Source organism: Arthrobacter sp. zg-Y895 (genome assembly GCF_020731025.1).
Taxonomy (GTDB): domain Bacteria; phylum Actinomycetota; class Actinomycetes; order Actinomycetales; family Micrococcaceae; genus Arthrobacter_B.
Genome location: NZ_JAJFZY010000005.1, coordinates 113,978 through 170,180, shown reverse-complemented (window position 1 = coordinate 170,180; position 56,203 = coordinate 113,978). Strand labels below are relative to the sequence as shown.

At 65.6% G+C, this 56,203-nt stretch carries 53 protein-coding genes and 1 pseudogene (2 of these 54 cut by a window edge); 29 read left to right on the top strand and 25 right to left on the bottom strand.

Annotated features, from left to right (window positions below; all coding sequences use genetic code 11):
- Positions 1 to 1,240, top strand: partial view of an FAD-binding oxidoreductase gene (locus LJ760_RS11740; protein WP_227923161.1) — the 3' portion only. 155 nt of this gene lie to the left of the window's left edge; only the last 1,240 of its 1,395 coding nucleotides appear in the window; the start codon falls outside the window, past its left edge; its stop codon occupies positions 1,238 to 1,240.
- Between the two features lie 4 nt (positions 1,241 to 1,244).
- Here the strand turns inward: LJ760_RS11740 and LJ760_RS11735 are convergent, their stop codons facing one another.
- The 4 genes from LJ760_RS11735 to LJ760_RS11720 are packed head-to-tail and all read right to left on the bottom strand — an operon-like array spanning position 1,245 to position 4,579.
- Complete coding sequence (locus LJ760_RS11735) at positions 1,245 to 1,787, bottom strand: hypothetical protein (RefSeq protein WP_227923160.1); 543 nt, start codon at positions 1,785 to 1,787, stop codon at positions 1,245 to 1,247.
- A 48-nt stretch (positions 1,788 to 1,835) separates the two neighbouring features.
- Positions 1,836 to 2,420: a hypothetical protein gene (locus LJ760_RS11730; protein ID WP_227923159.1), complete on the bottom strand. Its 585-nt coding sequence runs from the start codon at positions 2,418 to 2,420 to the stop codon at positions 1,836 to 1,838.
- Between the two features lie 15 nt (positions 2,421 to 2,435).
- Positions 2,436 to 4,211, bottom strand: a complete 1,776-nt coding sequence (locus LJ760_RS11725) for an alpha/beta hydrolase (protein ID WP_227923157.1) — start codon at positions 4,209 to 4,211, stop codon at positions 2,436 to 2,438.
- Entirely contained in the window at positions 4,208 to 4,579 is a 372-nt protein-coding gene (locus LJ760_RS11720; protein ID WP_227923155.1) for a DUF6507 family protein, read from the bottom strand. The genes LJ760_RS11725 and LJ760_RS11720 overlap by 4 nt, the downstream gene beginning before the upstream one ends.
- Positions 4,580 to 4,884: 305 nt before the next feature.
- On the opposite strand from LJ760_RS11720, the gene LJ760_RS11715 reads away from it, so the two are divergent.
- The 4 genes from LJ760_RS11715 (at position 4,885) to LJ760_RS11700 (ending at position 9,998) form a co-directional block, all read left to right on the top strand.
- Positions 4,885 to 5,643 (top strand): LamB/YcsF family protein, encoded by a 759-nt coding sequence (locus LJ760_RS11715; protein WP_227923152.1) that lies wholly within the window; start codon positions 4,885 to 4,887, stop codon positions 5,641 to 5,643.
- Positions 5,640 to 7,529, top strand: a complete 1,890-nt coding sequence (locus LJ760_RS11710; RefSeq protein WP_227923150.1) for a carboxyltransferase domain-containing protein — start codon at positions 5,640 to 5,642, stop codon at positions 7,527 to 7,529. Before LJ760_RS11715 ends, LJ760_RS11710 begins: the two co-directional genes overlap by 4 nt.
- The gene (locus tag LJ760_RS11705) at positions 7,526 to 9,262 is read left to right on the top strand and encodes an ATP-binding protein (RefSeq protein WP_227923148.1); all 1,737 of its coding nucleotides are present in this window, start codon (positions 7,526 to 7,528) and stop codon (positions 9,260 to 9,262) included. The genes LJ760_RS11710 and LJ760_RS11705 overlap by 4 nt, the downstream gene beginning before the upstream one ends.
- Positions 9,263 to 9,332: 70 nt before the next feature.
- The gene (locus LJ760_RS11700) at positions 9,333 to 9,998 is read left to right on the top strand and encodes a GntR family transcriptional regulator (protein ID WP_227923146.1); all 666 of its coding nucleotides are present in this window, start codon (positions 9,333 to 9,335) and stop codon (positions 9,996 to 9,998) included.
- 26 nt (positions 9,999 to 10,024) lie between these two features.
- On the opposite strand, the gene LJ760_RS11695 is transcribed toward LJ760_RS11700, so the two are convergent.
- From LJ760_RS11695 to LJ760_RS11675, 5 genes are all read right to left on the bottom strand, one after another.
- The gene (locus tag LJ760_RS11695) at positions 10,025 to 10,834 is read right to left on the bottom strand and encodes a putative hydro-lyase (RefSeq protein WP_227923144.1); all 810 of its coding nucleotides are present in this window, start codon (positions 10,832 to 10,834) and stop codon (positions 10,025 to 10,027) included.
- A gap of 32 nt (positions 10,835 to 10,866) precedes the next feature.
- Positions 10,867 to 12,084: an NRAMP family divalent metal transporter gene (locus LJ760_RS11690; RefSeq protein ID WP_227923142.1), complete on the bottom strand. Its 1,218-nt coding sequence runs from the start codon at positions 12,082 to 12,084 to the stop codon at positions 10,867 to 10,869.
- Between the two features lie 179 nt (positions 12,085 to 12,263).
- On the bottom strand, positions 12,264 to 13,511 hold the full coding sequence (locus tag LJ760_RS11685) for an NRAMP family divalent metal transporter (protein ID WP_227923141.1): 1,248 nt from the start codon (positions 13,509 to 13,511) through the stop codon (positions 12,264 to 12,266).
- Between the two features lie 71 nt (positions 13,512 to 13,582).
- Entirely contained in the window at positions 13,583 to 14,419 is an 837-nt protein-coding gene (locus LJ760_RS11680) for an MBL fold metallo-hydrolase (protein WP_227923140.1), read from the bottom strand.
- A gap of 17 nt (positions 14,420 to 14,436) precedes the next feature.
- Positions 14,437 to 15,075, bottom strand: a complete 639-nt coding sequence (locus LJ760_RS11675) for a GNAT family N-acetyltransferase (RefSeq protein ID WP_227923136.1) — start codon at positions 15,073 to 15,075, stop codon at positions 14,437 to 14,439.
- A gap of 156 nt (positions 15,076 to 15,231) precedes the next feature.
- Here LJ760_RS11675 and LJ760_RS11670 point away from each other — a divergent pair, with 156 nt between their 5' ends.
- From LJ760_RS11670 to LJ760_RS11655, 4 genes are read left to right on the top strand one after another with little or no spacing between them, the layout of a single operon-like run.
- Entirely contained in the window at positions 15,232 to 15,600 is a 369-nt protein-coding gene (locus LJ760_RS11670) for an ArsR/SmtB family transcription factor (protein WP_227923281.1), read from the top strand.
- Positions 15,597 to 16,103 carry an SRPBCC family protein gene (locus LJ760_RS11665; RefSeq protein WP_227923133.1) on the top strand — a complete coding sequence of 169 codons (507 nt, stop codon included), beginning with the start codon at positions 15,597 to 15,599 and terminating at the stop codon, positions 16,101 to 16,103. The genes LJ760_RS11670 and LJ760_RS11665 overlap by 4 nt, the downstream gene beginning before the upstream one ends.
- Positions 16,103 to 16,591, top strand: a complete 489-nt coding sequence (locus LJ760_RS11660; RefSeq protein ID WP_227923131.1) for an SRPBCC family protein — start codon at positions 16,103 to 16,105, stop codon at positions 16,589 to 16,591. Before LJ760_RS11665 ends, LJ760_RS11660 begins: the two co-directional genes overlap by 1 nt.
- An 8-nt stretch (positions 16,592 to 16,599) precedes the next feature.
- Complete coding sequence (locus LJ760_RS11655) at positions 16,600 to 17,037, top strand: VOC family protein (protein WP_227923129.1); 438 nt, start codon at positions 16,600 to 16,602, stop codon at positions 17,035 to 17,037.
- A 62-nt stretch (positions 17,038 to 17,099) separates the two neighbouring features.
- On the opposite strand, the gene LJ760_RS11650 is transcribed toward LJ760_RS11655, so the two are convergent.
- The gene (locus LJ760_RS11650; RefSeq protein WP_227923128.1) at positions 17,100 to 17,993 is read right to left on the bottom strand and encodes a DUF4352 domain-containing protein; all 894 of its coding nucleotides are present in this window, start codon (positions 17,991 to 17,993) and stop codon (positions 17,100 to 17,102) included.
- Positions 17,994 to 18,398: 405 nt separating this feature from the next.
- Between LJ760_RS11650 and LJ760_RS11645 the strand changes: the two genes are divergently transcribed.
- Positions 18,399 to 19,772 (top strand): amino acid permease, encoded by a 1,374-nt coding sequence (locus LJ760_RS11645; RefSeq protein ID WP_227923278.1) that lies wholly within the window; start codon positions 18,399 to 18,401, stop codon positions 19,770 to 19,772.
- Between the two features lie 22 nt (positions 19,773 to 19,794).
- Here the strand turns inward: LJ760_RS11645 and LJ760_RS11640 are convergent, their stop codons facing one another.
- Entirely contained in the window at positions 19,795 to 20,046 is a 252-nt protein-coding gene (locus tag LJ760_RS11640) for a hypothetical protein (RefSeq protein ID WP_227923127.1), read from the bottom strand.
- 161 nt (positions 20,047 to 20,207) lie between these two features.
- On the opposite strand from LJ760_RS11640, the gene gluQRS reads away from it, so the two are divergent.
- Positions 20,208 to 21,107, top strand: a complete 900-nt coding sequence (gene gluQRS / locus LJ760_RS11635; protein WP_227923126.1) for a tRNA glutamyl-Q(34) synthetase GluQRS — start codon at positions 20,208 to 20,210, stop codon at positions 21,105 to 21,107.
- Here gluQRS and LJ760_RS11630 read toward each other — a convergent pair.
- Positions 21,104 to 22,126 (bottom strand): GmrSD restriction endonuclease domain-containing protein, encoded by a 1,023-nt coding sequence (locus LJ760_RS11630; protein ID WP_227923125.1) that lies wholly within the window; start codon positions 22,124 to 22,126, stop codon positions 21,104 to 21,106. The two genes, gluQRS and LJ760_RS11630, sit on opposite strands and share 4 nt — an antisense overlap.
- Before the next feature lie 238 nt (positions 22,127 to 22,364).
- Here LJ760_RS11630 and LJ760_RS11625 point away from each other — a divergent pair, with 238 nt between their 5' ends.
- The 3 genes from LJ760_RS11625 (at position 22,365) to LJ760_RS11615 (ending at position 26,477) form a co-directional block, all read left to right on the top strand.
- Positions 22,365 to 24,368 carry a S8 family serine peptidase gene (locus LJ760_RS11625; protein ID WP_227923124.1) on the top strand — a complete coding sequence of 668 codons (2,004 nt, stop codon included), beginning with the start codon at positions 22,365 to 22,367 and terminating at the stop codon, positions 24,366 to 24,368.
- A 173-nt stretch (positions 24,369 to 24,541) separates the two neighbouring features.
- Positions 24,542 to 25,579, top strand: a complete 1,038-nt coding sequence (gene ppk2, locus LJ760_RS11620) for a polyphosphate kinase 2 (protein ID WP_227923123.1) — start codon at positions 24,542 to 24,544, stop codon at positions 25,577 to 25,579.
- Between the two features lie 118 nt (positions 25,580 to 25,697).
- Entirely contained in the window at positions 25,698 to 26,477 is a 780-nt protein-coding gene (locus LJ760_RS11615; protein ID WP_331460721.1) for an alpha/beta fold hydrolase, read from the top strand.
- Here LJ760_RS11615 and LJ760_RS11610 read toward each other — a convergent pair.
- The gene (locus LJ760_RS11610) at positions 26,474 to 27,046 is read right to left on the bottom strand and encodes a GNAT family N-acetyltransferase (protein ID WP_227923121.1); all 573 of its coding nucleotides are present in this window, start codon (positions 27,044 to 27,046) and stop codon (positions 26,474 to 26,476) included. The genes LJ760_RS11615 and LJ760_RS11610 overlap by 4 nt on opposite strands.
- Positions 27,047 to 27,313: 267 nt before the next feature.
- Here LJ760_RS11610 and LJ760_RS11605 point away from each other — a divergent pair, with 267 nt between their 5' ends.
- The 3 genes from LJ760_RS11605 to LJ760_RS11595 all read left to right on the top strand — a co-directional run bounded on the left by LJ760_RS11605 (position 27,314) and on the right by LJ760_RS11595 (position 31,721).
- Entirely contained in the window at positions 27,314 to 30,679 is a 3,366-nt protein-coding gene (locus tag LJ760_RS11605; RefSeq protein ID WP_227923119.1) for a DEAD/DEAH box helicase, read from the top strand.
- Positions 30,680 to 30,897: 218 nt separating this feature from the next.
- Positions 30,898 to 31,158, top strand: coding sequence for a hypothetical protein (locus tag LJ760_RS11600; protein WP_227923117.1), 261 nt, complete (start codon positions 30,898 to 30,900; stop codon positions 31,156 to 31,158).
- A gap of 110 nt (positions 31,159 to 31,268) precedes the next feature.
- Positions 31,269 to 31,721, top strand: coding sequence for a MarR family winged helix-turn-helix transcriptional regulator (locus tag LJ760_RS11595; RefSeq protein ID WP_227923115.1), 453 nt, complete (start codon positions 31,269 to 31,271; stop codon positions 31,719 to 31,721).
- Positions 31,722 to 31,754: 33 nt separating this feature from the next.
- Here LJ760_RS11595 and LJ760_RS11590 read toward each other — a convergent pair whose 3' ends face one another.
- Positions 31,755 to 32,405: an FMN reductase gene (locus LJ760_RS11590; protein WP_227923112.1), complete on the bottom strand. Its 651-nt coding sequence runs from the start codon at positions 32,403 to 32,405 to the stop codon at positions 31,755 to 31,757.
- Between the two features lie 245 nt (positions 32,406 to 32,650).
- Between LJ760_RS11590 and LJ760_RS11585 the strand changes: the two genes are divergently transcribed.
- A complete protein-coding gene (locus tag LJ760_RS11585; protein ID WP_227923110.1) occupies positions 32,651 to 33,184 on the top strand; it encodes a hypothetical protein in 534 nt (177 codons plus the stop codon).
- A gap of 80 nt (positions 33,185 to 33,264) precedes the next feature.
- Here the strand turns inward: LJ760_RS11585 and LJ760_RS11580 are convergent, their stop codons facing one another.
- Entirely contained in the window at positions 33,265 to 34,935 is a 1,671-nt protein-coding gene (locus LJ760_RS11580) for an FAD-binding dehydrogenase (protein ID WP_227923108.1), read from the bottom strand.
- Between the two features lie 187 nt (positions 34,936 to 35,122).
- On the opposite strand from LJ760_RS11580, the gene LJ760_RS11575 reads away from it, so the two are divergent.
- Positions 35,123 to 35,266 (top strand): hypothetical protein, encoded by a 144-nt coding sequence (locus LJ760_RS11575; RefSeq protein WP_227923106.1) that lies wholly within the window; start codon positions 35,123 to 35,125, stop codon positions 35,264 to 35,266.
- Between the two features lie 127 nt (positions 35,267 to 35,393).
- Here the strand turns inward: LJ760_RS11575 and LJ760_RS11570 are convergent, their stop codons facing one another.
- Complete coding sequence (locus tag LJ760_RS11570) at positions 35,394 to 35,630, bottom strand: YegP family protein (RefSeq protein WP_227923105.1); 237 nt, start codon at positions 35,628 to 35,630, stop codon at positions 35,394 to 35,396.
- 127 nt (positions 35,631 to 35,757) lie between these two features.
- Here LJ760_RS11570 and LJ760_RS11565 point away from each other — a divergent pair.
- From LJ760_RS11565 to LJ760_RS11555, 3 genes and pseudogenes are all read left to right on the top strand, one after another.
- Positions 35,758 to 36,171: pseudogene (locus tag LJ760_RS11565) on the top strand (very short patch repair endonuclease); the annotation flags it as partial.
- A 143-nt stretch (positions 36,172 to 36,314) separates the two neighbouring features.
- Entirely contained in the window at positions 36,315 to 37,007 is a 693-nt protein-coding gene (locus LJ760_RS11560) for an HAD family hydrolase (protein WP_227923104.1), read from the top strand.
- Between the two features lie 13 nt (positions 37,008 to 37,020).
- Entirely contained in the window at positions 37,021 to 37,239 is a 219-nt protein-coding gene (locus LJ760_RS11555; RefSeq protein ID WP_227923103.1) for a hypothetical protein, read from the top strand.
- Positions 37,240 to 37,267: 28 nt separating this feature from the next.
- On the opposite strand, the gene LJ760_RS11550 is transcribed toward LJ760_RS11555, so the two are convergent.
- Both LJ760_RS11550 and LJ760_RS11545 read right to left on the bottom strand, forming a co-directional pair.
- A complete protein-coding gene (locus LJ760_RS11550) occupies positions 37,268 to 39,721 on the bottom strand; it encodes a Tex family protein (protein WP_227923102.1) in 2,454 nt (817 codons plus the stop codon).
- A gap of 54 nt (positions 39,722 to 39,775) precedes the next feature.
- Complete coding sequence (locus LJ760_RS11545) at positions 39,776 to 40,069, bottom strand: DUF503 domain-containing protein (RefSeq protein WP_227923100.1); 294 nt, start codon at positions 40,067 to 40,069, stop codon at positions 39,776 to 39,778.
- A gap of 78 nt (positions 40,070 to 40,147) precedes the next feature.
- Here LJ760_RS11545 and LJ760_RS11540 point away from each other — a divergent pair, with 78 nt between their 5' ends.
- From LJ760_RS11540 to LJ760_RS11520, 5 genes are all read left to right on the top strand, one after another.
- Positions 40,148 to 40,636, top strand: a complete 489-nt coding sequence (locus tag LJ760_RS11540; RefSeq protein ID WP_227923098.1) for a DUF2243 domain-containing protein — start codon at positions 40,148 to 40,150, stop codon at positions 40,634 to 40,636.
- Entirely contained in the window at positions 40,629 to 41,408 is a 780-nt protein-coding gene (locus LJ760_RS11535) for a cytochrome c oxidase assembly protein (RefSeq protein ID WP_227923095.1), read from the top strand. The genes LJ760_RS11540 and LJ760_RS11535 overlap by 8 nt, the downstream gene beginning before the upstream one ends.
- A 95-nt stretch (positions 41,409 to 41,503) precedes the next feature.
- Positions 41,504 to 42,718, top strand: coding sequence for a type III polyketide synthase (locus LJ760_RS11530; RefSeq protein WP_227923094.1), 1,215 nt, complete (start codon positions 41,504 to 41,506; stop codon positions 42,716 to 42,718).
- Entirely contained in the window at positions 42,715 to 43,446 is a 732-nt protein-coding gene (locus LJ760_RS11525; RefSeq protein WP_227923093.1) for a class I SAM-dependent methyltransferase, read from the top strand. The genes LJ760_RS11530 and LJ760_RS11525 overlap by 4 nt, the downstream gene beginning before the upstream one ends.
- Positions 43,436 to 44,641, top strand: coding sequence for an FAD-dependent oxidoreductase (locus tag LJ760_RS11520; RefSeq protein WP_227923091.1), 1,206 nt, complete (start codon positions 43,436 to 43,438; stop codon positions 44,639 to 44,641). The genes LJ760_RS11525 and LJ760_RS11520 overlap by 11 nt, the downstream gene beginning before the upstream one ends.
- A 4-nt stretch (positions 44,642 to 44,645) precedes the next feature.
- Here LJ760_RS11520 and LJ760_RS11515 read toward each other — a convergent pair whose 3' ends face one another.
- From LJ760_RS11515 to speB, 4 genes are all read right to left on the bottom strand, one after another.
- Positions 44,646 to 46,310 (bottom strand): MDR family MFS transporter, encoded by a 1,665-nt coding sequence (locus LJ760_RS11515; protein ID WP_374200058.1) that lies wholly within the window; start codon positions 46,308 to 46,310, stop codon positions 44,646 to 44,648.
- Positions 46,311 to 46,351: 41 nt separating this feature from the next.
- The gene (locus tag LJ760_RS11510; RefSeq protein ID WP_227923089.1) at positions 46,352 to 46,864 is read right to left on the bottom strand and encodes a MarR family winged helix-turn-helix transcriptional regulator; all 513 of its coding nucleotides are present in this window, start codon (positions 46,862 to 46,864) and stop codon (positions 46,352 to 46,354) included.
- Between the two features lie 119 nt (positions 46,865 to 46,983).
- Positions 46,984 to 48,666, bottom strand: coding sequence for a thiamine pyrophosphate-binding protein (locus tag LJ760_RS11505; RefSeq protein WP_227923087.1), 1,683 nt, complete (start codon positions 48,664 to 48,666; stop codon positions 46,984 to 46,986).
- A complete protein-coding gene (speB, locus tag LJ760_RS11500; protein ID WP_227923084.1) occupies positions 48,663 to 49,631 on the bottom strand; it encodes an agmatinase in 969 nt (322 codons plus the stop codon). Before speB ends, LJ760_RS11505 begins: the two co-directional genes overlap by 4 nt.
- 122 nt (positions 49,632 to 49,753) lie before the next feature.
- On the opposite strand from speB, the gene LJ760_RS11495 reads away from it, so the two are divergent.
- A complete protein-coding gene (locus LJ760_RS11495; RefSeq protein ID WP_227923081.1) occupies positions 49,754 to 51,451 on the top strand; it encodes an FAD-dependent monooxygenase in 1,698 nt (565 codons plus the stop codon).
- 25 nt (positions 51,452 to 51,476) lie between these two features.
- Here LJ760_RS11495 and LJ760_RS11490 read toward each other — a convergent pair whose 3' ends face one another.
- Complete coding sequence (locus LJ760_RS11490) at positions 51,477 to 52,052, bottom strand: helix-turn-helix domain-containing protein (protein ID WP_227923078.1); 576 nt, start codon at positions 52,050 to 52,052, stop codon at positions 51,477 to 51,479.
- Positions 52,053 to 52,202: 150 nt separating this feature from the next.
- Here LJ760_RS11490 and LJ760_RS11485 point away from each other — a divergent pair, with 150 nt between their 5' ends.
- The gene (locus LJ760_RS11485; protein WP_227923076.1) at positions 52,203 to 53,735 is read left to right on the top strand and encodes a sodium:solute symporter; all 1,533 of its coding nucleotides are present in this window, start codon (positions 52,203 to 52,205) and stop codon (positions 53,733 to 53,735) included.
- A 7-nt stretch (positions 53,736 to 53,742) separates the two neighbouring features.
- On the opposite strand, the gene LJ760_RS11480 is transcribed toward LJ760_RS11485, so the two are convergent.
- The gene (locus LJ760_RS11480) at positions 53,743 to 54,909 is read right to left on the bottom strand and encodes an AI-2E family transporter (RefSeq protein WP_227923074.1); all 1,167 of its coding nucleotides are present in this window, start codon (positions 54,907 to 54,909) and stop codon (positions 53,743 to 53,745) included.
- A gap of 16 nt (positions 54,910 to 54,925) precedes the next feature.
- Positions 54,926 to 56,203: the 3' portion of a long-chain-fatty-acid--CoA ligase gene (locus tag LJ760_RS11475; protein WP_227923071.1), read on the bottom strand. The gene runs 534 nt beyond the window's last position; only the last 1,278 of its 1,812 coding nucleotides appear in the window; its start codon lies beyond the right edge, outside the window; the stop codon is at positions 54,926 to 54,928.

Genomic DNA, 56,203 nt, shown 5'->3' with positions numbered 1-56,203 from the left:
CGTGGAGGATATTGCCGCGGTCCTCGCCTTTGCGCAGCAGTGGAACCTGCCGCTGGCGGTCCGCGGCGGCGGGCACAACGTGGCGGGGAACGGGACGGTGGCGGACGGGATCGTGCTGGATATGAGTGGCCTGCGAGACCTCAGCGTAGACGTGGACAGCGGCACTGTCACGGTGCAGGCGGGAGCCACCATGGGCGACGTCGACGCCGCCACCGAACCGTACGGCCTGGCCGTTCCCATGGGCGTCGTTTCCGGCACCGGCGTGGCCGGGCTAACCCTCGGCGGGGGTGTCGGCTGGCTTACCCGCGCGCATGGACTGAGCATCGACAACCTGGTGGCGGCCGACGTCGTCACCTCCGACGGCGAGTCCGTCCACGCATCCGCTGGCGACCATCCTGAACTGTTCTGGGGGCTGCGCGGCGGGGGCGGGAACTTCGGCGTCGTTTCTTCCTTTACCTTCTCCGCCCATCCACTGCCCGCGCAGGTCCTCACCGGGAACCTGGCGTACGGCAATATGCACTGGCGCTCTGCGCTCCGCGCCTATGACGCGTGGGCGGCCGACCTGCCCGATGAGATGACCACCATCATCAGCTGCCTAGTGCCGATCGAGGAATGGGACATGGGGGACCAACCGCTGATGGTGATCGGACTCGCTTGGGCGGACCCGGATCAGGAGGCCGGGGCCGCGCTGATCCGGCAGCTTACCGCGGCAGCTCCGCCTGATATCGAGGCAGTGGAAGCGGTGCAATGGTCCGACTGGCAGACGGCCATGGACTCAACGTTTCCGCCAGGCTCCCGCGCCTACTGGAAAAACGCCTCCATCGACCGGCTGGATGACGCCGCCATAGACACCCTGGTCCGCGCCGGCTGTGACCAGACCTGGCACGGGACCGGCTTTGACATCCACCATCTGGGCGGCGCCTACGGCCGGGTCGCGGACGACGCCACCGCCTTTCCCACCAGGGATGCCCCCTATTGGCTGAACATTTACGGTTTCTGGCAGGACCCGGCGGACGACGCCGCGCGTACGGCTTTTGTCCGCGGGCTGGCGAAGGCAGTGGAACCGTTCTCCTCCGGCGCGCAGTACGTGAACTTTATGGGCGCCGAGGATCCAGTCGCACAGGGCACCGCCCCGTCCGTCTACGGCCCGGACAAGCTGGCCCGGCTCACCGCTTTGAAGACCGCCTACGATCCGCAGAACCTCTTCCGGCGGAACCACAACATCGTGCCGACCGGCTAGGAGGTCAGGGAGCTTCCTGTGAGACTTTGTTCTGCATGGACGGATGGGCGGAGCACTCCCCGTGCAGGGTCACCGCCCGATGGTGCGAGCTGGTGGCATAGATGACTTTGAGCCCGTTTTCTCCCCGGCCGGTGGCATCCCAAGCCACACCCTCGGGATAGGACGGATCCCCGAAGACCCCGCTGATTTCCAGGCCCTGGTCTTCCATATATCGAATCATCGCATCGCGGTCCGCCTGCAGGTCCTCCGCACCCGGCCCAAGGACCTGAAGCGATAACTGATACGGAGACGTCCTCCAGTTTTCGACGTCGCAGGGTTCCGGGGTCAGCTCGTTGCCGGGTTCCAATGGCCACGGCTCCGAGAATTCCGTGGTCCAGCCGGCCTGCTCTCCGGTAACCGCTAGGATTTCTGCCATCTGAGCCACGAACTGGTCGTAGGACTCCCGTGAGGTTTTGTCCGTAGCGGACGGAGCAGAACCGCCGCCGGATCCTGACTGCCCCGTTTCTCCGGCGCAGCCGGAGATGCTGGCATCGACAACAGTCAGCATGCATAACAGCACAAGAGCTGGCCGCCGTATCCGGAAAGGGTTCATGAGTCAGGGCGCGTCCCGGGAGACGCCGTTTTGCATGGACGGATGGCTGGAGCACTCACCCTGCAGAATGACCGACCGTCGATCCTTGCTCGTACCGTAATCGATCGTCAATCCGTTCTCACCACGGCCAAAGGCGTTCCAGGCTACGCGTTCGGGATAGGACGAATCCCCGAACACCCCGCTAACTTTCATCCCCTGGTCTTCCATGTAGCGGATCATGGCTTCGCGGTCAGCCTCCACATCCTCCGTTCCCGGTCCGAGGACCTGTAGCGATATCTGATACGGAGACGTCCTCCAGTTTTCGACGTCGCAGGGTTCCGGGGTCAACACATTGCCGGGTTCCAATGGCCACGGTTCCGAGAATTCCGTGGTCCAGCCGGCCTGTGCCCCAGTGACGGCCAGAATCTCATCCATCTGAGCCACGAACTCGTCATAGGATTCCCTCGAGGTTTTGTCGGTAGAACTGGCTTGATTTGTTGCAGGGCCATCAGGGGCGGTCATGGTTTCATTCCTTTCTGCACAGCCGGAGATACCGGCCAGGAGAGATAACAGAACTGCGATCAGAAGGACTTTTGACAGCTGCTGCACTTTGATTTCCAATCATTACTGAGCCGCTTTTATTAGTTCAACAGCCTCTTCACTTCCCCCGCTCGTGACCAGGGCGGTGATTTTCATGCTGAAGGTGCCGCCCTCCAAGTACAAATGTAAATGGTGATCCTCCACCGCTTCGTAGGAAATGTTATTCACGGTAACCTCATCGGAGCTGAACACCCTCCCGCCCCAGGGGTCAGCTTCGTCAGCAGGATCGGTTCGCCAGCTCATGTCGGATCCCCAGGGGGCAAGCGAATCCGCCTCTGCGGTCGTAACGAACACTTTTCTTTCCCCATCAGAGCCGAGGCCCACGTTAAAATCTGCGACCGCGACACCTTCCGGCAGACCTGCGGACGCAAGCAGCACCGCGCTTGCCACACCATAGTCCGTCTGCCCCAAGGCGATAGCTGTCATCGTGGTCCCGTAGGAGTGGGCAATGACGTTAACCTCAACGACGGTGCCTGCAGCGCTCCTGGTTAGGTACAAGCCATCGAGTGAGTCAGCAAACGCCGGGGCACCCTTTTCTGCGAGGTCTTCGCTGGTAACTTGTCCGAGAGTCGGTGATTCGTACCCCATATAGGCGATCACGGCTGTGTCATTCCCATAGATACCCTCTAGGCTTTGGCGCTTGCGGAGGTCGTCTGCCTGGTTCGCCAGGCCGGCGGCGTCCACGGAGGAGCTGTACATCCCCGGTACCACGTAGGTGACGTTCCTGGCCGTGTCAGGATTCCCCACTGCGACTTGTGCCAGAGGGGCATCGGTACGCGGATCAAGCGAGATCAAGTACCGGTCCTTCTTGCTCAGGGCCAGGGCCAGGCTTTCCAGCGCCCCCTGCCTTACTGCCAGGGCTTCGTAATCCGTTCCGACCCTCCCGGAGTTCCAGAGGTCCTCGATTAGTTCTTGCTGAAGAATCCCCAGTAACTGCCGGTTTGCCGTATCGCGCGTCTTATAGGGCGCGCCTTCCAGGCTTCCCACCAGACCGGGAAGCGCAACCAGAAGAGCCCCCTGCTGCTCCGGGCTCAGCTTGCCCCAGAACTTCATTTCCTCATGGGGACTCATGCCGGCCACAAATTGTGCTGCCCCCGGCCTCTTGCCGAGTTCCTTCATCAGATCAGGGCCGGCCAAGAGCAGGAGATTGTAAAAGGCTTTGATGTCCTCGGGGCTGGCGTCGGGAGCCAATGCCTTGTCTAAGGCTGCAATGGCATCATCACGCTCAGTAGCAGCCAGGTCCATGACGAACGATGGATAGGAGGAAATGACGTCGGGGCTGGATCGTGCAATCGCGCCCAGCGAACGGACGCAGGCTTGCCTCGCCTGCTCATATCGTTGGGTGATCTCGGCAAGACGGGTTTGCAGGGGAGCATTCAATTCTTCGCGGGCAGCCTCCATCTCGTAAGTGGACGCGTCCTGCGCATTCAACTCGTCCAATCGCTCCAGCCATACCCCGTACGCCGCATCGGCAGCCTCGTCCAAGGCTCGGGTCTCATAGTCGATCTCTTCCAGTTCCCGGCCGAAGGTGTCCAAGGCTTCCTGAAATACGCGCACGCTTTCAAGATGGGTCCCAGCCTGCTTGGACGGTTCGTCCATGGCCCGGAGGGCAAGCTCCTGTTCCGGGGCTTGATAAACCAGGCCCAGTGCCTGCCATCTATTGCCGGCCGAGGACACGACTTCCTGGAACACCTCGGCACCGGCCAGGATTTCCTTGGCTTTTTGCTGGATCGGTCCGCCATCCGGCAGCAACCGCAACTCAAGGGTGTCAACAAAGAATGCATGCCGGAGGTACGTCATTCTTCGGCCCTCAAGTAATAACCGTTCGAATCCTGGAGTGATTTTATGGGCGGTGAGGATGCCGCGCGCTGGGCGTTCATGACATTCATGGCCATCTCCTCATCGCCCCTCTGGTATTCGGTCACGGCCTGCCCCACGCCCATAACAGCGTTGTTGCATCGCACCATAATTGCCGACTGGTCGCGCCAGAGGATTTCCGTGCCCGCACGGGTGACTGCCGCCGATACTTCCGCGCACTTCCCCAGGGCTTCAACCAGAGCCTCGATCTGGAACTCCAACGTATTTCTGGCCGCTTCTAATTCGTCGAACTCACGGGAAGCGTCCGCCAAGAGGCTTCGAACCTGGTCCACCTGAATGTCTATTTCCATCAGTTCCCCCCCCTATATGGGCATCAACATATGGGAAAACAAACATCTAGGGAATGGGTAGAACTACCCATGCAGGCAGCCAAGGGTTGGGCAAACCCCGTCCGGTCTTGGCCCGGAACTGACTGCTGGTCTTATCCCTCCTCTTGTCAGGCCTCCCGCAACGGCAACCGCGGGAGCAGAATACTTGGTACCGCGGCCGGCCCCGCGGCCTGCCGACATCAGCAACAAACCTTGGATTGTTGAACAATCCGACGTGACCGGGCACACTGTAGAAACACATTGCATCACAAGCAGGAGGCAGGACCATGACCGTCATTGACCTGAACAGCGACGTTGGCGAGTCCTTCGGCAACTGGAAGATGGGCGATGACGCCGCCGTCTTCGAATCCGTATCCAGCGCCAATGTGGCCTGCGGTTTCCACGCCGGCGACCCCTCCACCATCGCCCGGACCTGCCGCGACGCCGTCGCCGCCGGCGTCACCATCGGCGCGCACCCTGCCTACCGGGACCTGGCCGGTTTCGGCCGGCGCTTCCTGGACTGCTCCTACACCGAACTGTTCGACGACGTGCTCTACCAGCTGGGCGCCCTGCAGGCGATGGCGCGGGCAGCCGGCTCAGAAATCCGCTACGTCAAACCCCACGGCGCGCTGTACAACACCATCGTGAGGCACGAAGTCCACGCCAAGGCCGTGATCGACGCGGTCCGCACCTTCGACAAGGACCTGCCTGTCCTGCTGCTGCCCGGCGCCGTGGCCCTGGACATCGCCGCCGAGGCCGGCCTGCGCGGCGTCACCGAAGCCTTCGCCGACCGCAACTACAACCCCGACGGCACCCTGGTGTCCCGCCGCGAGGCCAACGCCGTGATCCACGACGCCGGGCAGGTCACCGTCAACATGGTCCGCCTGGCCACCCAGGGCACCATCACCGCCGTCGACGGCACCGACATCCCCATGTCCGCCGAATCCATCTGCGTACACGGCGACACCCCCGGGGCCGTGGCCATGGCGAAGGCCGTCCGCGCCGGGTTGGAAAACGCCGGCGTGACCATCCAGAGCTTCGTGTGAGCACCGTCCCCAAGGCGCACACCGGCGGACCTCGGATCGGCGCCATCCGCCCAGCCGGCACCAGGGCCCTGCTGGTCGAGGTCGGCTCGCTGGCCGACGTCGTGGCCCTACGTGCCCAGTTGCAGGCCCGGCCGCTGCCCGGCCAGGTGGATGCGCTGGCCGCCGCCGGAACCGTGCTGGTCCGGTTCGCCGGACGCAGCGAGACAGTGGCCGCCGTCGGGCTCCTGGAGCACCTGGACTTCAGCCACGCCGAACTGCCCGACGCCCGCACGGTCACCATCGACACGGTGTACGACGGCGAGGACCTCGCCGAGGTGGCCCGGCTCACCGGTCTCTCCGAAGAGGCGGTCATCAACGCCCATACCGGCACGGCGTGGACCGGCGGGTTCGGCGGTTTCGCCCCGGGCTTCACCTACCTCGTCGGCGGGGATCCGGCGCTGAACGTTCCGCGCCGCAGCACCCCCCGCAAGGCGGTTCCGGCCGGCTCGGTGGCCCTCGCCGGCGACTATTCAGCTATTTACCCCCGCACCTCCCCCGGCGGCTGGCAATTAATCGGCCGTACCAACGCCAACCTATGGGACCTTTCCCGCGATTCTCCGGCTCTCATCCGTCCTGGCGATTCAGTCATTTTCAACCCCGTCCGCGAATTGATTACCACCTCTCTATCGCAGGCGAAGGCGGACAATGGAACCCGCGATTCCGTGAGCCCCGCATCGCTGAACGCGACAGGGCTGGCAAGTCCCGTGAGTCCCGCATCGCCGAGTGAGGAACGACGAGGCAGCGAAGGATCAGGGTCCCCTCTCCGAGCTTGCGAGGAGGAGGGTGGATCCGAAGCGCTAAGGGGCGATGGGACTTTCCAGCCCACCCAAGGCGAGGGCAGGTCCCAGGATGACCACGGCTATCTCGAGGTTCGCAATCCAGGCCTCCAGTCCCTGATCCAGGACTTGGGCCGCCCCGGTTATGCGGACCTCGGCGTCTCCGCCGCCGGCGCCGCCGATACCCGCTCGGCCCGCCAGGCCAACCGGCTGGTCGGCAACCCGGCGGACGCTGCCGTGATCGAGAACCTGTTCGGCGGCCTGGAGCTGACGGCACACGGCGACACTGTCCTGGCACTGTCCGGAGCGGAGACACCGGCCGCCGTCGTATCCCCAGGCGGCACACGGGACCGGCCCGCACCGCTGAACACGCCCTTTGCCTTGCTGGACGGGGAAACCCTGAGCCTGGGCACACCGTACCGCGGCGTCCGTATCTACCTTGCCGTACGCGGCGGGCTGGCCGTGGATCCGGTGCTGGGCAGCCGCAGCACCGACACGATGAGCGGCATCGGCCCGGCACCGCTCGACGCCGGCACCCGCCTGCCCGTCGGCGACGTTCCCGGCCTCGCACCGGTCGGCACCGCCGAACCGTCTCCCCTGCCCGAAGGCACCGCCCCGGGCACCCTGGGCGACGGCCGCACACCCACTCTGCTCCGGATCACCGCTGGTCCGCGGCAGGACTGGTTCGGCCCCGACGCCGCCACCGCCCTGACCGCACACATCTGGCTGGCCACCAATGAGTCCAACCGGATCGGCGTGCGGCTCGCCACCGACCCGGCGGACCCCGACGCCGCCCCGCTGGAACGCGTCCGGGACGGGGAACTGCCCAGCGAAGGCGTAGTGGCCGGCTCGCTGCAGGTGCCGCCTTCGGGCCTGCCCGTATTGTTCCTGGCCGACCATCCGGTCACCGGCGGCTACCCGGTGATCGCCGTCGTCGTACCCCAGGACCTGCCTGTTGCCGCCCAGCTGTCGCCCGGACACCCGGTCCGCTTTGTTTTCTCGAACCCCGACACCCTGGCCCCGCTCTCCGCGGAGGAAACCGCCGGGCTGTTTACGGAAGGAACCCCATGAAGAAGGTCCTGATCGCCAACCGCGGCGAAATTGCCGTGCGCGTGGCCCGCGCCTGCGCCGACGCCGGAATCGGCTCCGCCGCCGTGTACTCGGACCCCGATGCCGATGCCCTGCACGTGCGCCTCGCGGACGAGGCCTATCCCCTGCACGGCTCCGCCGGCGCGGACACGTACCTGAACATCCCCAAACTGATCGACGCCGCCCGCCGCGCCGGCGCCGACGCGGTACACCCCGGTTACGGATTCCTCTCCGAAAACGCCGAGTTTGCCCAGGCCGTGCTCGACGCCGGACTGACCTGGATCGGGCCTTCCCCGCAGGCCATCCGCGACCTGGGCAACAAGGTCACCGCCCGCGACATCGCCGTCCGCGCCGGAGCCCCGCTGGTGCCCGGCACCGAGGGACCGGCCCAAAGCGCCGAACAGGTCCGCGCCTTCGCCGAGGAGCACGGCCTGCCCGTGGCCATCAAGGCGGCCTTCGGCGGCGGCGGCCGCGGCATGAAGATCGCCCGCCGGCTCGAAGACGTCGAGGATGCCTTCGAATCAGCCGTCCGCGAAGCGGTATCCGCCTTCGGCCGCGGCGAGTGCTTCGCCGAACGGTTCCTGGATAAGCCCCGCCATGTGGAGGCCCAGGTGCTGGCCGACACGCACGGCAACGTCGTCGTCGTCGGTACCCGGGACTGCTCGCTGCAGCGCCGGAACCAGAAACTCGTGGAGGAAGCCCCCGCCCCGTTCCTCACCGATGAGCAGCGGGCCACCATCCACGAATCCGCCAAGGCCATCTGCCGCGAAGCCGGCTACACCGGTGCCGGGACCGTGGAATACCTGGTCTCCCCCGACGGGCTGATCAGCTTCCTGGAAGTGAACACCCGGCTGCAGGTGGAGCATCCCGTGACCGAGGAAACCACCGGCGTGGACCTGGTCCGCGAACAGTTCCGCATTGCCGACGGCCTGCCGCTGTCCTTCACGGAGGATCCTGTGCCGCACGGCCACGCGTTCGAATTCCGGCTTAACGCCGAAGACCCGACCCGCGGCTTCCTGCCCGGCCCCGGCCCCGTGGAGACTTTCGAGCCGCCCACCGGCCCGGGCATCCGGATGGACTCCGGCGTACGCTCCGGGTCCGTGGTGCCCGCCGAGTATGACTCGCTGATGGCCAAACTGATTGTCTGGGGCGAGGACCGGCCGCAGGCCCTGCGCCGGGCACGGGCCGCCCTGGACGAACTGGTGATCCGCGGCGTGCCTACGGTGCTGCCCTTCCACCGGGCCGTGGTGCGCTCAGAGGCGTTCAACCGCCCCGACCAGCTGGGCGTGCACACCACCTGGATCGAGTCCGAGTTCGCCGAGCCGCTGGCCGCCTCGCCGGAAATCGCCGCGTCCCTGCCGGGCGCCGAGCGGGAAACGGTGACCATCGACGTCGACGGCAAGGCCGTGGCCCTGGGTGTGCCGGCCGCGCTGCTCAACGCGCTGCGGGCCGGCGGCGGCGGTGCCGCGGCCGCTCCGGCCGAGGCCGGCGCCGCGGACGAGAGCGTGCTCGCCTCGCCGATGGCCGGGAACCTGGTGAAGTGGCTGGCCGACGACGGCGCACAGCTGGCCGAGGGCGATCCGGTGGCCGTGCTGGAGGCGATGAAGATGGAAACCACCGTCCGCGCCCACCGGGCCGGCGCCTTCGCCCGTGCCGGGCTGGAACCGGGCACCGCCGTCGGCCGCCGGGATTCGTTGGGGACCATCGGCTCCTGAGACCCGGATGCCCGGCCGTCCCCCTGCGGCCGGGCATCCGTTTACCCTGCAGTGCCGCTAGATTAGGGAGATGCCTGTGAACCTGGGGGACGTCACCACCGAGCGCGCCGACCACGCGAACACCACGGTGTGGGTGGCCGATGTGCTGCGCGCCAGCATCGCCGCAGGCGAACTCCTGCCCGGCACCAAACTCTCGGAACAGCAGCTGGCCGCGTCCCTGCAGGTCTCCCGCAATACCCTGCGCGAGGCGTTCACCATGCTCAGCATTGAAGGCGCCGTCACCCGCTATCCCAACCGCGGGGTGTTCGTGGCCGCTCCCGGGGCCGACGCCGTGCGGGAGATCTACCGGGTGCGGAAGATGCTGGAACCCTCGGCCGTGCTCTGGGGCCCGGAACTGGACCTGGACCGGCTGGACGCCGTGATCGCCCAGGCCCGGGATGCGAAGGCCCGCGGGGCGGTGGCGGAAATGGCCGCCGCGAACCAGGCCTTCCACCAAGGGCTGGTCGCAATGTCCGGCAGCGCGCATCTGCAGCAGGTGATGGGCCGGGTGCTGGCCGAAATGCGCCTAGTGTTCCACGCCATGAGCAGCCAGCCGGACTTCCACTCCACCTATGTGGAGCAGAACGCCCGGCTGGTGGACCTGCTGCGCGCAGGTAAACGCGCCAAGGCCGCAAAGGTGCTGCAGGCCTACTTGGATGCCGCCGAGGCCGAGCTACTGGCGCACGTGCATCCGTAGGCTCGGCTCACGGCAGGCGGGCCGATCTACGGGACCAGGTAGGAACTGTCCCGCGCATCGGTGATGAGCATGTGCCCCGGTGCGTGCCCGATGGCCAGCGCCGGCTTCGACTCCATGACCGCCGCCTGCGGGGTCACGCCGCAGGCCCAGAACACGGGCACGTACCCGTCGGCAATCTGCACCGGCTCGCCGAAGTCGGGCCGGCCCAGGTCGGTAATACCGAGCTCGGCCGGATTACCGACCTGGACGGGATCCCCGTGCACCGCCGGGTAGCGGGAAGTGATCCGCACGGCGTCGGCCACCTGCGAGGCGGGCACCGGCCGCATCGAGACCACCAGCGGTCCGGCCATGGATCCGGCCGGTTCGCAGCGGACCGAGGTGCGGTACATCGGCACGTTGGTGCCCTGGTCGATGTGGGCGATCCGGATGCCGCCCTCCTGCAGGGCCGCCTCGAAGGTGAAGCTGCAGCCGACAATGAAGGTGACCAGGTCCTCGCGCCAGTATCCGGTGATGTCCGTGGGCTCGGCGACCTTCACACCGTTTTCGTACACGGTGTAGCGGGGCAGATCGGTGCGGATGTCACCGCCGGCCAGCAGCGGCCCGGCGGTTTCCCCTGCGTCGAGCACTCCCAGGATGGGACAGGACTTCGGGTTGCGCTGGGCGAACAGCAGGACGTCGAAGGCCTGCGCCTTGGGCACGATGATCAGGTTGGCCTGCGCGTAGCCTGTGGACCAGCCCGCTGTGGGCGTGACCAGTCCGTCCCGGAACATCGCCCGGGCTGCGGCCGGTGTTAGGCCGGCCGGGTTCAATACCGCCGCGTCGGTGAGGTTTTCCATGTCAGCTCATCCTTTCCGGAGGGCGGTGCCCGCTACTGCCAGAGTGCGGCGAGGCCGGAGAGCGAGTTCCAGCCCAGGAACAGCGTCAGCGCCCACGCCAGCACACCGATGATGAGCAGCCATTTGGGGTATTCGTAGCCCTGCAGCAGGTCCCGGCGCCGCCAGGCCGCCCAGAGCAGGATGCCGAAGCCCAGCGGAAGAATCAACCCGTTGAACGCACCGGCGAAGACCAGCAGGGTCTGCGGTGCCTGGCCCAGGAACAGATACACCACGGTGCAGAAGGCAATGAACCCGACGGTGATCCAGCTGCGCGTGCGGTCCTTGGTGGCCGGCGTCGTAACAAAGGACACCGAGGTGTAGGCCGCGCCGATCACCGAGGTCAGTGCCGCAGCCCAGAACACGATGCCGAACATCCGCAGCCCGATCTCGCCGGCGGCGTGCCGGAACGCGTCGGCGGCCAGGTTGTCGCCGGCCAGGGTAACCCCGCCGGCCACGACGCCCAGAATGGCCAGGAACAGCAGGGCACGCATGACGCCGGTGACAATGATCCCCAGCATCGAGACCTTGGTGATGTCCTTGACGTATGAGGGACCGGTGGTGCCCGAATCCAGCAGGCGGTGCGCGCCGGCGTAGGTGATGTAGCCACCCACCGTGCCGCCGATCAGCGTGGTGATGGTCAGGAAGTCCACCTGCTCGGGCAGGACAGTGTTCTTCAGCGCCTCCCCTACCGGCGGCGCGGCGCTGATGGCTACGTAGAGCATCAGCAGGATCATCACTGCGCCCAGTGCCACCACAATCCGGTCCAGGGCGAGGCCTGCCTTCTTGGACAGGAAAATGAAGATGGCGACGGCGGCGGAGATGGCGCCGCCGATCTTGGTGTCCAGGCCCAGCATGGCATTCATCCCCAGGCCGGTGCCGGCAATGTTGCCGATGTTGAAGACCAACCCGCCCAGGAAGACCAGTCCCGCGAGGACCCAGCCGGCCCCCGGGAGGACTTTGTTGCCCAAAACCTGGGCGCGCAGGCCGGAGACACCGATGATCCGCCAGACGTTCAGCTGGACTGCGATGTCCACCAGGATCGAGACCAGGATGGCGAACGCAAACGCGGCACCCAGCTGGACCGTAAACACCGTGGTCTGGGTGATAAAGCCGGGGCCGATGGCACTGGTGGCCATCAGGAACATGGCACCGAGTAAGGCCGTGCGCTTGGCGTTGGGCCGGACCTTTACCTTGGTAGGCGTGCTGTCCATGGTGATTCCGATCGCTGGAAGGTGTGGGGCATGCCACGTGGGCTTCCAGCAGTCTAAGGGTTGTTCAACAATCCACAAGCGTTTTGTTGAACGATCCGGCGATTGTTAACACGGTCTTTACAGGGGGTTACGGCCCGGACATTCCCGGGCCTCTGGGAACGGCCGGGAGGGCCGTGGCCCTACGCCCAGAGGTCGATCAGCCCGGCGACCGAGTTCCAGCCGAGGTAGAGGGTCAGCAGCCAGGCCAGCACCCCGGCGATCAGCAGCCAGCGCGGATACCGGTACCCGGCGAGCAGGTCGCTGCGGCGCCAGGCTGCCCACAGCAGGACGGCGAAGCCCAGCGGGAGGATCAGCCCGTTGAAGGCTCCGGCAAAAACGAGCAGGGTCTGCGGCGGCTGCCCGGCGAGCAGGTAGGCGGCTGCACACACGGCAATGAAGGCCACCGTGAGCAGGTTCCGGGTACGAGTACTGGTGGTGAGCTTGGTAATAAAGGACACCGATGTGTAGGACGCACCGATCACCGAGGTCAGTGCCGCCGCCCAGAAGACAATGCCGAACAGCCGGATGCCGAACTCGCCGGCAGCTATCTGGAAGGCATCGGCCGCCAAGTTCCCGCCGGTCAGCACCGCCCCGCCCGCCACCACCCCCAGCACGGCCAGGAACAGCAGCACCCGCATCACGCCGGTGACAATGACTCCCAGCAGCGCGGCGCGGGTGATCGGGCGGACGTTCTCCAGCCCGGAGTTGCCCGAATCCACCATCCGGTGCGCGCCGGCATAGGTAATGTAGCCGCCCACGGTGCCGCCGATCAATGTCGTGATGGCCAGGAAGTCCACCTGGTCCGGCAGCACGGTGTTCTTCAGGGCGCTGCCCACCGGCGGGCCGGCGATGATCGCCACGTACAGCATCAACAGGATCATCACGACCCCAAGGACCACCACTACCCGGTCCAGTGCCAGGCCCGCCCGTTTGGACAGGAAGATCAGGATGGCCAGAACAGCAGAAATCCCGGCGCCGATCCGAGGTTCCAGCCCGAGCATGGCGTTCAGGCCCAGCCCGGTTCCGGCTACGTTGCCGATGTTGAACACCAGCCCGCCCACAAACACCAGGATGGCCAGCACCAGCCCGGCACCGGGCAGGACCTTGTTCCCCAGGACCTGGGCACGCAGGCCGGAAATGCCGATGATCCGCCAGACGTTCAGCTGCACGGCAATGTCCACGAGGATCGAGACCAGGATGGCGAACGCAAACGCGGCACCCAGCTGGACCGTAAACACCGTGGTTTGGGTGATGAAGCCCGGTCCGATGGCGCTGGTGGCCATCAGGAACATGGCGCCGAGGATAGCGGCCCGCTTGGGATCAGGGGGTTTCCGGTCCCGCTTGCCTGCGGCGGCGGGCGGATCGTTGGGGGCAGCCTGCTCGTCCATGCGCCTGTCCGTTCCTCGCGGGTGCGATTTCCGCGGCCAGTGTACGGCGGTGGAACTCGGGCCGGAAGACGTTACCCAAGCATCGAGTCGCCGCCCGGTTCCATCCGGCCGTAGGTGGGTTCGCCCGCCCAGCCGGCTTTCCGGGCGCCGGGAACAACCACCTTTCCGGGCTTCGCCGCTTGCCGGCTTCGGGCGGTGTCCACGGCGTCGCGGATCGCAGTGCGGAGCGCGGGTCCGTGGCCGGGCAGCAGCAGGCAGGCGTCCAGCCTGGCCAGGACCGTCAGTGCAGTGTCCACCCGCGCGCCGTCGTAATGGAACATTGAATGCAGCAGCTGCGGCCCGCTCCGCGCACTGATCGCATGCCCGGTTACCAGGGCGTCGCCGGTGACCACCGCTTTGGCGTCCGGGAGGTAGAACGCGGTGTGCCCGGGGGTGTGCCCAGGCGTCGGGACCGCTACCGGCCGTCCGGGAAGCCCGGCCAGCAGGTCATCGGTCCAGACGGCCGCCGACCGTACCGGTATGCCCTTCGGCCCGCCGGAGCGCAGCACGTGCCGCGCCCAGCGGAAGACCCGGGGCTGCCAGGCGCGGAACAGTACCTGCAGCGGCGTAACGGAGAACTTTTCCTCCCCGGAGAGGTGCTTATGCTCGGCGGCGCTGCTGAGGACGGGCGTGCCGTACTCGCGGGAAAAATAGGCGGCGGCTCCCGTGTGGTCCACGTGGGCGTGGGTAATCAGGACGGCGACGGCGTCGGCCGGGTCCAGGCCTGCGTCGCGGATGGAGGCCAGGACCAGAGGCAGGTCGCCGCGGTAGCCGCCGTCGATCAGCGTGAACTGCGCGGCCCGGCGCAGGAGGATCCAGTTCGACGCCGGGCCCTCCACGAATAAGACGTCGGCTGCCGGTTCGCTCATGCGGTACTGGCTGCTCTTCACGGCTCCCCTACCGGTTCTGCCTGACATTGTCCCTGCCGGCGGGCTCCGCCGACAGACCCCGCCCTCCTGCCGCGCCATTCATCGGCCAGGAGCGCATAGCGAAGGTCATCGAGCCAGCGGCCCGAGCGGTGTAGGGACCCCTGCCGGGATCGCCCCTCGCGCCGCATACCCGTTTTTTCCATGACCCGCCAGGATGCGGTGTTGTCCGCGAAACACTCAGCCACGACCCGCCGCAGGCCCAGTTCCTCGAAACAGATGCGCACCAGTTCAGCTACGGCTTCGCTCGCATATCCCCGTCCGGCATATTCCGGTGCGATGACATAGCCGATCTCCGCCTGCGTACCCCGTGCCAATACCTCTATTTCTTTCTGCGCCCACGCGTCCTGGCGGACAAGATAGAGGTCACCAACCAGCGTTCCGGCGTGTTCCACAACAAAAATGGCTGCCAGCTGCTCCGGCTGCCCGAGCCGCTCCACGAAGGTATCCACGTCCGTGGGCTGGGCCGTCAGCCATTGCGCAACCTCGGGCTTCCGGCGGTACTCGAATACCTGCGGCAGGTCTTCGAGGACGGCGGGGCGGATGGTGAGGCGGGGTGTGGTGACGGGCCAACGGACCTCAAGGGGATTCGCAGTCATGGCACCATAATGGCCTATGCGGGTCTCCGGCCGGCCTCCCGGAAAAACCAGCCGCAACCCATTGACCGGCGCCCCGCCCGGGCGTAGCTTCGTAGTCAACCGAAAGGTTGAACAACCAGTACCTTGATTACACGTCTACAGAAGCTGACCGACCGCATGGACTCCCACAGCGACGAACCCCTTCTGGACAAGGCCTTCCTGGCCCTGGCCGATCCGGCCCGCCGCCAGATCATCGCCCGGCTTTCCCGGGGCCCTGCCACGGTCAACGAACTGGCGGAACCCTTCGAGATATCGAAGCAGGCCATCTCGAAGCACATCCAGGTCCTCGAGCAGGCGCAGCTGGTCACGCGCAGCCGTGACGCACAGCGCCGGCCCGTCCACCTGAATCCCGCACGGTTGGAGGCGCTCACCGCGTGGATTGGCCAGTACCGGCTGGTCCGCGAGGAGCAGTTCCGCAGCCTTGATGCCGTGCTCAACGCACGGGCCGCAGCGAAAGGCGGCCCGCCGGCAAAGGATTCATCATGACCAACGCACTGCAGCTCACCGTCCCGGAAGGTGTCCCCTTCATTGATTTCAGCCGCGAGGTGGACTATCCCGTGGATCAGGTCTTCCGGGCGTATTCCGAACCGGACCTGCTGGTCCAGTGGCTGGGACCGCGCCGGATGAAGATGGACATCAACCACTACGACTTCCGCACCGGAGGGTCCTATAGCTACATCCACACCGGCCCGGAGGGTATCCCCTACGAGTTCCGGGGCATCTTCCACACCGTGCGGGAGAACGAGTTCGCCATCCAGACCTTCGAATTCTCCGGCTATCCCGACGTCACCAGCCTCGAGTTCATGACCCTTGAGGCGCTCGACGGCGGCCGCACCCGAATCACCGCCCATGCGATCTACCCCTCGATGGAGGCACGGGACGGCATGGCTGCCTCGGGGATGGAGTCCGGCGTCGCCGAAGGGTTCGACCGGATGGATGAGCTCCTCGCCCAGCTCCAGCCGGAGGCACTGCAGGGAAGGGGCGCGTGATGAGCAACCCGCTGACGATTCACGCCCCCGCGGGTGAACCCTTCCTGGAGTATCAACGCGACTTCGACTTCCCGGTCAGCGCTGTCTTCCAGGGACACACGGATCCGGACCTTTACGTCCAATGGATCGGCCCGGAGGAGCTGACCACTCGGATGGACGTGTTCGAGCCGCGGTCCGGCGGTGCCTACCGAGTAGTCCAGTCGGCAGGCGACGGCGAGGAATATGCCTTCCACGGCATGTTCCACACGGTACGCCAGGACGACTTCATGCTGCAGACCTTTGAATTCGAGGGCTACCCGGACGTGGTGACGCTCGAATACAACACCTTCACCGAGCTGCCCGGCGGCAGGAGCCGGGTGACGGGCCGTTCCCTGTACCCATCGGTCGAATCCCGGGACGAGTTCCTGGGCAACGGCATGGAAGAGGGCATGTCTGACGGCTATAACCAGCTGGATGCTCTGCTCGCATCCGTTCGAACCGGAAGGTAGGTGCGACCATGGACTGGACCCTCGAGGTAATGATCGTCCCGGTTAGTGACCAGGACCGTGCCATCGCTTTCTACCGCGACCAGGTGGGCTTTCACCTGGATCACCGCACGTCGACCGAGCAGATGGACTTTGCGCAGCTGACACCGCCCGGCTCCGGCTGCTCGATTGTGCTCGGGGATCCGGGTTCCCAGCAGGGCATGGTCCCCGGTTCCCTGCGGGGACTGCAGCTGGTGGTACCGAATGCGCAGGCGGCCCGGCAGGAACTGCTGGACCGCGGCGTGGAGGTCGGCGACGTGACCGTTTTTGACGAGCGCGACGGCGGAACGTTCTTCAGCTTTGCGGATCCGGACGGCAACGGCTGGACCGTGCAGGAGATGAAGGTCCGGGCGGACAAGCCACTGATTCCGCACGAGGCTCGGATTAGCTATGCGGCGGAGCAGCACTAAAAGAGCCGCAGAGCATCAACCGTCGAACGGCGGGGAGCCCCAACGGGGTCCCCGCCGTTCGCTTACTGCGCGGTCCAGTACGCCCGGTCGTCGTCGTCCAAGGTGAAGGTCGGTTCGACGAAGATCTTGGCATCGGCAAGAGCTTCCGCCGGAACGTCCATGCAAACCTGGTATTCAGCTACGCCGCCCTTCTCAAGGGTAGGAACGTCATACTCCTGTTTCTCGAGGACCACCGAGCAGGTCGAAGGGTCGTACTGACGTGCATCAGCTCCAATGAACTTGGTCTGCAGATCGATCCAAGGGTTCCCTTCCCCGTCTCCGCTGTACTGCACGGCGAGATCCACCAGCACATACTGCCCCTGCGGAGCCTCGTTGTAAGGGTTTACCGCTGCAATCAGCTCGCCTGCGTTCGTGTTTACGGCGGAAACGGTGACACTGTAGTCGCCTACTTCCGCGGCCGTTCCGAGCGATGCTGCCTCCCCTGAGGAAGCTTCCTTTTCTTTCTCAGAACTTTCGACGACGCCGTCCGCCCCCTCCTCCATGGATTCGACCGCGTCATCAATTACCTTCCCGTAGAAGGCCTGCGTCGCCAGGACTCCCACTAGGGAAAGAACCACGAGAATGAGGGCCGCAATCGACATTCCCTTGGAGCGGGAATGGTTCTTCACAGAGATGATCAGGGCCGGAATGGCGAACCCTAGTCCGATCAGGCCCAGGACAAACACGAGGTTGTTGACGAAGGGGATCCAGCACAGGAGCAGGGAGACAACACCGATGACAAGGGCAGTGATCGCAAGCCCCTTCCCAGCATCAGGATTCCCGACAGGCTTGCCGAAGTTGGGCTGGCCCGGGCCACCGGGGCCGGGGCCCGCCGTCCCCGGGGCGGCGGGAAAGGACTGGCCGGCCGGTGACGGCTCTCCTACGGGTGGATAAGGCGAATGTGTCGTGTTGTCCATGGTTTCTCCCCATTTATGAATGCATAACTCGGTGCCATACAGCGCGTGCGATGACTGATGCGCAGCGAGTACGCGGTGTTCCGCGAGACCGGTTCGGTCGTTGGGAAAAATATAACTACCCGCGCTGACATTCCGAGATGGCGCCTATGCTCACCTGCCCATTCGGATTCCCACCCTCACCCGCCCGCTGTCCCTGGAGTTCCCTCACCCCCCTTGCTCCCCTTGATGCCGTTCCGTCGCCGTCGCCCCTCCCCTGCCCCCCCTGAAAACGACATCCCGCCAGCAGGCGTAATATGGATTGGCCCCTGAACTGGGCCTACCCCCACATTCCAAGGTGCGTTTTTCTTGAAGTCCTCCTTTACCCAGGCATTGGCCCGCGGGCTGAATGTCCGGCACATCCGCTTCATGGCGCTCGGCTCGGCCATCGGCACCGGCCTGTTCTACGGGTCCGCCTCGGCCATCCAGTCCGCCGGACCGTCCGTCCTGCTGGCCTACATGATCGGTGGAGCCGCTGTGTTCCTGGTTATGCGGGCACTCGGCGAGATGGCTGTCCGGCATCCGGTGACAGGTTCGTTCGGCCACTACGCCAGCCGCTATCTGGGCCCGTTCGCCGGGTTCATCACGGGCTGGACGTTCGCCTTCGAGATGGCCATCGTCGCCATTGCCGACGTCACGGCGTTCGGCATCTATATGGGCTTCTGGTTCGAAGACGTGCCGCGCTGGATCTGGATCCTGGCCGTCATCCTGCTGATAGCCGCACTGAACCTGATGCGGGTGAAGGTCTTTGGCGAGACCGAGTTCTGGCTCTCGCTGATCAAGGTCGCTGCCATCATCGCGATGATCGTCGGCGGCGCGGCCATCGTGGTCTTCGGGTTCGGACTGCCCGACGCCGCGAACCCCGGCCTGGATACGATGCTGGGCTCCGGCGGGTTCTTCGCCAATGGATTCTGGGGGCTGCTGGCGTCCTTCTCGATTGTGATGTTCGCCTTCGGCGGCATTGAGACCATCGGCATCACCGCAGGCGAAGCGGACAACCCCAAGAAGGCCATCCCCGCTGCGGTGAACACCGTTCCGGTCCGCATCCTGCTCTTCTACGTATGCGCCCTGGGCATCCTGATGATGATCTTCCCGTGGCAGGACATCAACGGCGAAACCAGTCCGTTTGTGCAGATCTTCGACACCCTGGGCATCCCGGCGGCAGCGCACATCCTCAACGCCGTGGTCATCACCGCAGCGATCTCCGCCATCAACTCCGACATCTTCGGAGCCGGCCGGGTCCTTTACGGACTCGCACAGGAAGGCCAGGCACCGGCGTCGTTCGCCCGGATTTCCCGGAACGGGGTGCCGTGGATGACCGTGGCGACCATGGCGGTGGTGCTGCTCGTCGGCGTCGTCCTGAACGCCCTGCTGCCCGAATCGCTGTTCACGATCATCGCGTCCATCGCCACCTTCGCGACCGTGTGGGTGTGGCTGATGATCCTTCTCTCGCACATCGCCATGAAGCGGGAAATCAAACGCCGGAACCTGCCGGCATCGGAGTTCGGCGTGCCGTTCTGGCCGGCCGCGTCCTATGCGGCACTGGCTTTCATGGTGTTCATCGTGGTGCTGCTGGGCATCATGCCGGACACGCGCGTGGCCTTGATCGTGGGCGCAGTATGGATCGCGCTCCTGTTCGCCGCTTACCGTCTGTGGGTCCGCGGGGACGGTCTGGTACGTGCGGAACTGGCAGACGAAACGTACGACGACGGAGCGCAGGGGGCAGCGGAAAGCCGGGTCTGATTCGCGCCGCTGGCTACTCCCGCTACCCCGGAAGAAGTCGAGACGCCCCGTGCGAGCGGACCCGGCGTTCGGACGGCAGCCAGACGGTACGGAGCAAAGCCACCTGGAAACGCCCCAAACGCAGCGTAATCAGCGGCCAGTCGGTCTGGACACGCTCCGGTTCGTCCGCTTGCTCCCGCTCCTGCAGGGTTCGCCGGAGGCGGTGCCGCTGTTCCAGCTCGGCTGTCCGCAGGCGGTGTTCCATCTGGGCAACCTCGATCTCCATGAGTCCCATGCGTGAAACGCTAGACACCATGGCGGGGTGCGGGCCACTGCCTTGCGGACACCCTTGGTCCGCAACCAAAATCCCTTCTGCAGCCCGGACATTGAAACTCCCCTCGGCCGGGAGAATGAAGGTCACCCGCGGACGCCACCGCACCCGAATAGACTGGTCCTGTGCCTAATTCCTCCGCCGCCGGCCGCTTCGCTCCCAGTCCCACCGGGGAGCTGCACGTAGGAAACCTGCGCACCGCCCTGCTGGCCTGGCTCTTCGCCCGCAGCACCGGCCGCCGGTTCCTGCTGCGGATGGAGGACCTCGACCGGGTGCGCTCCGGCGCCGAAGCGGCCCAGCTGCGCGACCTAACCGCCGTCGGCCTGGACTGGGACGGCGAAATCATCCGGCAGACCGAACGCACTGAAATCTACCTGGACGCCATCGCCGGGCTGCGCAGTGCTGGACTCGTGTACGAATGCTTCTGCACCCGGCGCGAGGTGGCGGAAGCGGCGTCGGCCCCGCACGCACCGCCCGGGGCCTACCCGGGCACCTGCCGGAACCTCACCGAAGAGCAGCGTGCCCGACGACGGCGCGAACGCCCCGCCGCCCTGCGCCTGCGGGCGGACCTCAACGAGTTCACCGTGACCGATGAGCTGCACGGCAGCTACACCTCGGCGGTGGATGACCTGGTGCTGCTGCGCAACGACGGCGTCCCCTCCTACAACCTTGCGGTGGTCCTCGACGATGCGTTGCAGGGCATTGACCAGGTAGTGCGCGGGGATGACCTGCTGAGTTCGGCACCCCGCCAGGCGTACCTCGGTTCCCTCCTCGGGTTGCCTCCGGTCAGCTACGCCCATGTTCCGCTGGCGCTGAACACTGCGGGCCAGCGCCTGGCCAAGCGCGACGGCGCCGTCACCCTCCCCGACCTCGCCGCAGCGGGCCTGGATGCGGACGCCGTCCGGGCCCTGATCCTCGGGTCCCTGGGCCTGCCCGGAGACCTCAGCGAAGCCCTGGCTGAATTCTCTCCCGCGCGGATCCCGCTGGAGCCATGGATCTTTGAGGCCAAGGCCTACGTGCCCTAGGACGTGCAGCCCACGCCGTCGCCGTCCCGGTCGAACTTGGGATCCCAGCCGGCGTCTCCCGGGCGGATCGGCGCCACGCCTGCAGCCTTGACGGCGGTGCAGTTGGCATAGACGGTTCCGGCGGGCGCAGCTGGAGCGGGTTCCACCGCGGGAGCGGCAGGTACTGGCTCAACCGCGGGTGCGGGCTGCGCTTCCTCGGCTGGCTGCGCGGCATCGACTGCAGCAACCGCTGCGGCAGGCACGGTGCCGTCCCGCGCGGGAACCGGCTCATCCGGGCAGCCGGACAGGACGGCAGCGATCGCATCATGCTCTGCCTGCGTCATCCACAACCGGTATTCGGCCTTGACGGCAGTCTGGCGGGCTACGTATTCGCAGCGGAAGGCCTTGTTGGCCGGCAGCCAGGTGGCGGCGTCGCCGTCGGACTTGGAGCCGTTGGCGGGACCGTCGGCGGCCATGAGGTTCAGCGGATCATTGGCCAGCTGCCGGCGTTCCTCGGCGGACAACTGCTGTGCCCCCTTCTGCCAGGCATCGGAAAGGGCCACCACGTGGTCGATCTGGACGGCGGTGCTGGTGGTGTTGCCTCGGACAAACGCAATGGTGGTTCCCGTATAGGGATCCAGGAAGGTGCCCGAAGCAACCACGCATTCCTGGGTTCCGTCCTTGTACACAATGTCCACGAGGTCGCGGGCGAGGATGTCGTTGCGGGTGTCGCAGCCGTTGCGGTCCGTATCGGCCCAGGCCGGACCGAACTGCTCGCGGTCGTACCCGGTCTTCGGCGCGCGGCCCTTGATCGGGATGCCGGCCAACTGGTCCAGCGCCGTGCCGGCTGCGGCGGGCTCGGCAGGTGCGGCGGGTTCCGCAGAAGCGGACGGGGCCGCGGATTCCGTGGAGCCGGTCGCGGGTTGGCTAGCGGAGGACGGGGCTGGGTCGGAACCCGTGTCGGTGGCGGGGGTGCAGCCGACTACGCCGAGGGCGAGCAGGGCAACGAGGGACAGAGCTTTGGTGCGTAGTGAAGTCATCAATGTCCATTATGAAGGATTGACCGTTCAGTATTACGCGCCGGATTTTCCGCGAGTCTGCCTACCCGGAGAGGAAATACCCCGGCACCCGCAGAACCTGTCCTTTAGCGCGACAACCCCAAATAGCAGAGTATTTCGGACTTCCGTTATAGTTTTTTGGCGCGTCAATAGACGGGGCTCCGGGCCGGCCACCACCTCGCCAGATAGGCTTCGGTGTCCGCCTTTTGACAGGATATAAATGGGGAAATCGCTTTCGCACCGTGCTCGCCGCACCGGTGCCACACTGGCAATTACTGCGTTCTTAGGCAGCACGTTTATTGCCGGACCTGCTTTCGCTACAGAGGAAACGCCGCCGTCGGCCGAAATCCGCAGCAGCGACGTTCCGGATCAAACCTCCAATCGGTTCATCGTGAAATTCCGTGACAAGGCGGGAATCTCCTCCACCAACCGGGCCGAGACCTATGACGAGGCTGCCGCCGAAGTGGGCGGCGCAGCCACGGAGCTTTTCGAGACCGCAACCGGTGCTTCCGTAATCGCCCTGGACCAGGAATTGACGGCCTCTGAGTCCACGGCAGTGGTTGCCGCACTTGCTGACAACCCCGAGGTCGAGTACGTCGAACCGGATGTGCTGCTGACCGCAGCTTCCGTGGATCCCAACGATCCCTACTATCCCGATCAATGGGATCTGTGGGAGCCCCTGGCGGGCGCAAACGTGGCCGCTGCCTGGGAAGCCACCCGGGGTGAGGGACAAATCGTAGCGGTGGTTGATACCGGAATTACCGACCACAGTGACCTCAACGCCCAGATGCTGCCCGGTTATGACCTGATCAGCGATGCGGCCCAGGCCCGCGACGGCGATGGCCGGGACAGCAATGCACAGGACGAAGGCGACTGGCACGACCCAGGCCGCTGCGGTCTCACTTACAGCGAGCGTTCGTCGTGGCATGGAACGCACGTAGCTGGCACAGTGGCTGCCACGTCCAACAACGGCAAGGGCGTTAGCGGTGTTGCTCCCTTAGCCAAGATCGTTCCTGTCCGCGTCTTGGGCGAATGCGGCGGCTGGATGTCCGACATTACTGACGGCATCATCTGGGCCGCCGGCGGCAGCCTGCCGAACGTGCCCGTCAATCCCCATCCGGCGCGGATCATCAACGTGAGCATCGGGGGAAACAACACCTGTTCCAAAACTTCACAGGCTGCCATGGACTATGCCAAAAGCCGGGATGCGATCGTTATCGTGGCAGCAGGCAATAACAATCGACCCGTTTCGACCTCGCAACCAGCCAACTGCCAGAACGTACTGGCAGTCGGCGCGACAGGGCGGGATGGAACCCGGGCTCCCTATTCAAACCACGGACCCGGCATTGACATCATGGCTCCCGGTGGAAACACATCCAAAAGTCCCGGTGGCGGCATTGTCTCTACCCTCAATGACGGTGGGCAGGCCCCCGAGAACGAGGCCTACGCCTACTATCAAGGCACATCGATGGCCGCTCCCCACGTTGCGGGAGCCGTCGCGTTGATGCTGTCGGCCGACGGCGCGCTGACGGCTGCAGAGATTGAATCCCGGTTGACGACGACGGCGCGGGATCTGCCCAATGGCTGCGACCCATACTGCGGGCCGAAACTGCTGGACGTGGCCGCAGCCGTCGCCGAACCGCCGATGTTCGCCGACGTACCGGCAGGCCTGCTTTTCTATGACGAGATCCAGTGGATGGGAGGCGAAGGCATCTCCACCGGCTGGCCGGAAGCCGACGGCACCAGGACCTACCGCCCCTACCAACCGGTGAACCGGGACGCGATGGCCGCCTTCATGTACCGGCTGGACGGAAGCCCTGAATTCACCCCACCGAACGAGTCACCCTTCACGGATGTGGCAACGAGCAACCCGTTCTACAAGGAAATCACCTGGTTGGCATCCAACGGCATCTCCACCGGCTGGCCGGAAGCCGACGGCACCACGACCTACCGCCCCTACCAACCGGTGAACCGGGACGCGATGGCCGCCTTCATGTACCGGCTGGACGGAAGCCCTGAATTCACCCCACCGAACGAGTCACCCTTCACGGATGTGGCAACGAGCAACCCGTTCTACAAGGAAATCACCTGGCTGGCATCCAACGGCATCTCCACCGGCTGGCCGGAAGCCGACGGCACCAGGACCTACCGCCCCTACCAACCGGTGAACCGGGACGCGATGGCCGCCTTCATGAGCCGCTACAACTCCGGTAGCGGCCGCTGACGGCACGCATCGGCCAGCACCCTGAAAAGGGAGGTCCGGGTTTCCGGGCCTCCCTTTTTGCACCCCGACAGTGCCGGCACCCGGCAACCGGAAACCTCTTCCCTCTCCCGCCGCATCCAAGTAGGTTCGTAAACCAATCGGATTCCCGTTCCAAACCTCCCGCAGGAGATGTCATGGCAACCAGTAAAAACGGCACCAAGGAAGTTTCGGCCCGGCAGCCGTCAGCAGCCAACGGACTCGCGGCGGATGAGCAAAGCCTGGACGGCCAGCGCGTGGCGGTCGCGGAGGACTATGCGCAGGAACTCGACGAGCTGCAGGAACTGAAAACGAAGGGCAAAAAGCTCAAGATCAAGGTCGACGACGACGCCTGGCGCCAGAACTACCCCTACGACACCAAGCTCAGCCGGCGCACCTATGACCGGCAGAAACGCCGGCTCCAGATCGAACTGCTGAAGATGCAGCTCTGGGTCAAGGAAACCGGGCAGAAAATGCTCATCATCTTCGAAGGCCGTGATGCCGCCGGGAAAGGCGGGGCGATCAAACGGTTCGACGAGCACCTGAATCCCCGCGGTGCACGCGTCGTGGCGCTGGAGAAGCCCACCTCCGAGGAGCAGACCCAGTGGTATTTCCAGCGGTATATCCGGACCCTGCCCAGCGGTGGAGAGATCGTGATGATGGACCGCTCCTGGTACAACCGGGCCGGCGTCGAACGCGTGATGGGGTACTGCACCCCGGCGCAGTACCTGGAGTTTATGCGGGAGGTTCCGGAACTCGAACGGATGCTCGTCAATTCCGGCACCCTGCTGCACAAGCTGTGGTTCTCTGTGGGCCGGGCGGAGCAGCTGGCCCGGTTCGCTGCCCGGGAAACGGATCCCGTGAAGCAGTGGAAGCTCTCCCCCACCGACCTGGCCAGCCTGGATAAGTGGGACGCGTACACGGAGGCGAAGGAAGCCATGTTCTTCTACACGGACACCGGAGACGCGCCCTGGACCGCGGTGAAGTCCAATGACAAGAAGCGTGCCCGGCTCGAAGCGATGCGCCATGTGCTCAGCACAGTGGAATATCCGAACAAGGACACGTCCATTGCGCATGCACCGGATCCGCTGATTGTTGGACGGGCCTACAACCATTTTGAAGAGGACGATGAACCGCACGGTAGTTTCCCCGTGGTGAAACCGCAGGGAAACGCGACGACGCAGGCCGCGGGGTAGCTGCAGTAGCCGTGCTGCTCACGGCTTAGGCTCCGGCCAGTCGCTCCGCCTGCGCGGGCAGGAGCACGCATAGGATCGCGGGGTGATAGCCCGCGAAATAGGAAACGGCCGACCCTTGGTGCTCATACACGGGTTCGGCGTAGACCACCGGATCATGCTGCCCCTGGAAAGCACCCTTGGCGACCTTGCCTGGCGGCGCATCTATCTTGACCTTCCGTGGGCGGAGCACGGTTCGCGGAAGCCTGCCGCCGGCGCCCAAGAGGTGGCAGACGGCGTCGTCCAGGAAATCCGGGACCGGCTGGGCGACGAGCCGTTTGCCGTGATCGGGAATTCCTTCGGCGGCATGGTGGCCCGGCACGTTGCCCATACCCTGAAGGACCAGGTGCTCGGGTTGGCAACCCTGGCATCGGTGTTCACGGCGATCCACGAAGACCGGATCCTGCCGCCCCGGCAAGTAATTCACCGGGACCCGGCCCTAATTCATGCCGCGGCAGAAGGCGCATCCGACTTCGCGGACGAGGCGGTCCTGCAGACGGCCGGCACTTTTGCCGCCTTCTCCGAATTCGTATTCCCGGGCCTCCGGGGCGCGGATCAGGCACTCATGGAACAGATTGCCGCGGACTATGCGCTGGATGCGGAGCCCGAGCTCGCCCACCCGCAGCCGTTCGAAGCACCGTCCCTGCACATTTTCGGCAGGCAGGACCATGTCACAGGGTATGAAGACGGCTGGGCAGCGCGGGATCATTACCCGCGTGGCACCTTTACCGTGCTGGACGCCGCCGGACACAACCTCCACCTCGAACGTCCCGCGCTGGTCTCAGCTTTGGTGCGGGATTGGATCGAACGCGTCGAAATCCATGTGGGCTCTGGTTCACCGGCATCCGCCGGACTGTCCTAGCCCGCGGCCCGGTATTCCTCCTCCAGCATTCCGAGCAGCACCTGCTCGTGGAACTCTCCGCGGTGGAACACGGCGGCGCGGCGTCGTCCTTCCTCCCGGAACCCCAGCGAGCGATACAGATGGATGGCCCGCGAGTTATAGGACCATGTCTGCAGTTCGGCCTTATGCGCACCCATTTCCTCAAAGACAATCCGCAGTCCGAGCTGCAGGGATTCCCGGCCCAGGCCCTGGTCCTGGAATTCCGGGCTGATGATAATTGCCATAGTGGCAATCCGTTCCGGAACGGATATACCCCAGACGCTGATATGTCCGATCAGCTTTTCTGCTGGATTGACAATGCTGTAGCCGAAACCGGACGGTGATTCGTTCTTGCTCCAGGTCCGGAACATGGCTGCCGCGGTCTCCTGCGGACGGACGGTGACCCGGTCCTGCTGGAGGATCGCCTGGGACGGGTCATTCCACCACGCGGCCAGGTGTGCGAGGTCCTGTTCACGAAGCTCTCGGAAGCGGACCCGCTCGCCGGTGAGCATTGAAGAGGACCATTCCTGAAGACCCGCAGAATCATTCATGCGGCGATAATAGCGCACGGGTATTTGGGAGCCGGGACTGCACCGGGGGCTTAAAGCGGAGGAGGACGGACGCGGACGACGACGGTCCGCTCTGACGCGTGAAACGGCGGTTCCACGCTGGTACCCGACCAGGAGGAAAGTAAAACGCAGATCACGCCATTGTGACCCGCGCTACTAACATCCTAAACAGGGCACCCCGGACCCTGCCAAATCCCGCGAAAAAACCCGACGGCGGAAACCGTCAGTACCGCGTGAGACGATAAAACCATGCTCGAAACCCCTCCGCTCGTAGACGTTACCGACGTCATCCGCGTGGTCGGCGGATCGGCGTTTCAGCGGGGCCAGACCTACGCCAAGGGTGGCGCCGTGGAGGCCCTGGAGTGGGATGCGCAAGGCGAGGTGCTGCGCGCGTCTGTCCGCGGCAGCGCGTCGGTCCCCTACCGGACCATGCTGCAGCTCGGCGCTAAACGCCAGGGCGACTACCGCCTGCTGGACAACCACTGCAGCTGCCCCCTCGGTTTCGACTGCAAGCATGTTGCCGCGGCAGCGCTGCAGAGCAACACCGAGCATTTGATTTCCCGGCAGGAGCTCTCCGCCCCTGTCCTACGGCCATCCGTGCCGGCCTGGCAGCAGTCGCTGCAGACCCTGATCGATGCGGATCTGGCAGACAGCACCAAGCCCACGGAAACCACTCCCCTGGCACTGCAGTTCGAACTGCGGAACTTTGCTGCGGCAGCTGCGCCCCGCTGGGGCGCGCCCACCCCGCGCAGCCGGCACCGGGCCACGCCCTTCCGCCTGGGGGTGCGTCCGGTGGTGCGCAACTCCAAGGGCAACTGGGTCAAGAACAACCTGGCGTGGAGCAATATCAGCTACCAGACCTACGGGCTGCGGCTGGATCCGGACCAGCACCGCTGGTTCTCCCAGTTCCCGGCCCTGCACCGCTCCAACGGCGTGAGCTACTTCGGGCAGAACGATTCGTGGCTGTACCTCGACGACTTTGCCAATCCCCTGCTCTGGCAGCTGCTGGATGAAGCGGTGCGGCTGGGCATCCCGTTTGTCGGCACCAAGAAGGACGCCGCCGTCCGCGTCGGGAAACTCGCCACCCTGTCCCTGGATGTCCGGGCCGCCGGCGGGGACACTCCGGCGCCGCTGCAGCTGCTGCCGACGCTCGAAGTGGACGGCTCGCCGGTTCCGCTGGAAGATACCGGGATCATCGGCAGCCACGGTATCTACCTCCGGTCGCCGCAGAACACCATCACGCTGGCACCTACGGCCAAGACCCTGACGGAACAGGACAAGGGCCTGCTGCTCCAAGGCGCCCCGGTAATGGTGCCGAAGGCAGACGCCGCGGTATTCCTCGAGAAGTTCTACCCGCGGCTGCGGCAGGTCCTGCCGGTCACCAGCAGCGACGACTCCGTGGAGTTCCCCGAGATCGAGCCGCCCGCGCTGCTCCTCACCGCCGCCTTCGGCCCCGAGGACCAGTTGACCCTGACCTGGAACTGGGTCTATCAGCACGGCAGTTCCTCCACCCGGCTGCCGCTCACCCGCACACCCCAGAGTGGCAAGTCAGGGGCAGCGGACGACGGCGATACCTCCTACCGAGACATCCCCGCCGAGGCGGCACTCCTGGCGGCTGTGGGGAAAACCCTGCACGCGGTACCCCGCAACCGGATCCTGCGCGAGATAGAGGCCGCCGAATTCACCGAGCATGTCCTGCCGGAGCTGGAGAAGCTCGACGGGGTGCGGGTGGAGATCGAGGGAAACCGGCCCGATTACCGGGAGCTGCTCGAGGCGCCGAAGCTGAAGATCACCACGGTGGAAACCGAACGCCGCGACTGGTTCGACCTCGCCGTGATGGTCACTGTGGAGGGCCGGCTGGTGCCGTTCGCGGACATCTTCAAGGCCATAGCGCAGGGCAAAACCAAGCTGATGCTCGTGGACCGGACCTACCTTTCCCTGGACCGTCCCGAGTTTGAACATCTCCACGCGCTGATCAATGAGGCGCAGGGCCTGCAGGAATGGGATACCGGAGAACTGTCCATCAGCCGTTACCAGGCCGGACTGTGGTCCGAGCTGGAGGAACTGGCGGAGGAAACCGAGGAAGCCGTCGCCTGGCGGGAGTCCGTCTCAGCCCTGCTGGACTTGGAATCCGTGGACCCGGTGCCGCTTCCCGCCGGGCTCCAGGCCAGCCTGCGGCCGTATCAGCAGGACGGTTTCAACTGGTTGGCGTTCCTCTGGGACCACGGCCTGGGCGGGATCCTGGCCGACGATATGGGACTCGGCAAGACCCTGCAGACCCTCGCCCTGCTTGCCCACGCCCGGGAACGGCAGGCGCAGGAAGAATCGGCCGCACAACAGCGAGCCGAAGAACCAGCCGCGGTAGCTCAACCCCGCCGGCCCTTCCTGGTGATTGCCCCCACCTCGGTGGTTCCCAACTGGGCGTCCGAAGCCGCACGCTTCACACCGGGGCTGAAGGTGGTGACGGTCTCCGACACCAGCGGCAAGTCCCGCGTACCGCTGGCCGAGGTGGTGGCAGGGGCCGACGTCGTCCTCACCTCCTACGCTGTGTTCCGGCTGGACTTCGCTTCCTACCGGAAGCTGGAGTGGGACGGGCTGATTCTGGATGAGGCGCAGTTCGTCAAGAACCGGGTGACCCGCGTGCATCAGTGCGCCCGGGACCTGCCCGCGCCGTTCAAACTGGCCATCACCGGCACCCCGATGGAAAACAACCTGATGGAGCTCTGGGGGCTGTTCGCCATCGTGGCGCCGGGCTTGTTCCCCTCCGCCCGCAAATTCGCCGACGAATATCAGCGGCCCATTGAACGCGGCGACAGCCCGGAGCTGCTGGCACGGCTGCGCCGGCGTATCCGGCCGCTGCTGATGCGCCGCACCAAGGAAGCCGTGGCCAAGGACCTGCCGGAGAAGCAGGAGCAGATCCTTGAGGTGGAACTGCACCCGAAGCACCGCAAGATTTACGAGACGCATCTGCAGCGCGAACGGCAGAAACTCATGGGCCTGATCCAGGACATGGACCGGAACCGCATGATCGTCTTCCGTTCCCTCACCCTGCTGCGCATGCTCAGCCTCGATGCTTCACTCGTTGAGCCGGAGGAGTACGACGGTGTGCCCTCGGCGAAGCTGGACGTGCTCTTTGAGCAGCTCGAAGACATTACTGCCGAAGGCCACCGCGCCCTGATCTTCAGCCAGTTCACGTCCTTCCTGAAAAAGGCCGCCCAGCGCCTGGACGAGCAGGGCATCAAGTACGCCTACCTCGACGGCTCCACCCGCAACCGGGCCGAGGTGATTGCCTCCTTCAAGGACGGCGTAGTCCCCGTGTTCCTGATCAGCCTCAAGGCCGGCGGATTCGGGCTGAACCTCACGGAGGCGGATTACGTCTTCCTGCTGGATCCGTGGTGGAACCCGGCCGCGGAATCCCAGGCGGTGGACCGCACGCACCGGATCGGGCAGAAAAACAACGTCATGGTGTACCGCATGGTCGCCCGCGACACGATCGAGGAAAAGGTCATGGCGCTGAAGGAGCAAAAGGCGAAGCTGTTCTCGTCCGTAATGGACGACGACGCCGTCTTCAGTTCCGCGCTCACCGCCGACGACATCCGGTCGCTGCTCCAGTAGCGGAACTGCGTTGGGTCTGCTGCAGTAACGGGCCTGTATCAGCCGCGGATCCCGACGTGAATTCGGCCACCCTGCATCTGAGGACAGCCGCTCAATCCCGCGCCGGCGCCGGGATCGGCCAGATTCTACGGCGCATGGAACCGGTTACTTTGGAAACAGGGCCCGCTTCCGCCGTCGGACGGCGTCGGGCCGAGCAACATGCGTACCAAGGAAAGGCAATGAGCGTCCAGGAATCAACGCTGGTCCGGCCGGTCGAGACTCGCCCCAAGGATGAAGACGATCTGGTGCACATTTTCTGCACCCCCTGCAAGCGGCGGGCACGCAGCCGTGCACGCCGCCCGGTCCCCTACTGCGGCAAACAGATGCCCAACCGTCCGCTGCAGGACGATACCGGCGACCTTCCCGTGTGCGCGGTGTGCCTGGACCTGGCCCGGTCCGCCCCCTGTCCCCGGTGCGGCACCCAAGCCCGCTTCGACTGAGCCGAACCCTGGTGCTTGGTCCGGCGTGGCGCCCAAGCCCTCTTCGACGGCGGCCTACTGCCTGCACCACTGCCATTCCCTGCACGGGGTTTGATTTGTACAGTGGAGTGATGGCGAATCAGGAGCGTCCCATCGGATTCTGGCTCAAGCTCGTCGACCAGCTGGTCGACGACCAATTTGGCGCCAGCTTCGAAGAACATGGCGTGACCCGCCGGCAGTGGCAAATGATGAACCTGCTGGTTGAGGGCCCCGCTACCCAAAAAGAGCTGTCGGACGGCCTGCGCCCCTACTTTCCCGCGGTGGAAACCGGCACCTCCGCGGAGCTTATCGAGGAACTGCGGGAATCCGGCTGGGTATTGCTGGAGAACGGCCAGTACCAGCTCACCGACCTTGGCAGCCGAAGCCTGGAGAATCTCCGCGGTGCGGTGGACCGGATTCGGCAACTGATGACGGACAACATCACCGAAGAGGAATACACCGCACTGCTTGCCGTCCTGCAGCGGATGGCCGGCAATCTGGGGTGGGACGGCGACGTCGCGTCCGGCCCCCGCGTGGACACGTAGGTTTAGCGGTCCGTAACTACTAGCGCTCCGTAACTACTTGCGCTGTGTCTGGGCGAGAAGTTCCTCGAAGGACAGAGACTGCGCCGGATCCCGGCGCTTCTGCACCGGGGCATCCCCCAGCAGCGCCACCAGTTCTCCGGCAGCACGGCGGACCCGCTGATCCAGGGAACCGGTACCGGTTTCGCCCGTCCCCCAGTCGCCCGGTGCGGCGTAGACAGCGGTTGGAGCCACCCGCGCGCGGAGGTAGCTGAACATCGGACGCAGGGAGTAGTCCAAGACCATGGAGTGCCGGGCACTGCCGCCGGTTGCACCGAGCAGTACCGGTTTGCCGTCCAGTGCGGTGTTGTCTACGACGTCGAAGAAAGACTTGAACAGTCCGCTCATGGACGCGGTGAAGACCGGAGTGACTGCCACCAGCGCATCAGCGGCAATCAGCTCATTAATCGCCGCTTCCAGGCGCGGCGCCGCGTAACCCGTCACCATGTTGTTGGCTATGTCGACGGCGTATTCGCGCAGTTCGAAGGTCGTGACGCTGGCGCTCAGCCCAAGCCCCTCGATTTCAGCCTTGGCCGCCGCTGCCAGGGCGTCGGCAAGCATCCGGGACGACGACGGAATACCCAGGCCGCCCGAAACCACGACAATCCTGCGATCCACCATGTTGGACTCTTCTTCATGCTTTTGCATGTTCATCTCAACTGCGGCGGTGGCGGCGTTATTCCTGCGCGGAAACCCCACCGGGCGCAGCGCCAAAGCCGGCGGTGCCCGGGTAATCCTTCCGGCGGACTCAGGCCTTGGCTCCATCCGGATAAAAACACCGTGAATCTCCCCCGGAGTGGGGAGGCGCAGTGGCGAAATCTTGGCTACGCTGGGCCGAAACGAGCGTTTTGTCATTTCCGCAAACCGCTGGCCCAAAGCACCTAAGGGGAAAAATGAGTACGCCTTCGAACTACAACTACAACGCCTTCAGCGGGGGACAACCTGCTGCCCCTCCTGCCGCGCCGGAGCGTCCGGCCGCAGTGGAGCGTGGTTTTTGGCTCCTGATCGCCTCCGCCGTTGTCAGCCTCATTGCCGGAATCCTCTCCATTGTCACCCTGATGTCGGATGAGGGCCGCAGCGAACTTGCCCGGGTCAGCGGGCTCAGCTCCGCTGAAGCGGACACGGCAGTAACCATCGGGATTGTTACCGGCGTTGTGATCGGCGTGATCAGTGTTGCGGTCAGCGTCCTGTTCGCCGTGTTTGCACGGAAGGGACACAACTGGGCACGCATCGTCATCACCGTGTTCGCTGCGCTTTCCCTGTTCGGCCTGGTCGGAATCAACGGCTCCCTCGAGGGGATCCTCAGCCTTGTTTCCATCCTGCTGATCGTTGCCGCCGTGGTGCTGTTCTTTACCGCCCCGGCCACTGCCTACTTCAACCAGATGAAGCAGTACCGCCAGGCGAAGTCCCTGGGCTACGCCGGCTAAACCCGCTGCACCGCAAAACTGTACCTCCGCTGGCCGGGCCACCTCCAAGGTGTCCCGGCCAGCGGTCTTTGGGAGTCCGGTTAGCCGGCCGCAGCCCGGCCGGCAGCTCGTCCACTGAACAGGCACCCACCGAGGAACGTCCCTTCCAGCGAGCGGTAGCCGTGCATTCCACCGCCGCCGAAACCGGCGGCCTCCCCTGCTGCGAAAAGGCCGGGGACCGGGGCGCCGTCGTCGGCCAGGACCCGGGACTGCAGGTCCGTCTCCAGCCCGCCGAGGGTCTTGCGGGTCAATACGGACAAGCGCACGGCGATCAGCGGTCCAGCCTTCGGATCCAGGATGCGGTGGGGTGCAGCGGTGCGGATCAGCCGGTCCCCCAGATAGGTGCGTGCCCCGCGGATGGCGGTCACCTGCGAATCCTTCGTGAACGGGTTGCGGATTTCCCGGTCCCTGGATTCCAGTTCATGCCGCACCGACTCCGCCGACAGTTCCGGCGCGTCGCCATGCACGGACGAACCTTTGGCCAGCAGGTTCATGCCGGCAACGAGCTCCTCGACGGAATTGGCGGTAATGAAGTCCTCACCGTGGTCCAGGAACGCCTGGACGGGGGCAGGCACTCCGGCCGTGGCCCGCTTCAGGACGTCCCGGACTGATTTTCCGGTGAGGTCCGGATTCTGTTCGGAACCGGAAAGCGCAAATTCCTTGCGGATGATCGCCTTGTTCAAAATGAACCAGCTGTAGTCGGAGCCGCTGCGGCGCAGGTGCTCCAAGGTGCCCAGGGTGTCGAAACCCGGAAACAACGGCACCGGCAGGCGGTTTCCGGCCGCGTCCAGCCACAGCGAGGACGGACCGGGCAGGATGCGGATTCCGTGGTTCTTCCAAACCGGGTCCCAGTTCCGGATTCCTTCCACGTAATGCCACATGCGGTCCGGGTTGATCACCCGCCCGCCGGCAGCCTGGGCAATTCCGATGCCCCGCCCGTCCACGTGCTCGGGCACCCCGCTGAGCATGTTCGTGGGCGCAGGTCCCATCCTCCGGGGCCACGCTGCCCGGACGGCATCATGATCCCCGCCGATGCCACCGGTGGTTATCACCACGGCGGAGGCACTGAATTCGAAGTCCCCGACGACCTTGCGGCTGGACGCGGTGCCGCGCGGCGCCGTCGTCGGCTCCAGGACGCTGCCGCGCACGCCGGTCACGGCTCCCCCGGTCAGGACCAGGTCATCGAGACGGTGGCGGAACGCGAAACGCACCAGCCCGCGTTCGACGCCGTCGCGCACCTTGGCCTCGAAAGGCGCGGTGATCCCCGGCCCCGTGCCCCAGGTGATGTGGAAGCGCGGAACGGAGTTCCCTGGTCCGTTGGCGCCGTATCCGCCGCGCTCGGCCCAGCCCACCACCGGGAAGATCCGGTGCCCCATCTGCTGCAGCCACGCCCGCTTCTCCCCTGCGGCGAAATGCACGTACGCTTCGGCCCACTTCCGCGGCCAATAATCCTCCTCGCGGTCAAAACCCGCGGTGCCCAGCCAGTCCTGCCAGGCAAGCTCCACGGAGTCCTTCACCCGGAGCCTGCGCTGTTCAGGCGAATCCACCAGGAAAAGCCCGCCAAAGGACCACCACGCCTGGCCGCCCAGCCCCTGGGATCCCTCCTGCTCAAGCAGGATCACCGAGCGTCCGGCGTCCACGAGTTCGGCTGTGGCTACCAGGCCGGCGAGCCCGGCTCCAACAACAATGACGTCCGCGTCTTTTGGCTGCATCCGGCTCACGCTACCGGCGACAACGGGTACTGGCCAGCAGCTTGGTGCAGGCGTGTCCGCAGCCGCTCCTCAAGCCCGTGTGTGCCCCTAAGGGCTTCTAGACTCGGGCAGAGGTTTCTAGACTGGAGATAGGGCCGCTAGAGCCGGCGTATGCCGGTGTCGGCTGGAAACGAATCGGAGAAACCGCATGAGCGAACAGAGCGCCAACGAGGAAAAAGACTCCAACCGGACGCATTCGCAGGAGCCGTCCGAAGGTGAGACCAACGAGCAGGAAAACGAGCAGCGCGAGCACACTCAGGAGCCGGCCGAAGGTGGCGAAGACCAGGCCTGAGTGGGGTTTTTCGGCCCGGGCCCGGGCCTGGAGCCTGCGCCCGGCGGTGAGGAAGCGTTGCGACAACGGAACAGACCTCCGGTTCCCGGTTAGGGAGCCGAAGGCCTGTTTTGTTTGTTCGTCGTCGTCAGCTGGCTGCTGCCTTAGGGGCCGACTTCTTGGCTTCGCCCAGCACATCCGAATCCCGGCTCTGGTCGACTACAGGACCTGTTCCCGCAATCTCCCGCAGCTGCGCGATCCCAGCCGCTGCTTCCTGCTTGGTTTCAAAAGTCGTGGACACTGCCATCAGCGTTCCGTCGCCGGCAATGAGCTTAATGCGGAAACTTCCCTCGTGGGCGTCCACCAGCTTGAAGTAGCCCGACATCGCTTACCTCCTTGTAAGGGGTCTATCAGTGCCTTCAATGCTAAGTCACCTTATGAGTTTGCGGATCCCCCGCCGCAAGAATCGAGTAGTGCGAAATGCAATTGTGATCTGTTCCTAGACTGGACCCATGGCCGATACCGTCAGTCCGGAGCAGCGCAGCCGCAACATGTCGCGCATCCGGGGCAAGAACACCAAGCCTGAACTCCTGATCCGCGGAATCCTCCACGCCGCGGGTTACCGGTTCCGGTTGCACGGCTCCTTCGGTAAGACCAGCCTTCCGGGCAAACCTGACCTGGTTTTCGCCGGGCGCAGGAAAGTCCTCTTCGTCAACGGTTGCTTCTGGCACTTCCACTCCTGCCGGGCCGGACAGCACGCTCCAAAGACCAATAGCGAGTTCTGGGCCGCGAAACGCAAACGCACCGTCGAGCGGGATGCGGCGGCCCAGGAACGGCTTGCGGCCGGAGGTTGGGACGTCCTGGTGGTCTGGGAATGCGAACTTCGGGACCGCAGCATCCTCGAAGAACAACTGCGTACCTTCCTGGGCCCGCCCGGACAGGTTCGCGCGACGACGGCGGCCAACGGAGCCAACGGGTCGACGCCGGCGGAGGCGGCGTCGTCGTCGGCACGGCCACTAGACTTCGAACCAGAACCAGACAGGCTCCAAGGAAAACTGAGGCACACACCATGAGTAATTCGGACAACGGCAAGCGCGGAGTTCTTTTCGACGTAGACGGAACCCTGGTGGATTCCAACTACCTCCACGCCGTTGCGTGGTGGCAGGCCTTCCGCCGGATGGAACATGACGTTCCGATGTCCGCCATCCACCGCGCCATCGGCATGGGCGGCGACAAGCTCGTGGAACACCTGCTGGGCGAAGACCGAAACAAGGATGAGGATGAGCAGCTCGATGCCACACACGGTGCCATCTTCTCCACCTGGTGGCCGTCGCTGCGTTCTTTTGACGGCGCCAGTGAACTCCTGAAGGCCTGCTCGAAGAAAGACCTCACCGTGGTCCTGGCATCCTCCGCTTCCGGAGCCGAACTCGAGTACCTGCGCACCGTTATCGACGCCGACTCCGCGATCACCGATGCCACCAGCTCCGCAGACGCCGAAGCCAGCAAACCCTCACCGGACATCCTCGAAGCTGCCCTGGAGGCCGGTGGCCTGGAAGCCCCGAACACCGTATTCGTGGGCGATTCAGTGTGGGACGTCAAGGCAGCCGGGGAGCTCTCCATTCCCACCATTGGCCTGACCTGCGGTGGCACGAGCGAAGCCGAGCTGCGCGAGGCAGGCGCCCAGGAAGTCTACGAAAACCCGCGGGCACTTCTTGCCGCCCTGGACACCAGCCTGCTGGGCGAACTCCTCGCCCAGGGCTAACCGAGAGGACACTGTGACTACTGAACCCACCGGCCCCGCAAACGACGCCGAGGATCCGCTCGGTCCCAGCGCCCCGCAGCCCGGCCCCACCGGCGAACCCCGGAGACCGGGCCGCGCCTCGCATTCCGCCGGCAACATCCGCGACGATCAGGGGACCTCACCCGCCGGCGCGGTCCCTGCCGCACAGGACAAGGCGGACGAAGCAGCCGAGGCCGAAGGCCCCGCCGAGTAACCAGCGGGGGCAAGAGGCGACGGTCGGGCTATTTCAGCAGCCCGGCCGCCCGCAGCGCATCCGCCATGGCCCCGGTGGGTGCGCTGGCCTTCGGGGCGTTGGCCTTCGGGATGCCGGCCTTCGCTGTGCCGGGTTTCTCGGCTTTGGACCTGGCGGCGCCTGACTGCGTATTGCCTGGCTTGGTGCTGCCTGCCGTGGGGCTGCCCGACTTGGTTCTCTCGGCTTTGCGACTTCCCTGCGCGGGGCGTCCGGACCGGCCGCCCGGCTCCGCGGCGTCGTCGTCAAGCCGCAGCGTCAGCGAAATCCGTTTCCGTTCCGGGTCTGCCTCCATCACCTTGACCTTCACCACCTGTCCGGACCGGACCACCTCGCGTGGATCCGAAATGAAGGTGTGCGACATCGCGGAAATATGGACCAGCCCGTCCTGGTGGACTCCCACGTCCACAAAGGCTCCGAAGGCAGCCACGTTGGTGACCACGCCGTCGAGGATCATTCCCGGACGCAAGTCCGAAATCTTCTCGATTCCCTCCGAAAAGCTGGCTGTTTCAAAAGCGGGCCGCGGGTCCCGCCCCGGCTTCCGCAGCTCGGCGATGATGTCCAGGACGGTCGGAAGGCCTACCTGGTCATCCACGAACGCTGCCGGGTCCACGCCCTCCAGGGCCGCTCCCGACGCACTCATGGTCGCCCCGGCCGCGGCAAGGACCTTCCGCGCAATCGGGTAGGACTCCGGGTGGACGCTGGTCCCGTCCAGCGGCTCCTTTCCGCCGCTGACACGCAGGAACCCGGCACACTGTTCAAAGGCCTTCGCCCCGAGCCGAGGCACCTTCATCAGGTCCTGCCGGCGGGCAAACGGCCCGTTCGCATTGCGGTAAGCCACGATGTTTTCGCTGAGCAGCGGACCGACGCCGGCCACCCGGGCCAGCAGCGACGGGGACGCCGTGTTCACATCCACCCCCACGGCATTCACGCAGTCCTCAATCACCGCATCCAGGGAACGCTCCAGCTTCGCCGGAGTCACGTCGTGCTGGTACTGGCCCACCCCGATGGACTTCGGATCGATCTTCACCAGCTCCGCCAACGGATCCTGCAGCCGCCGGGCAATCGAGACGGCGCCGCGCAGGGACACATCCATCCCGGGCAGCTCGGCCGAGGCAAGGGCGGACGCTGAGTACACCGACGCACCCGCCTCGGAAACCACCAGCTTGCGCACGGACCCGCCGGGCACCTGCCGGATCAATTCGGCTGCGAGCTTATCCGTTTCCCTGGAAGCGGTGCCGTTGCCGATAGCAATCAGTTCCACCCCGTGCTGCTTCACCAGATCGGCCAGCGTGGCCAGGGCGTCATCCCAGCGGCGCACCGGCGCATGGGGATAGACCGTATCGGTGGCAACCACCTTGCCGGTGCCGTCCACCACGGCAACCTTCACGCCGGTACGCAGCCCGGGATCGAGCCCCAGCGTGGTCCGGTTCCCAGCTGGTGCGGCCAGCAGCACATCCCGCAGGTTGGCCGCAAATACCCGCACCGCCTCGGTTTCCGCGTCCGTAAAGAGGCGCACACGCAGATCCACCGCGAGCTTGGCCAGGATCCGGCGCCAGGCCAGCTGCACGGTGGTCATCAGCCATGGGTCAGCGGGACGCCCGCGGTCCGCCACCCCCAGACGGGCCGCCACGGAGCGTTCGTATCGAGCGCGGGCCGCAGCCAGGGCATCGGCATCGGCCGGATCCCCCTCCGTCAGGGCCAGTTCCAGCATGCCTTCCTTTTCGCCGCGGAACAGGGCGAGGACGCGGTGTGACGGCATACCGGAGGGCGACTGGGAAAAGTCGTAGTAGTCGGTGAATTTACGCCCCTCGGCTTCCTTGCCGGGACGCACCTGCGAGCGCATCCGGCCCTGGCGCCAGAGCTTCTCGCGTTGTTCGGTCAACAGGTCCGCGTCCTGTGAGGCCCGTTCGATCAGGATGGCGCGCGCCCCGGCGAGCGCCTCGGCTGCATCCGGGATTCCCTCGCGCACGTACCGCGCGGCTTCAGCGTCCGGGGAACGCCGGGGATCGGCCAGCAGTGCATCCGCCAGCGGTTCCAGTCCCGCTTCCCGGGCTATCTGTGCCTTGGTCCGCCGCTTGCTGCGGTAGGGCAGGTAGATATCTTCCAGTCGGGACTTGGTTTCGGCGCCGACGACGGCGTCCCGCAGTTCGTCCGTCAGCTTTCCCTGGGCAGCGATGGCCTCGAGGATGGCCCGACGCCGGTCCTGCAGTTCGCGCAGGTACCGCAGCCGCTCGTCCAGGTCCCGCAGCTGGGCATCATCCAGCGTGCCGGTGGCCTCCTTGCGGTACCGGGCGATGAACGGAACCGTGGCGCCGCCGTCGAGCAGGCCAACGGCCGCCCGGACCTGCCAGGGCGCTACCCCCAGCTCGGCGGCCAGTTGGGCAATCACCTGCTCGTCGGTGGACCCGGAAACATTGACTGGTTCTACGGTGCTAAGACTCACCCGGCCAATTGTTCCCCATTTATCCGGCGGATGGGCGGATGCGGAGCGCGGCGACTAGTCCTGCTCGGTGAACAATTGACGCCGGGCGCTCAGCAACTCCACTTCCGGCCGGCCCGCCACCAGCCGTTCCGCGGCATCCAGCACGTCCACCACGTGGGCACGGTCCGCCGCAACAATGCCCACGCCTATCCCTGACCGGCGGTGCAGGTCCAGGGAGCCGACCTCTGCGGCGGACACATCGAATTTGCGCCGCAGTTCGGCAAGGATGGGCCGGACGACCGACCGTTTCCCCTTGAGCGAATGCACGTCCCCCAGCAACAGGTCCAGCTCGAGCGCCCCTATCCACATGGCTCCCATCCTTGCCGCAGACGCCGTGCATGTCACGCACCCCTGCGGCCGGTGCCGTGCCGGTGTTATGTTCGAAACATGAGTTCTCCCCTCCGCGAGCGCCGCTCTCCGCGGCTGCGCAACCTGGTTTCCGGCTTGCTTTTCGGGATCGGACTGGCTGCCTTCGTCGACGAAGTGATCTTCCACCAGCTCCTCCAGTGGCATCATTTCTACGACCGCTCCACTACGTCTGTTGGACTCTTTTCGGACGGGCTGTTCCATGCCTTCGGCTGGTTCGCCGTTGTAGCCGGCCTCTTCCTGTTCGCCGATCTGCGCAGGTGGCATGAAACCCTCCTGCAGCGGTGGACCGGCGGCGTCCTGCTGGGTGCCGGAGTGTTCCAGCTCTATGACGGCACGGTGCAGCACAAGCTCATGGGGCTTCACCAGATTCGCTACGAGGTGGATCTGCTCGTGTACGACACGGTTTGGAACGCCATCGCGGTGCTGTTGATCCTTGTCGGCGCGTTCCTTACCTACCGCACCCGCGCTGCCGTCCCGCGGGAATCGACAGCCTCAGCCGATGCATAACCACGGCAGCGACTTTCCCGTTGAGTCGCTGTTCTTCATTCCCGCCGTAGTTGCCCTGGTTGCCTACTGGGCGGGCGCGCGTTCGCCGCGCTCCGGCCGCTGGCCCTGGTACCGGACGGCTTTCTTCACGCTGGGCGTGGCCGCAGCGCTGGTCACGGTCCTGAACCCTTTGGCCGAACTGGCGCATCGGGATTTCGCAGTACTGAGCTTTTCGCATCTCCTGGCCGGGATGCTCTCCCCGCTGCTGCTGGTGCTCTCCCGGCCGTTCACCCTGGCACTACGCACCCTCGATGTTTTTCCGGCCCGCCGGCTCTCCCGGGTGCTGCGCAGCAGGTTCGCCCGGTTCCTGTCCTTCCCGGTCACTGCCGCACTCCTGAACACCGGCGGCATGATCCTGATGTTCCGTACCGGACTGCTGCAGGCAATGCAGGAGTCGATGCCGGTGCACTGGCTGGTGACCTTCCACCTGCTGGCTGCGGGCTACCTGTTCACGGCTTCCATAGTGGGACGGGATCCCTCCCCGCACCGGGCCGGTTATCGGCTGCGGGCAACCGTCCTGGTGCTTTCCATCGCTGCGCACAATATCCTCGCCAAGGGCATCTACGCCGACCCGCCTCCCGGTATCCCGGCTACGGCTGCGGAACACGGGGCGCTGGTGATGTACTACGGCGGTGGAATCCTCGAACTGGTGCTGATTGTGCTGCTCTGCCGCCAGTGGTATGCCTCAGCGCGGCCACGCGGCAAGGTCGCATCCGCCGTCCGCCCTCAGTAGCTTGAACGCCTCAAGCCGCGAAACCAGTAGCCGGGCCGAATCGTTCAGTTACCCCAACCATTGTGCAGAGCATCACCATCCCTTAACAATGGACTATGACGGTTACCCTCAGGTCCCTGGAAACTGCGATCCCGCCCACTGTCCTGGTGCAGTCCGAAGTCCGCGACACGTTCGCAGCCCAGCCCGGCCTGACCCGGCTGGGTGAGCGGCTGGTGCGTACCTGCTTCGATTCGGCGGCCATCGACACCCGCCGTACGGCACTGGCTGAACTTTCGCTCACCGACACCTCGGAGAATCCGAAGTTCTACGATGCCCGCAGCGGCCTGCTGCTGCGGCCCAGCACCAAGACCAGGAATGACATCTTCGCGGTGGAAGCCACGAAACTCTTCATCGAGGCCGCATCCAAGGCACTGGACGCATGTGCCGGTATCGCCCCGTCGGATATTACCCATGTGATCACCGTGTCCTGCACGGGCTTCTTCAACCCCGGCCCGGATTACAAGGTGACCCGGGCGCTGGGGTTGAATCCGTCCGTGCAGCGCTACCACCTGGGCTTTATGGGCTGCTACGGAGCCTTCCCGGCCATGCGCGCCGCCAAATCCTTCTGCGAGGCGGATCCCGGTTCCGTGGTGCTGGTGGTCAGTGCGGAGCTGTGCTCCCTGCACGTCCGCACGTCGAATGACCCGGACGCCATCATGGGGTCCTCACTCTTCGCCGACGGTGCCGCCGCGGCCATCATCACCGCCCGCGAAGACCTTCCGGACTCGGGACCGGCCATCCAGCTGGACCACTTCGAAACCATCCTGACCCCGGTGGGTGAGGAGGCCATGGCCTGGAACATCGGCGACGAAGGCTTCGAGATGGTGCTGGGCACCTACGTCCCGCACATCATCGACGACCACATTGTCGGTGCCCTGGAACCCCTGCTGGCGCACGACGCATCGGTCAGCTCCCGGCCCTACCGGGAGATCGAGCACTGGGCCATCCATCCCGGCGGCCGCAGCATCCTGGATAAAGTCGAGGCGAAACTCGAGCTGAGCGAACAGCAGCTGGTGCCGGCCCGGGAGACCCTGCGCACCGTGGGCAACATGAGCAGCGCCACCGTGCTGTTCGTGCTCAAGTACATCCTGGAACAGCCCTTCAGCGGGGGCAACGAACGGATCTGCTCCATGGCCTTCGGCCCGGGCCTCACCGTGGAGACGGGATTGTTCACCCGGGTCGGCGGTCCGGTGCAGCCGTCGGCAGCGGTGTCTGTGGATCTGGCAGAGCCAGCGGAGGCTGCGCCGGCAGAGGTCCCCGCCGCAGTATGATCGCCGTTTTTCCGTCCATGGCCACCCGGGCAGTGGACGCGGTGGAGGAAATGGACCGGCCCGACGCCGACCTGCAGCGCCTCGAGCGTACCTACGCCCAGTTCTGGCTGGTCAATGCGGTGGTCTCGGGGTGGCGGCGCAACTACGTCCGGTATCTCCGTCCGATCTTCGCGGCGAGTGGCGGTGGCACGCTGCTGGATATCGGTTCCGGCGGAGGGGACGTTCCCCGCTGCATTGCCCGCTGGGCGCGCAGGGACGGGTTTGCCGTGGAGATCACCGCCATTGACCCTGATCCGAGGGCGCACGCCTTCGCCTCCGCGCTGCCGCCGCTGCCGGGATTGTCCTTCCGCCAGGCGTACAGCAGCGAGCTGGTCTCGGAGGGGCGTTCCTACGACGTCGTGATTTCCAACCATATGCTCCACCATCTGGCGCCCGCGGAACTGCAGGCCTTGCTGGCGGACTCGAGGCGGCTGGGCCGCAGGCTCTGCCTGCACAGCGACATTGAGCGCAGCCGCTGGGCCTATGCCCTGTTCTCGGTCGGAACCTTGCCGTTTTTCCCGGGCTCGTTCATCCGGGCCGACGGGCTGACCTCCATCCGCCGCAGTTTCACTGCGGCGGAAATCGCCGAGGTGACACCCCAGGGCTGGCAGAGCCTGCAGCAGCGGCCGTGGCAGAACCTGCTGCTGCATCCACCGTGCTCCCGGGGAGCCGACCACCGTGCGGGCTGAGCTGCCGTCCGTCGCCGCGGAACAAGCCGCCTCGCCCGCTCCCCGCAGCATTCCCCGCCGCTCTTCCGATGTGGTGGTGGTGGGCGGCGGGCCGGTGGGCATGTATCTGGCCGTCCTGCTGCTCCAGGCGGGGGTATCCGTCCAGGTATTGGAACAGCGGCTGAACCGCAGCAGGCATTCGCGGGCCATCGGGGTGCATCCTCCGGCCCTGGCATCCCTGGCGCAGGCCGGCATCGCCGACACCATGACGCGGGAAGGGATCCGGATCAGCCAGGGGGAAGCCCGCAGCGCCGGGCGGACCGTGGCCCGGCTGGACTTCGCCGCTGCGTCGGCCCGGTACCCCTTTGTGCTGACCCTGCCGCAGATGAGAACCGAACAGCTGCTGGAGGAACGCCTCAGGGCCCTCGACCCGGGAGCACTGATCCGCGGCGCCCGGGTGGAAACCTTCAGCGACAACGGCGCCGACGTGCGGGTGCACGGGATCCACGGCGAAGAACCCTTCACCACAGAGGCGGGCCTCCTCGTGGCGGCCGACGGCGCCCGGTCATCGATCCGGTCCGCACTGGGCGGCGGCTGGGCTTCGCGCGAACTGCCGGATACCTATCTGATGGGCGACTTCCCGGACGGCACCGGGGACGGGACGCTGGCCGTGCTTTACCTCGAGGCGGAGGGGATCGTGGAGTCTTTTCCACTGCCCGGAGGCCTGCGTCGGTGGGTGGTCCATACCGATGCACTGCAGCAGGATCCCACTGCCTCCGGTCTAGCGGAGCTGGTGCGGCGGCGGACCGGGCACCGGCTGGAGGTGGACGGAAGCTCCATGCTGAGTGCTTTCGGCGTACAGATCGGCCGGGCGCCCCGGCTGGTTTCCGGACGCACGGTCCTGATCGGGGACGCGGCGCACCAGATCAGTCCGATCGGCGGGCAGGGGATGAACCTGGGCTGGCTGGACGCCGCTGCCGTTGCCCCGATCATCGCGGCATCCCTGCAGGGTAAACCGGTGGGCAGGGAGCTGCGGGAGTTCGAACGACGCCGCCGCCGGGACGCCGCCGTCGCCTCCGCCCAGGCACAGATCAACATGGCGCTGGGCCGTCCGCTGCCTGCGGGGGTGATGGCCCTGCGCAACGCCGGGCTGGAACGGATGTTCCAGGTCCCGGCGCTGGGCGGGGTCGTTGCACGGCGTTTCACCATGCAGTAGGCGCTTACGGCGCGGTGGTGCCGGCTTTTTCCGTGCCGTCGGTGGTCCGCGGTGCGGATCCCTGGCTGCCGGCGCCCGGCACGGTAGCCGGTTCGACAGCGGACATGGCACCGGTGTGCAGGATTTCCGCACCGCCGGCAAGGCCCGGTTCCACCGGGTTGGAGGAGGTGGGCTTGATGTCCAGGGTCCGGCGCAGTGCCTTCTCCTTGATGAACAGCACAGCAACCAGCGCGATGACGGCCACCGCGGCGGCGATCTTGAAGATGTCCGCCGTGCCTTCCGCATACGCGATCCGGAAGAACATCTGGACCTCTGGCGGGAGCCCAGCCAGGTCCAGCGTGGCCGTGGTGCCGCCGCCGTCGGTCGGCATGCCTGCCTTGTCCAGTTCCTCCGTGACCCGCCGGCTGACGGAGCTCGAAAGGACCGCGCCCAGTACCGAGACGCCGATGGCGCCGCCCACCGTGCGGAAGAAGGCAACGGACGCGCTGGCGGAGCCGACGTCGCTGACCTTGACCGTGTTCTGCACGGCCAGCACCAGGTTCTGCATCAGCAGGCCCATGCCCACACCGAGGATGAAGATGAAGAGGCTGACCAGGATCATGTCGGTCTCATGGTTGATGAAGCCGGCCAGCCCCGTCCCGAGGATCACCAGGACCGTGCCGATGATCAGGAACCGCTTCCACTTGCCGAAGCGGGTGATCAGCAGGCCGGACCCTACGGACCCGAGCAGGTTGCCGGCAATCATCGGCAGCATGAGCAGTCCGGCCTCGGTCGGAGTGAAGCCGCGTGCCAGCTGGAAGTACTGGCCCAGGAACGTGGTGGAACCGAACATGGCGATACCTACCGCAACCGAGGCGATGATGGCCAGGGCGGTGGTCCGCTGGCGGATGATCTTCAGCGGAATGATCGGCTCGGCGACCTTGGACTCCACCAGCACCAGCAGTGCCAGCAGGATGACGGATCCGCCAACCATCGCGGCCGTTTCCCATGACCACCATTCGTAGTAGTCGGGCTTGCCGGCGAAAGAAACCCAGATCAGGAGCAGGGAGACGCCCGCGGTGAGCAGGATCGAGCCGAGCCAGTCGATCTTGGCGGGACGGCGCACATGCTGCAGGTGCAGCGTGACCTGCAGCAGGAAGAGGGCGACGACGGCGAGCGGAACGCAGAGGAAGAAGGTCCAGCGCCAGCCCAGCGGGCTGTCTACGATGAAGCCGCCCAGCAGCGGGCCGCCGGCGGTGGCCACTGCCATTACGGCGCCCATGTAACCGGAGTACCTGCCGCGTTCCCGCGGCGGAATGATGGAACCGATGATTGCCTGCGCCAGTGCCGTCAGGCCGCCCATGCCCAGGCCCTGGATGACGCGTGCGGTCAGCAGCAGGTCCATGGAATGGGAGAAGCCGGCGAGGACGGACCCGGCAACGAAGATGACGATGCTCAGCTGTACCAGCAGCTTCTTGTTGAACAGGTCCGCGAGTTTACCCCAGATCGGGGTGCTTACGGCGTTGGCCAGCAGGGCGGCCGTGACCACCCAGGCGAAGTCGGTCTGCGTTCCGTGCAGGTCGGCCATGATGGTCGGCAACGCGTTGGCCACGATGGTGGTGCTCAGCATTGCCGTGAACAGTGCGGCAAGCAGGCCGGTGAGGGCCTGCAGGATCTGTCGGTGGCTCATGTCACCGGGGACGTGTTTCTTCCGGGCGGTCTTGGAATCGGTCACTTAGTTGTTAGCTCCTGCGGATCGGATACGGGGGTTTCCAGCGTCGGCTCGGCGGCTCCGGGCGCTCGGCGGATGGAGGTGAAGAGCGCGTCTGAGAGCGTTCCAAGGGTGTCGGACGCGAGCTGCGCCTGGTCCTCGGACCAGGCGGCAAGGGCTTCCTGCAGCAGGACGGCCCGGGCCTTGAGTGCTTCGCGGAGGACTGACTCCCCCAGCTCGGTCAGGCTGATGAGGTAGGCGCGGCGGTCCTGCGGATGCGGGCGACGCCGGACGTAACCGAGTTCTTCCAGTTCCGCGACGTGGCGGCTGAGTCCGGCAGGGCCGACACCGAGTTTGGCTGCAAGCTCGGTTGCCCGCAGCTCGCCGTCTTCGCCGATCATCCGCATGACGCCCTGGAGTGCCACTCCGGGTCCACCGATGTCGGCGCTGTGCTGGGTCACGCACCGCAACGAACGTTGCAGGGCGAAGATCTTCCGGATCAGGTCATCCGCCGTTTCCTGTTGCATGGGCATGGGGATGGGTCTCCGGAGGTTGGCACTGATAGTTGACCTAGGCAACTATACGCCGAAATTTGCCTAGGTCAACTAACTAAAGGGAGTCCTCGCTCTCCCGGATCCGGCAGCCTGAATGATTAAGCCAGGTGGGTGGGAGCAAAAAGTCCTATCCGGGCTTCAACTACGACTACGTTGGGGCCTTCTCCGGCAAATGCCTCTTCCAATGCCGTGCGGATGTCCGCTGGAGCGCAGCGGCGGGCCGGAACACCGAAGGATTCCGCGAGCTTCACGAAATCCGGGCGTGCCAGTTCCGTAGCCGTGGCCTTGCCGAACGCGTCCTCCATGTATTCGCGCAGGATGCCGTAGCCGCCGTCGTCGACAATCAGCCAGGTGACGGGGAGGTTATGCTGCCGGGCCGTGGCCAGTTCGGAAATGGAGTACATGGCCGAACCGTCGCCGGACACGGCAAGCACCCGCTCCCCCAGGCCCACTGCACCGCCGATTGCGCCCGGGTAGCCGTAGCCCAATCCGCCGGCGCCCTGGGCGGAGTGGAACTGGCCGGACTTCGCGTCCCAGCAGCTCCAGGCCCAGTAGGCGGAAATGGTCATGTCCCAGTAGGTCTGCATGTCATCGGGGACGGCGGCGCGGATGTCCGCCATGAAGCGGCGTTCCATGTCGAGGCCCTGGGTATCCAGCCGGGCCTGCACCCGGGCCAGGGCGCCGGCCACCAGCTCCTCGGCGCTTTGTCCGTGCCAGTCGGGAATGTGTTCCGCCGCCGGCAGGGCGGCATCCAGTGAGTCCAGGGCCTGCCGGGCGTCGGCGCGGATACCCAGCGCCGGCCGGTTGGACTCCAGGACCCGGGGTTCGGCGTCGATCTGGATGATCCGGCCGCGGGGCGCCATGGTGAAGTAATTGGACGTCACTTCGCCGAGCGAGGAGCCGATGACCACCAGTACGTCGGCGTCCTCGAGCACCTCCGTCATGTGCCGGTCCTCCATCCAGGACTGCAGGGAGAGCGGATGGTTCCAGGGGAAGGCTCCGTTGCCGCCGGGGGTGCAGATCACCGGGGCGTGCAGCTTCTGGGCAATGGAAAGCAACGCAGCCTCGGCACCGCTGCGGCGCACTCCGCCGCCGGCAATGACGGCGGGCCGGCGGGCCTCGGAGAGCCAGCGCACGGCTTCCTTGACCAGTTCGCTGCGTGGAGGGTTGTCGAACGGTTCCGCCAACGCGTCTTCTACGGCAGGCACCATGACCGGGTTGAGCAGCACGTTCTGCGGGATCTCGATCCACACCGGCCCCGCCGGGGAGGAGATGGCTTCCGTCCAGGCGTCCTGGATGGCGGACGGGATGCCGGAGGCGTGCTGGATCAGCCGCTGGCTCTTGGTGACGTTGGCTGCGGAGGCCTTCTGGTCATCGAGCTGGTGCAGCATTCCCCTGCGCCGGGCCCCGAGCCCGTCAATGGGAATCTGGCTGGCCACCACGATCATCGGCACTCCTGTGGCATAGGCCTCCTGCAGCCCGGCCAGCGAGGTCAGGGCGCCGGGACCGGTGGACAGGAACAGCACCCCCACCTGCCCGGTGGCCCGGGAAAAACCGTCGGCCGCAAATGCGGAGTTGTTTTCCACCCGGGAGGAAATGAACTCCAGCCGCGAACGGGAGAGTGCATCGAACAGTCCCAGGGCATGCTGGCCGGGGATGCCGAATACCTTGCTGGCACCGAGGGCTTCGAGGGTTTCCACCACCAGGTCCCCACCGTTGCGGACGGAACCGGTCCCGGGAACGGCCTCGCCTGGACCCGGGACAGTGGAATCGGCACTCATGCGGACAGTCCCATCAGGGTAATCAGGTCATAGGCCACGTGTGAGGCGGCCACGGCGGTGATGTCGGCATGGTCGTAGGCGGGGGCGACCTCGACGACGTCGGCGCCCACCAGGTTCAGTCCGCGCAGCCCGCGCAGGATCTCCAGCAGTTCGCGGCTGGTGATGCCGCCGGCCTCGGGGGTGCCGGTCCCCGGCGCGTGGGCCGGGTCCAGGACGTCGATGTCCACGGACACATACAGCGGACGGCTGCCGATCCGGTCCCGCAGCTTCGCCACTACCTCATCCACGCCCTGGCGGTAGACATCGGAGGAGGTCAGGATGCCGAAGCCGAAGCGGCGGTCATCCTCAAGGTCCTTCTTGCCGTACAGCGGACCTCGGGTGCCCACATGGGAAATGGCCTCGGTGTCCAGGATGCCTTCCTCGACGGCGCGGCGGAACGGGGTTCCGTGCGTGTACTCGGCGCCGAAATAGGTGTCCCAGGTGTCCAGGTGTGCGTCGAAGTGCAGCATGGCTACCGGAGAACCGGCACGTTCTGCGGCGGCTCGCAGCAGCGGCAGGGCGATCGTGTGGTCCCCGCCCAGGGTCAGGAGCTTGGTGCCATGCTCCGTGAGGTCCAGGGCGTTTTGCTGGACGGTCTCGATGGCTTCATTGATATTGAAGGGGTTCACGGCCATATCGCCGGCATCGGCCACCTGCAGGTTTTCAAACGGGGAGGCATCCAGGGCCGGGTTATAGGGGCGCAGCAGCCGGCTGGCCTCGCGGACATGGTTGCCGCCGAACCGGGCGCCGGGCCGGTAGGAAACACCGCTGTCGAAGGGCACTCCCACCACCGCAACCTCGGCCTGATCCACCTGGTCCAGGCGGGGCAGCCGGGCGAAGGTGGCAGCCCCTGCGTAGCGCGGGACCTGCGCCGCATCCACGGGTCCGATGCGGCCGTTCGCGTTCACACGGGGAAGGTTGTCCATAGGTAGTCTCCGGTTCCGGGATGGGCGTCGTCGCCCGGTGGGCTGGGTTACCTGAGGGTAACCAAAAGTTTACCTAAAAGCTAAAGTGGAACTGCGGTTGGGGTCAAGACTAGGCTGAGGACATGGCGGCTCACGATAACAGCGAAGACCCTAACTACGACGTCGATGTCCTGATTGTGGGTGCCGGGCCTACGGGCCTTGCGCTGGCCGCCCAGCTGGCCGCTTTCGGCGCCAGTTTCCGCATCATTGACCGGCGCCAGTCCCCGGGAACCGAATCGCGGGCCATTGCCATCCAGCCGCGCACCTTGGAAGCCCTGCGGCCCTTCGGCGTCAGCGGCGAGCTGGTTGCCGCCGGACGTCCAGCCCGCGAGCTGCACCTCCACCTGCCGGAGGAAACGCTGGAAGTGGACCTGTTCGACACGGGACTGGAGGATTCAGCGTTCCAGCAGTTGCTGTTCCTGCCCCAGACGGACACCGAGCGCATCCTGACCCAGCACCTGCTTTCCCGCCGGGTACGCATTGAGCGCGGCGCGGAACTCCAGGACCTGGAACGCCTGGATCCCGAGGACCCGTTTGCCGGAATGGAAGCAAAGATCCAGCGGATGGACCGCGGCATCGAGCGCATCCGTGCCCGTTACGTGGTTGGTGCCGACGGTGCCGGGAGCACGGTCCGCGCCAAGGCAGGCATGGACTGGCGCGGCGGAGCCTACCCGGACACCTTCATCCTGGCCGACGTCGAAATTGACGGTGCGGAACCCGATGCCGTGCATTCCTACCCCACCGAGGACGGGTTCCTCTTCCTGTTCCCGCTCGGCGGATCCGCTACCTGGCGGATGATCGCAATTAAGCCGCCGCATCACCCTGCCACCCTTGAAACAATGCAGGAGCTGGCCGATACCTTTACCCATGGCGCCCTGCAGGTGCGGGATCCGAAGTGGATCAGCACCTTCCGCCTTTCGCACCAGATGGCCGAGTACTTCCAGCGGGGTTCGGTGTTCCTGGCCGGCGACGCCGCCCATGTCCACTCCCCCGTTGCCGCCCAGGGCATGAATACCGGCATCCAGGACGCACTGAACCTGGGCTGGAAACTCGCCCTCGGCGCCCGCGGGCTCGCCAGCGATGAGCTGATTGACAGCTATCACGCCGAGCGACGGCCCGTGGGCCAGGAAGTCGTGTCCACGACGGACCGCATCTTCAAGCTCGCCACCAGCCGCAACGGCCTCAAGAAGCTGCCCCGCACCAAGCTCCTGCCCGCGCTGGCCCCGAAGGCCATGGGCTGGGACGGGCTCCGCTCGCGGCTCTTCCGGACCATGGCCCAGCTGAACATCAACTACCGCGGCAGCAGCATGGTCGACGCCGGGGATTCCCGCCGGCCGGCGCTTCTGGCCCGCGGCGTCCGCCCCGGCGACCGCCTGCCCGATGCCGACGTCATCTACCAGGACCGGGAACGGCGCCTGCAGGACCTGGTGGCCACGCCCGGCTTCTCCATCCTCCTCAGCGGACCCGGCTGGCCGCAGGACGCACCGCGCCAGCTCCGGACGGCACTGCCCCAACTCGCCGGACTGCTGAATATCCAGCAACTGACCGTCGGCAGCAGCCTCATTGCGAATTCTCCGGGCATCATCAAGGACGTCAGCGGTCTGGCCTTCCACCGCCTGGGCCTAAGCTCGCGCCGGCCTGAACTGCTGGTCATCCGCCCCGACGGCTACGTCGGCTACCGGTCCTCCGGTCGGGATATCACCGGCGCGGTGGAGTACCTGCAGCGCTTGACCAGAGAATCCGTGGCCGAGCCTGCGGCTGGCAATACCCTGTCCGCCTAGGCACCGCTGCGCCTGGCTCCGCAGCCTAAGCGCCGCCGGGGCTGACGAGGGTCCAGAGCACAATCGTTTCCTCGTCGGACGGGTTGTGCCAGGAGTGCGGCTCCCGGCCGGGGAAGGTGACCGTGTCACCTGTCGTAAGTTCGATCCGCTCGTTGCCCAGGATGAGTTCGAAGCTGCCCTGGGCAACGTGCAGCACCTCCACTTCGCAGTCCACCGAATAAAGATCTGCTTCGCCGGACCCGCCGGGTGCAATCACTGAACGGACCACTTGGACGCGCCGTTCCGTCCTGGCCGTGACCAGCCGTTCCACTATTCCCTCGCCGCCCAAGCTGATACGCGGGGCATCCGCCAGCCGCGTCACATTGGTTTCGGGTGCGGCGAAGAGGTCGCCGATGGAAATGGAAAGCACCTGGCACAGGGTCAGCAGGGACGCCACTGACGGAGAAGTCAGGTCCCGTTCCACCCGGCTCAGGAAACCCTTGGTGAGGCCGGTGGCTTCAGCCACCTGCTCAATGGTCAGATGCCGGGCCTGGCGTGCGGAGCGGATCCGCACGCCAATCGCCACCGGAGCGTTGGTCGGTTCTACGGGCAAGGCCTTCATGCTTATGAGCATACCGAGGGAAACATGCACGTAATGCGGTGGTATTGCGGGGCGGCTAAATTGACGGCGTGACTGAAAGCACATTAGCTTCAGTAAACACTTGTTGCCTGTCAGGCAATTCGACGCCGGTTTCCTAGCTCGAGGACTGCAATGGAATACATCAACGGGACCATCGTGGTCCTTTACCTGCTGGCAATGTTGGGTTTCGGTTGGTGGGGCAAGTCCCGCACCAAGAACGTCAGCGACTATCTGGTGGCCGGCCGCCGGCTGGGGCCGCTCTTTTACACCGGAACCATGGCCGCCGTCGTGCTCGGCGGGGCCTCCACGGTGGGCGGGGTGGGGCTCGGTTACAAGTACGGCATCTCCGGCATGTGGCTGGTGGTCGCCATCGGCACCGGAGTCCTGCTCCTCAGCCTGCTCTTCGCCTCCACATTGCAGAAGCTGCGGATCTACACGGTGTCGCAGATGCTGTCCCTGCGTTACGGGACCGAATCCACGAAGGTCTCCTCGATCGTGATGCTGGCCTACACGCTGATGCTCTGCGCCACCTCCACCGGCGCCTACGCCACCATTTTCGTGGTCCTCTTCGGCTTTGAGCGGTGGCTGGCCATTGCGGTGGGCGGCGCCGTCGTCCTCGTCTACTCCACCATCGGCGGAATGTGGTCCATCACACTCGCCGACATGGCGCAGTTCGTTATCAAGACCATCGGCGTCTTCGCCCTGATGCTGCCCTTTACGCTCTCCGCTGCCGGGGGCCTTGACGGCATCCGGCAGCGGGCGGGAGCGGAATTCTTCAGCATCACCGGTATCGGCGCGCAAAGCATTATTACCTATTTCGTGGTCTACACGCTGGGCCTGCTGATCGGCCAGGATATCTGGCAGCGGGTCTTCACGGCACGCACCCCGCTTGTGGCCCGCTGGGGCGGCACCGCGGCCGGGATCTACTGCATCCTCTACGGCGTGGCCGGGGCACTGATCGGTATGGGCGCCAGCGTTGCTCTTTCCGCGGTGGAGTCCCAGGATGACGTCTACGCCGATGTCGCCATGACCCTGCTGCCCGTCGGCCTCGGCGGACTCGTCCTGGCCGCTGCGGTGGCCGCCATGATGTCCACTGCCTCGGGTGCGCTGATTGCTGCGGCCACCGTCGCGCGGACCGACGTCGTCCCCTTCGTCCGCGGATGGTTCCACCGTGGTCCCGGCAGTTCCACCGGCCGGAGCGCCGGCACCGGGCCGGAGACCGGGGACGACGCCGGAGAAGACATCGCGTCCAACCGCTACTGGGTACTCGGGCTGGGCATTGTCGCGATCATCGTGGCCATAGTCGTCCAGGACGTGGTCGCTGCGCTAACGATTGCGTACGACATTTTGGTGGGAGGACTGCTGGTGAGCATCCTGGGCGGACTGGTGTGGAAGCGCGGCACCGGACTGGGTGCAGCCGTGTCCATGGCTGCCGGAACCGTGGTGACCCTGGGAACCATGATCTACCTTGAGATCCAGGCTGCTGCCCCGTACGACGGCGTGTACGCCAATGAACCGATCTACTTCGGGCTCGCTGCGTCGGCCGTTGCCTACTGCGTGGTTTCGCTGCTCTCCCGTCCCACGGATCCTGAGGTCCGTGCAGCCTGGGACAAGCGGGTGGCCGGCACCTCCACCGCCGAGGCGGAAGAAGTGCCGGCCACCTAAGCCGGGCCTACTTTTCCGCAGATTCCATTTCCGGCTGCTCCTCCGGATCCGGGATCTCCTTCGCGTCGAGGTCCTCGCCGTCGTCTTCGCCGGTCCAGACCTTGATCACGGCCCAACCCACTGCCGCGATCGGGACGGCCAGGATGGCGCCGACAATGCCGGCCAGGATGGTTCCTGCGGTCAGGGCCAGCAGGATCACCAAGGCGTGGATGCTCAACGACTTGCCCATCACCACCGGTTGCAGGAAGTTGCCCTCCAACTGGTTCACCGCAATGATCACCACGACGACGATCAGGGCAACAACCGGTCCGTTGGCCACCAGCGCGATCAGGGCTGCGAAGACACCGGCCGCGGTGGCGCCAACCAGCGGGATGAACGAGCCGACAAAGACAATCACGGTCAGGGGCAGGGCCAGCGGAACCTGCAGGATGAACAGCGCCGCCCCGATGCACACGGAATCGACCAGCGCCACAATGGCGGTGCCGCGGATGTACCCGCCGAGAACCTCCATCACCCGGAAGCCGGAGAGCCGGGCCTTGTCCCGGCGGTCTCCTTCCGGGAACATGCGCAGGAAGAAGGCCCAGATGCGGTCCCCGTCTTTGAGGAAGTAGAACAGCACCACGGCCATCAGCAGGAACCCGGTGGCAAACGTCGTGGCCGCGGAGATCCCGGCAATGGCCCCGCTGCTTACCGTGCTGCTGGTAGCAAAGTCGATCACGGCGTCCCGCGCGTTGGCGAGCATCTCCTGGTCGATCGGGAGCGGGCCGTTGAGTACAAAGTCATAGAGCTGGTCGAAGCCTGCAACGGCCTGGTCCACCAGATCGCTCCATTCGCTGCGGATAGCGAACACAATCCCGGTCACCAGCCCGCCGAAAATGCCGAGCAGCAGCAGGAAGGACAGGCCTGTCGCCAGCGCGCTGGGCCATCCCTTGCGGCGTAGCCAATTCACGAACGGAGCGATTGCCGCGCCCAGGATCAACGCGAGCAGCACCGGAATCACCACCAGGGTGACCTGCAGCAACCCGTAAACCGTCACCGAAACCAAAAGCAGGATCAACAGGATCTGGGCGGAGCGCTGCCCGGCGTGGCCGAGGGGGCCGCTCCAGTACCGTCCGGGCCTGGCGTGATCCGGCTGGGTATCCCGTTGAACCCTGTTAGGGCTTGATGCGCTCATGTTCGCTACTTCCTAGTCAGGGCTTGTTCTGGAGATCGGTGGGGGAATTCGTTTCTGCGGTGCCGTCGGCCGGCGCGGAACCGGTGCCGTCGTCCGGCGCGGAACCGGCGCTGCCGTTCTGCAGGCTGTCGCGGACATGCCGGCGCAGGACCTTCCCGATCAGGGACTTCGGCAGCTCCTGGATCTCCACGATCCGGCGGGGCACCTTATAGGCTGCCAGTTCCTTGCGCACGAATGCCCGCAGTTCCTCGGCGTTAAAGCGGGAACCAGCCTTGGGTACCACCGCTGCCACCACATCCTCGCCGCCGCCGGAACGGAGCAGGCCGACGACGGCGACGTCGTCGACGGATTCGTGGCGCTTCAGGGCGTTTTCCACTTCCGAGGGGGACACGTTGAAGCCGCCGGTAATGATCAGCTCCTTGATCCGGTCCACGATGGTAACAAAGTGGTCCTCGTCCACGGTGACAATGTCCCCGGTACGGAACCAGCCGCCGTCGAGCAGTACCGCCTCGGTTTCCCGGGGCTTCTTCCAGTAACCGGCAAAGACCTGCGGGCCCTTGATCAGCAGCTCGCCGCGGTGGCCTCGGGGAACGTCGACAGTAGGATGCTCAGGATCCACCACCCGGATGTCGGTCAGCGGGAAAGGAACGCCCACCGTTCCCGGTTTCCGCGACTTGGCGAACGGGTTGCCCAGCGCGATGGGAGACGTTTCGGTCAGGCCGTAGCCTTCGATCAGGAGTCCGCCGGTGGCTTCTTCCCAGATCTCGACCGTTCGAGGCGGGAGGTTCATGGCACCGGAAATGGCAGACCGGACGCCCTTGAGCGAAATGTTCTGTTCCTTGGCTCCCGCGGCCAGGCGCTCGTAAATCGGCGGTACGGCCGGGAGGAAGGTGGCCGGGGTTTTCTTCATGGCCTTGAGCGTCATGTCGACGTCGAACTTGGGGAACAGCACCACCCGGGCCCCCAGGCTCATAGCGGTGGTGAGGCACAGGGTCAGCCCGTAGGCATGGAACATGGGCAGGACGGCGTAGAAGGTTTCATGGCCGGGCTTCAACCCGGGAACCCAGGCGCGTCCCTGCGCCGCATTGGCCACGAGGTTCGCGTGCGTCAGCATCGCACCCTTGGGATCTGCGGTGGTTCCGCTGGTGTACTGGATCGCCGCCAGGTCCGACGGCTCCGGACGCGGATGGCGTTTGCGCAGCGGGCGGTTGTCCAGCAATTCCCGCCAGCCCACAACTCGCCGCGGGCCGCGGGGCGGACGCTTGGAAGCGGAAAGGGCGGCACGCGCCTCGCG

Bases quoted from the DNA above. Each gene is read 5' to 3' on its own strand.
- LJ760_RS11735 (WP_227923160.1), bottom strand. From the start codon at position 1,787: ATGCTGACTGTTGTCGATGCCAGCATCTCCGGCTGCGCCGGAGAAACG.
- LJ760_RS11725 (WP_227923157.1), bottom strand. From the start codon at position 4,211: ATGACGTACCTCCGGCATGCATTCTTTGTTGACACCCTTGAGTTGCGG.
- LJ760_RS11720 (WP_227923155.1), bottom strand. From the start codon at position 4,579: ATGGAAATAGACATTCAGGTGGACCAGGTTCGAAGCCTCTTGGCGGAC.
- LJ760_RS11715 (WP_227923152.1), top strand. From the start codon at position 4,885: ATGACCGTCATTGACCTGAACAGCGACGTTGGCGAGTCCTTCGGCAAC.
- LJ760_RS11705 (WP_227923148.1), top strand. From the start codon at position 7,526: ATGAAGAAGGTCCTGATCGCCAACCGCGGCGAAATTGCCGTGCGCGTG.
- LJ760_RS11700 (WP_227923146.1), top strand. From the start codon at position 9,333: ATGCCTGTGAACCTGGGGGACGTCACCACCGAGCGCGCCGACCACGCG.
- LJ760_RS11695 (WP_227923144.1), bottom strand. From the start codon at position 10,834: ATGGAAAACCTCACCGACGCGGCGGTATTGAACCCGGCCGGCCTAACA.
- LJ760_RS11690 (WP_227923142.1), bottom strand. From the start codon at position 12,084: ATGGACAGCACGCCTACCAAGGTAAAGGTCCGGCCCAACGCCAAGCGC.
- LJ760_RS11685 (WP_227923141.1), bottom strand. From the start codon at position 13,511: ATGGACGAGCAGGCTGCCCCCAACGATCCGCCCGCCGCCGCAGGCAAG.
- LJ760_RS11680 (WP_227923140.1), bottom strand. From the start codon at position 14,419: ATGAGCGAACCGGCAGCCGACGTCTTATTCGTGGAGGGCCCGGCGTCG.
- LJ760_RS11675 (WP_227923136.1), bottom strand. From the start codon at position 15,075: ATGACTGCGAATCCCCTTGAGGTCCGTTGGCCCGTCACCACACCCCGC.
- LJ760_RS11670 (WP_227923281.1), top strand. From the start codon at position 15,232: ATGGACTCCCACAGCGACGAACCCCTTCTGGACAAGGCCTTCCTGGCC.
- LJ760_RS11665 (WP_227923133.1), top strand. From the start codon at position 15,597: ATGACCAACGCACTGCAGCTCACCGTCCCGGAAGGTGTCCCCTTCATT.
- LJ760_RS11660 (WP_227923131.1), top strand. From the start codon at position 16,103: ATGAGCAACCCGCTGACGATTCACGCCCCCGCGGGTGAACCCTTCCTG.
- LJ760_RS11655 (WP_227923129.1), top strand. From the start codon at position 16,600: ATGGACTGGACCCTCGAGGTAATGATCGTCCCGGTTAGTGACCAGGAC.
- LJ760_RS11650 (WP_227923128.1), bottom strand. From the start codon at position 17,993: ATGGACAACACGACACATTCGCCTTATCCACCCGTAGGAGAGCCGTCA.
- LJ760_RS11645 (WP_227923278.1), top strand. From the start codon at position 18,399: ATGGCGCTCGGCTCGGCCATCGGCACCGGCCTGTTCTACGGGTCCGCC.
- LJ760_RS11640 (WP_227923127.1), bottom strand. From the start codon at position 20,046: ATGGGACTCATGGAGATCGAGGTTGCCCAGATGGAACACCGCCTGCGG.
- LJ760_RS11630 (WP_227923125.1), bottom strand. From the start codon at position 22,126: ATGACTTCACTACGCACCAAAGCTCTGTCCCTCGTTGCCCTGCTCGCC.
- LJ760_RS11625 (WP_227923124.1), top strand. From the start codon at position 22,365: ATGGGGAAATCGCTTTCGCACCGTGCTCGCCGCACCGGTGCCACACTG.
- ppk2 (WP_227923123.1), top strand. From the start codon at position 24,542: ATGGCAACCAGTAAAAACGGCACCAAGGAAGTTTCGGCCCGGCAGCCG.
- LJ760_RS11610 (WP_227923121.1), bottom strand. From the start codon at position 27,046: ATGAATGATTCTGCGGGTCTTCAGGAATGGTCCTCTTCAATGCTCACC.
- LJ760_RS11605 (WP_227923119.1), top strand. From the start codon at position 27,314: ATGCTCGAAACCCCTCCGCTCGTAGACGTTACCGACGTCATCCGCGTG.
- LJ760_RS11600 (WP_227923117.1), top strand. From the start codon at position 30,898: ATGAGCGTCCAGGAATCAACGCTGGTCCGGCCGGTCGAGACTCGCCCC.
- LJ760_RS11595 (WP_227923115.1), top strand. From the start codon at position 31,269: ATGGCGAATCAGGAGCGTCCCATCGGATTCTGGCTCAAGCTCGTCGAC.
- LJ760_RS11590 (WP_227923112.1), bottom strand. From the start codon at position 32,405: ATGCAAAAGCATGAAGAAGAGTCCAACATGGTGGATCGCAGGATTGTC.
- LJ760_RS11585 (WP_227923110.1), top strand. From the start codon at position 32,651: ATGAGTACGCCTTCGAACTACAACTACAACGCCTTCAGCGGGGGACAA.
- LJ760_RS11580 (WP_227923108.1), bottom strand. From the start codon at position 34,935: ATGCAGCCAAAAGACGCGGACGTCATTGTTGTTGGAGCCGGGCTCGCC.
- LJ760_RS11575 (WP_227923106.1), top strand. From the start codon at position 35,123: ATGAGCGAACAGAGCGCCAACGAGGAAAAAGACTCCAACCGGACGCAT.
- LJ760_RS11570 (WP_227923105.1), bottom strand. From the start codon at position 35,630: ATGTCGGGCTACTTCAAGCTGGTGGACGCCCACGAGGGAAGTTTCCGC.
- LJ760_RS11560 (WP_227923104.1), top strand. From the start codon at position 36,315: ATGAGTAATTCGGACAACGGCAAGCGCGGAGTTCTTTTCGACGTAGAC.
- LJ760_RS11545 (WP_227923100.1), bottom strand. From the start codon at position 40,069: ATGTGGATAGGGGCGCTCGAGCTGGACCTGTTGCTGGGGGACGTGCAT.
- LJ760_RS11540 (WP_227923098.1), top strand. From the start codon at position 40,148: ATGAGTTCTCCCCTCCGCGAGCGCCGCTCTCCGCGGCTGCGCAACCTG.
- LJ760_RS11535 (WP_227923095.1), top strand. From the start codon at position 40,629: ATGCATAACCACGGCAGCGACTTTCCCGTTGAGTCGCTGTTCTTCATT.
- LJ760_RS11530 (WP_227923094.1), top strand. From the start codon at position 41,504: ATGACGGTTACCCTCAGGTCCCTGGAAACTGCGATCCCGCCCACTGTC.
- LJ760_RS11525 (WP_227923093.1), top strand. From the start codon at position 42,715: ATGATCGCCGTTTTTCCGTCCATGGCCACCCGGGCAGTGGACGCGGTG.
- LJ760_RS11515 (WP_374200058.1), bottom strand. From the start codon at position 46,310: ATGAGCCACCGACAGATCCTGCAGGCCCTCACCGGCCTGCTTGCCGCA.
- LJ760_RS11510 (WP_227923089.1), bottom strand. From the start codon at position 46,864: ATGCCCATGCAACAGGAAACGGCGGATGACCTGATCCGGAAGATCTTC.
- LJ760_RS11505 (WP_227923087.1), bottom strand. From the start codon at position 48,666: ATGAGTGCCGATTCCACTGTCCCGGGTCCAGGCGAGGCCGTTCCCGGG.
- speB (WP_227923084.1), bottom strand. From the start codon at position 49,631: ATGGACAACCTTCCCCGTGTGAACGCGAACGGCCGCATCGGACCCGTG.
- LJ760_RS11495 (WP_227923081.1), top strand. From the start codon at position 49,754: ATGGCGGCTCACGATAACAGCGAAGACCCTAACTACGACGTCGATGTC.
- LJ760_RS11490 (WP_227923078.1), bottom strand. From the start codon at position 52,052: ATGAAGGCCTTGCCCGTAGAACCGACCAACGCTCCGGTGGCGATTGGC.
- LJ760_RS11485 (WP_227923076.1), top strand. From the start codon at position 52,203: ATGGAATACATCAACGGGACCATCGTGGTCCTTTACCTGCTGGCAATG.
- LJ760_RS11480 (WP_227923074.1), bottom strand. From the start codon at position 54,909: ATGAGCGCATCAAGCCCTAACAGGGTTCAACGGGATACCCAGCCGGAT.